We start from the raw sequence: 57,104 nt of genomic DNA on the forward strand, positions 1-57,104 counted from the left end.
GCCGTCTCGCCTATCGCTGGTAGAGGCACGCAAAAGCCATTCGTTGATCCATTGCGGCAGACAGCGTACAGATGTTCGCAATGATTGAACTCTTCGCGAACACCCAGCTCAGGGCCCTGCGGCTGACGGGAAAACCGAGGACCGACGCATGGTTTCATGATCGCTGCCCGATGCATACGGCAGATTTGTTGCGCAAAGAAATCATTCACACCGCAAAACGAACAAGGGCCGATCGCGCCCGGATCTTTGAAATCCCCATCCTGTAGGAGAAAAGCCCGTTGTCGAAAGCCAATGGTTCGTCCGGTCTTGCGCTGTTGTCCCTGGCCTGCGGGGCTTTCGCAATCGGAGTGACCGAATTCACCCCCATGGGGCTGCTGCCCGTCCTGGCAGACGGAGTCCATGTCAGCGTGCCCAAGGCAGGCAGCCTGATCAGCGCCTATGCCTTCGGCGTGATGGGCGGCGCGCCGTTCGTCACCCTGTTTCTGGCGCGCTATCCGCGCAAATATGCGCTGATCGGGCTGATGATCCTGTATGCGATCGGCAACCTGACCTCCTCCGTCAGCGGCGACTACATGCAGTTGCTGCTGTCGCGCGTCCTGACCAGCATGGCACACGGGGCGTTCTTCGGGCTGGGGGCGGTGGAGGCGGCAAGCCTGGTCGCGGCCAACCGCCAGGCCAGTGCGGTCGCCAGCATGTTCATGGGCCTGACCGTCGCCAATATCTTCGGCGTGCCGGCGGCAACCTGGCTGGGTGACACGCTGGGCTGGCGCAGCGCATTCGCCGCCATTTCTGTGCTGGGGATAGTCGCGGCGGCGGCGCTGTCCCTCGCCCTGCCATTGGCCGAGGCCGGCCCCAGGCCGGACGCGGCGGCCGAGATGAAGGCCATCATGCGCCCGAACGTGCTGATGGCGCTGGGCGTCACGGTGATCGGCGCCGGGGCGATGTTCGAACTCTATACCTATATCGTGCCGATGCTGGAGCATATCACCCACGCGGGGCCGACCCTGACGACGATCGCGCTGATGCTGATCGGCGTCGGCTTCAGTATCGGCAACGCCATCGGCGGCCGCGCGGCAGACCGGTCGCTGGCCGGCACGCTGCTGGTGTTCTTCCCGATCCTCGGCCTGATCATGCTGGCCTTTCCCTTCGCGGCGCAGACGCCGGCCGGGGCGCTGATCGGGGTCCTGCTGTGGGGCGTCGCCAGTTTCTCCCTGATGCCGGCTCTGCAGATGCGCACCATGCAGGCCGCGCACGACGCGCCGGGCCTGGCCTCGTCGGTCAATATCGGCGCCTTCAATCTGGGCAACGCGCTGGGCGCGGCCCTGGGCGGGGCCGTCCTGTCCCTGGGGTTCGGATATCCGATGGTCTCCGCCGCCGGCCTGGGAATCAGCCTGCTGGGCGTGGTGCTGGTCCTGCTGTCCCGTACGGGCCGCCTGTCACCGCAGGCCGAGTGACGCGCATCCCGCCCTCTACCCCCACAGATCGGCCAGCGTCTCCTCGGCGATGCCGAACGAAGTGCTGGCCCCCGTGCCGCTGCTGACGATCACCAGCCGCACACTGTCCGATATCCGCTCCATCAGCATGGTCTCGGGGCCACTGGCATAGGTGCCGGTCCAGCGCGACACCACGGGCGGTGTCGCCCGATGGACGCAAGCATGTTCTGACAGGATCAGATCATCGACCCGTTCGTCCGAAAACGGGTCCGGCTGGTCGGCATAGACATGGGAATCCCCCACGATCTGACTGCCATCGGCGGCCCGCACTGCAATCAGGTGAATCCCCGCCGCCAGATAATCCAGCTGCTCCGCCTCCAGCCGCGCCATCAACGCCGCATGACCCGCGAGATGGTGGTAGCCGCGATACCGCCCGACGCCGAGGTCAGACATCACCGCCGGCTGCGCGGCATCGATGCCACCGGGCGCCAGGCGCATCATCTGCAGCTTGCAGCGGGTCAGGCCGTGGGGCCGGATACGGTCGGGAAACAGCGTGTGGAAATCGTCGCCGGGGCAGACAATGGCCGCATCGGCATGGATCGTGCCCCGACTGGTCTCCAGGCGCGGAGGCGCCACGGAAAAGACGCTTGCCCCGCGCAGGAACGTCACCCCGTGCCGTTCCTCCAGCCAGCGCGCCAGACGCGGAATGGCCTCATGCGATTCCACCCGCAATTCATGGGGCGAATAGAGCGCGCCCAGCATGGCCTCGCCGCGCAGCCCCGGCCATGCCGACAGCGCCTCGCGGCTCAGCAGCGTACAGCCCGCGCCCATCTCGTCCCGACGAAAGGCTTCCAGTACCGCCATGGTCTCCGGCCGGCGCCCCAGCACCAGCAAGCCCCGCTGATGCACCGCAATTCCGGCATCGGGCGCGATCTCGGCCCAGATGTCGCGGCTGCGCCGCGCATGCCCCCAGGAACGGCCGCGTTCCTGCCCGGTGACGGTAATGAACCCGAAATTACGGATCGAGGCCCCATTGGCGGCCAGGTCCCGATCGATGACGATCACGCGCCGCCCCCGGCGGGCGGCAATCAGCGCATGGGCCAGGCCGCAAATGCCGGCACCGACAATGGCAAGGTCGTATCCGGCGGTCATGGAAAGGTCCGCAACTCGGTATCGGGCCGCTCGCCGGCCGCCAACCGCGCATCCAGCCGTTCCACCACGGCGGGCAGGTCGGCCACGCCGTCGATCACCTCATGCGCCCCGGCTTCCAGCAACACGGCGCGGGCACGCTCGCGCCGGGCGGCGAACTCATCGGGCGACATGGCCGCGATCTGCTCCTCGGTGCAGCCGAACACATTGCCCGAGACCGCAACCCCGACGCTCCACGCCCCGGCATTCCGCCCTTCGGCAACGCCGACGATCGTGTCATCGACCTTCACCGCCCGCCAGGCCGGCCAGACATTCAGCGCGATCATGTTCCTCCACAGCATCAACGGGCCCGGACGGCCGGTTTGCGTCTCACCGGCACAGACCAGACAATCCACCTCAACCCCCTGATTGCGGGCGACGGGCAGGATTTCCTCCATGATCTCGCGCGTGTAGCCGGTGGTCGATCCGATCCGCAGCCCGCGCCGGCGCAGTTCCGCGACACACTCCGCGGCACCGGGGATCAACACCGCGTGGCGCGCCGCCACCGCGATGTTGCGGGGGACAAAAGCCTCGTAAACCCGATCGATCACCACATCGCCCGGTGCATGGCCATACATCTCCGCCCAGGCGGCGGCGATGCGCGGCTGGTTGAGCAGGGCGGCGACATGCGGGCGCTTGGCCAGCCCCATCGGGCGCCGTGCTTCCTCGATGTCGATCGAAAGGCCAAATCCGGCAAAGGTTTCGACAAACGCCGCCATGGGCGCGAACGATCCGAAATCGACCAGCGTTCCAGCCCAGTCGAAGATAACCGCCTCGATGGAAAAATGCCCCGCCATGCGCCCCGCTCCGCATTCGACACAGGCACCATAACGCGCTGGCGGAAGCACAATAAAATCGATAATAACGATCATCCTATCGATCGAATTTATGGATCAGCGACATGCAATACGTGCAGTTGCGGGCGGTGCAGGCGGTCGCGACCCATGGCGGCTTCTCCGCCGCTGCCTCGGCGCTGGGGCTGACCCAGCCCGCGATCTCCGACCAGGTTCGCCGCCTGGAACAGGATTATGGCTGCGTGCTGTTCCATCGGCGCGGACGAACGGTCGAACCGACCGAATTCGGCCGCCGGCTGCTGGCCGTCATCCAGCCGATCTTCGAGGCCGAACGCCAGGCGGCAGCCCTGCTGTCCCAGGCGGCGGCACTGGAATTCGGCACCCTGTCCATGGTGTCCGACGCGCCGGACCTGGCAGTGTCCCTGATCGCCGCCTTTCGCGCACGTCACCCCAATATCGGCATCACCCTGGCCATCGCCAACGCCGATACCTGCCTCGAACGGCTGCATACGGCCTCGGTCGATGTCGCGGTCACGGCGGCGGCGGCGGTCGATGCGCGGCTGCACGCGCAGACGCTGCGCGCGGACACGCTGATCGCGCTGGTCCACAAACAGTCCGACCTTGCCGCCCGCAAGAGCGTGTCGTTTTCCATTCTGGCCAAACGCGGCATGATCTTTCGTGAACCCCGCTCCGCCACCCAACGCCTGCTGGCCGGCGAGCTGCAACGCCACGCGATCAGTTGCACCCCCACCCTGACGGTGGACGGGCGCGAGGCGATGGTGGAAGCCGTTGCGGCCGGGCTGGGCGTGGGCGTGATCGCGGCCAGCGAATATGGCGGGCGGCGCGGCGTGCGCGTGCTGCCGATCAGCGATTGCAGCGTGCGCATGGTCATCTCCCTGCTCGCCCCGCGCGAACAGGCGGCCTCGCGCCTGATCGGCGAACTGTTCACCGTCGCGCGGACATTGGAGCGGGCTCGCGCGGCCGCTTCAGCCCCCAAGCGCGCGGGATAGTTCCTCCGGGTCCATGCCACTGCTCTGCGCCACGGTGGGAAAGGCGCCAGACCGCACATCGCCCACATAGGCCCGCAACGCCTCCTCGATCGCCGTGCCGATATCGGCATACCGCTTGGCATGGCGCGGCGACTTGCCGGGAAACAGGCCCAGCAGATCGTGCCAGACCTGCACCTGCCCGTCGCACCCCGCCCCGGCGCCGATGCCAATGACCGGAATGCGCAGCCGCCGCGTCACCGCCGCCGCCAATGGCGCCGGCACCAGTTCCAGCACCAGGGCAAAGGCCCCGGCATCCTGCAGCGCCAGCGCATCCTCCACCAGCCGCCGCGCCGCCTCCGCCTGCCGCGCCTGCACCCGCAGGCCCAGCGTGTGCTGCGCCTGGGGCGTCAGGCCCAGATGCCCCATCACCGGCACGCCCAGTTCGGTCAGCCGCCGCACCGTCGGGGCGATGGAGATCCCGCCTTCCAGCTTCAGCGCCTGCACCCCGGCCTCCTGCATCACCCGCCGGGCCGAGGCGATGGCGTCGCCCTCCGTCGCATAGGTCAGGAACGGCAGGTCGGCCACCACCAGCGCCCGGCTGCTGCCGCGTACCACGGCCCGCGCATGGCGGATCATGTCGTCCAGCGTAACCGGCAGGGTGGTGTCGGCCCCATGGACCACCATCCCCAGCGAATCCCCAACCAGCAGCATCGGCACCTCCGCCCGCTCGGCCAGCGCGGCGGATGGGTGGTCATAGGCCGTCAGCATGGCAATCCGCTGCCCGGACTCCTTCATGGCCTGAATGTCGAAAACGGTGATGCGCATGATACGATCCATGAAATGGCCTGGTTGATGAACAGATGATCAGGAAACGGAAGCAACCGGCCGCCGCATGGCGCACCGTCGCGCCGCCGGCAGGCCATGCGCAACCTCGGCAGCCAGCATGCCCCACAGGCGCGGCGTCAAGGCCGCATCGGGCAGGATCGTAAAACCGGCCCGTGCATAGAACGGCGCATTCCACGCCACGTCGCGAAACGTCGTCAGGGTCACGGCCACCATGGCCTCCTTTGCGGCATGGGCAGCCGCATGTTCCAGAAACGCCCGGCCCAGCCCCCTGCCCTGATAGTCCGGCGCCACCGACATCTCCCACACATGCAGCACGGCCCGGCCGGCATCGGTGCCATCGCCATCCTCCGTCGCCGCACGGGCGGTCAGGAAACCGGCAATATCCGCCCCATCGGCGGCCACCCAGCAGGTTCCGGCTTCAATGGCCGCCAGATGCGCCTCCGCCGGCATCACGCCGTCATCCGCAAGCCAGGCCAGATCGGGAATGGTGCGAAACAGCGTGCCCGACGCCTCTTCCACCGCCGGCAACAGAGCGGCCTCATCCCGCCGGGCCGGCCGGATCTGCCAGTCACCACCCATCGTCCATTCTCCCGGTTCCGGCATCGTCCTTTTCATGACGCCGTGCATGAAACGGACCCGCCACGCCGTCAATCCACCCGGGACCGGCACAGCCTCACGGCGCCACCATGTGATAGGGCACCACCCCCCGCTCCTCGCTGCCCGCGTCGATGCCAAAGCCCGTGGCCGGGATCGCCCGATGCCGGCAATCGGTGCGGATGCAGGCGCGACACCCCGGCCCGATCGGGATCACCATCCGGTCGTCCCGCAGGTCCAGCCCGGCCGAATAGACCAGTTCCGGCGCATGCGACACCGCACAGCCCAGCACGATCGCCACCAGGCGCGGCCGGTCGAAATAAGAAACCGGCGAATGCCCCACCGTCCGCGCAACGCTGATATAGACCGCATCGTCGGTGGTGCGCGACATCTGGACATGCAGCTTGCCGGGCGCCGAAAAACATTCGAACACATTCCATTGCGCGCACAACCCGCCGAACCGCGCACGACTGAAACGGGTAGCGCTGTAACTCTTCAGCACATTGCCGGCGATATCGGTCTTGATGAAATAAAACGGAATCCCCTCCGCTCCCGGCCGCTGCATGGTGGACAGCCGGTGGCACACCTGTTCGAAGCTCACGCCGAACTGCCGCTGCAACAGGTCCAGATCATGCCGCGTCTGCCGCGCCGCCCGCCGGAAACGCTCGTACGGCAACAGCAGCGCCCCGGCGAAATAATTGCTCATTCCCACCGTGGCCAATGCGCGCGCGTCCGCGCTGCCCAACCCCGACCGACGCACCGGCCGGGCCAGAACCTGCCCATAATCCAGCCGCCCGATCACCTGCGCCAGCCAGAAGGCCGTACTCTCCGGCGGCACGCCCCCGGTGACCGCCAGCCGTCGCGCCCGCCGGTCGAACCGCCACATCACCCCCTGACTGTCGAGCGCGGCATCGGTCACGATCCGGATATCATGCCGATCGCGCAGATAGCGCCCCAGCATTTCGGCCGGCCCGCCTTCCTCCAGCCGCGCGGACTCGTACAGCGCCTCCGCCGCCCGATCGATCTCGTCGAAATAGTTCCGCTCGGCCTGCACCCAATCGCCCACCGCGTCATACGATCCGGTGCCGGGCTGCGGCGCCGGCGCAGCGGCCCCGGCCTGCCCTCTCTCCTCCTGCAACGCCCGAAAGGCGCGATACAGCGTCACGAACTGATCGCACAGCCACGGCGCGCCCCGCACCGCCTCCTGCACCTGCCGAGGCGAGGGCATGGCGCTGAACAGCGGGTCCCCCAGGATCTCGCGCAACACCTGCATGCGCTGGATATCGCCGCTATCGCTGAACCATGTCGGCTCGACCCCGAACAGCGTGCAAAGTTTTAACAGAATTCCCGGCGTCAAAGGCCGCTGGTCATTCTCGATCTGGTTGAGATAACTCGCCGAAAGACCAAGCGCCGTCGCCACCCCCTGCTGCGATTGGCCATTTCTCGCGCGAAGATCACGAATTCTCGACCCCGCGAAGATCTTCTCGCCCGCCGTCGCCATCTTCGCATCCTTCGCAAAACCAGCACCGGACCGTGGCACCATTTTGCCCGGATCGCCATTCCCGAATGCGCGAGAATGACAATACTCCGCAGCAAGGCCCCCAAAGAGGAACCAAGCCATGCGCCAGTACGACATCACCGTCCACCCCGAGAGCGACCGCCTGCCGCGCAACGCGCAACTGGCCTGGCAGATCGCCGAAATCGCCGCCGATCCGGTCGCCATCCTCCCCGATGTTACCGAGATGATCATCAATCGCGTGATCGACAACGCTTCGGTCGCCATCGCCTCGGTCAACCGCCACACGGTGGTCAGCGCCCGCGCCGAAGCCCTGGCCCATGCCCGGCCCGGCGGCGCCACCCTGTTCGGCTGCGGGCCGGAGGTGCGCGTCCACGCCGAATGGGCCGCCTGGGCCAACGGCACGGCAGTGCGGGAACTGGATTTCCACGACACGTTCCTGGCCGCCGAATATTCCCACCCGGGCGACAATATCCCCGCCATCCTCGCCGTGGCCCAGCAATGCGGCCGCTCGGGCGCCGAACTGGTGCGCGGCATCGCCACCGGCTACGAAATCCAGATCGACCTGGTGCGGGCCATCTGCCTGCACAAGCACAAGATCGACCATGTGGCCCATCTCGGCCCCTCGGTCGCGGCCGGCATCGGCACCCTGCTGGGCCTGCCCACCGAGACCATCTACCAGTCGATCCAGCACGCCCTGCACGTCACCACCGCCACACGGCAAAGCCGCAAGGGCGAGATCTCATCGTGGAAGGCCTACGCCCCCGCCCATGCCGGCAAGATGGCGGTCGAGGCCGTGGACCGCGCCATGCTGGGCGAAACCTCCCCCAGCCCGATCTATGAAGGCGAAGACGGCGTGATCGCCTGGATGCTGGACGGCAAGGGCGCCCATTACCGCGTCGCCCTGCCCGAGGCCGGCGAAGCCAAGCGCGCGATCCTCGACAGCTACACCAAGGAACATTCTGCGGAATATCAAAGCCAGGCCCTGATCGACCTCGCCTTCCGCCTCGGCGCCGACGTCCGCGCCGCCGGCCGCAACTGGGACGACGTGAAGGACATCCTGATCGAAACCAGCCACCACACCCATTACGTGATCGGCACCGGCTCCAACGATCCGCAGAAATTCGACCCCGACGCCTCGCGCGAGACGCTGGATCATTCGATCATGTATATCGTCGCCGTCGCCCTGCAGGACGGCGCCTGGCACCATGTCCGCTCCTACGCGCCCGAACGCGCGCAACGCGCCGACACGGTGCGCCTGTGGCGCAAGATCCACACGGTCGAAGACCCGAAATGGACCGCCCGCTATCACGCCGACGACCCGGCGATCAAAGCCTTCGGCGGCCGCATCACCATCACCTTCAATGACGGCACCAGGCTGGACGGCGAACTGGCGGTCGCCAACGCCCACCCGCTGGGCGCCACCCCCTGGACCCGCCCCGACTATATCCGGAAATTCCGCGTCCTGACCGAAGGCATCCTTCCCCCCGCCGAAATCGAACGCTTCCTCGACGCGGCACAGCGCCTGCCCTCCCTGCGCGCGGACGAACTGCGCCAGCTCGAAATCGCCCTCCCGCCGGAGGCGCTGAAAGCAACCGACCGAACCGGCATCTTCAATTTCCCCGCATGAAAGACTGACCCCGCCCGCCCCTCAACGAACAGGGGTGAAGGGGACGACCGTCCCCTTCCGGGTGCAGGGCAGGGCCCTGCGAAAAGGCACAATAAGGAGACGTGACATGACCCAAGCGTCCAAGCCCAAGAAATCCGTCGCCCTCTCCGGCATCACCGCCGGCGAAACCGCACTCAGCTCCGTCGGCCACGCCGGCAACGAGCTGCATTATCGTGGCTATGATATCAAGGATCTGGCGGAATCCTGCGAATTCGAGGAAGTCGCCCACCTGCTGATCCACGGCCACCTGCCCGACACCGCCGAACTGGCGGAATACAAGGAGCGACTGCGCTCGCTGCGCGGCCTGCCCGTCCGCCTGCGGCGCCTGCTGGAGGATATTCCAGCCGCCGCCCACCCGATGGACGTGATGCGTACCGGCGTCTCCGCCCTGGGCTGCATCCTGCCCGAACGCCGCGACATGAACCCGGTGGGCGCGCGCGAAATCGCGGACCGCCTGCTGGCCTCGATGGGATCGGTGCTGCTGTACTGGTATCATTTCTCGACCAACGGCAAGCGCATCGATGTCGAAACCGATGACGACACCATCGGCGGCCATTTCCTGCACATGTTGCACGGCCACGCGCCCCCGCCTGAGTGGGTCAGCGCCATGCATGCCTCGCTGATCCTGTACGCGGAACATGAATTCAACGCCTCGACCTTCGCCAGCCGCGTGGTGGCCGGCACGGGGTCGGACATGTATTCCGCCGTCACCGCCGGCATCGGCGCGCTGCGCGGCGCGCGCCACGGCGGCGCCAACGAGGTCGCGCTGGAAATCCAGCAGCGCTACCAGACGCCCGACGAGGCCCAGGCCGATATCCTGCGCCGGCTGGAAAACCGCGAAGTCGTCATCGGCTTCGGCCACCCGGTCTACACCATCGCCGATCCGCGCAACGAAGTGATCAAGCAATGGGCGGAACGCCTGTCGGCCCGCAGCGGCGCCATGCGCCTCTACACCGTCGCCGAGCGGGTCGAGCGCGTGATGGCCGAACGGCGCAACATGTTCGCCAATCTCGACTGGTTCAGCGCCGTTTCCTACAACATGATGCGCATCCCCACCGCCATGTTCACGCCGATCTTCGTCATCGCGCGCCTGACCGGCTGGAGCGCCCACGTCATCGAACAGCGCGAGAACGGCAAGATCATCCGCCCCTCGGCCGCCTATATCGGCCCCGACAAGCGGCCCTTCACCCCCCTGCACCAACGCGGCGGACTGGAGAAAGCAGCATGATCTACCTCACAGGCGGCGCCACCAACGGCGAGGCGGCAGGCCGGCGCTTCCGCGCCCTGCTGCAATCCCCCGATATCCTGCAACTGCCCGGCGCCCATAACGGCCAGGCCGCGCTCCAGGCCAAGGACGCAGGCTTCAACGCGCTCTATCTCTCGGGCGCGGCCATGACGGCCAGCATGGGCCTGCCCGATCTCGGCATCATCACCATCGACCAGGTCACGTTCTTCATCCGCCAGATCGTCAACGCCACCGGCCTGCCCCTGCTGGTCGATGGCGATACCGGCTACGGCGAAGTGCTGAACGTGATGAACATGGTCCGCACCTTCGAGGATGCCGGAGCGGCGGCCGTGCATCTGGAAGACCAGATCCTGCCCAAGAAATGCGGCCACCTGAACAACAAGAAACTCGCCACCCCGCACGACATGGCCCTGAAGGTCGGCGCCGCCCGCAAGGCCGCGCGCGATCTGGTCATCATCGCCCGCACCGACGCGGCAGCCAGCGAAGGGATCGACGGCGCCGTCGCCCGCGCCAAACTCTATATCGAAGCCGGCGCCGACGCGATCTTCCCCGAAGCCCTGACCACGGCCGACATGTTCCGCGAATTCGCCCGCCGCATGCCTGGCGTCAAACTGCTCGCCAACATGACCGAATTCGGCCGCACTCCCTTCTTCACCGCGAAGGAATTCGAGGAAATGGGCTACCACATGGTCATCTGGCCCGTCAGCTCACTCCGCGTCGCCAACAAGGCCCAGGAAGACCTCTACACCACCCTCCGCCGCAACGGCAGCACCGAGGCCATGCTGCCCCACATGCAAACCCGGGAATCCCTCTACCGCACATTGCGCTATCACGAGTACGAGGCGCTGGATCAGTCGATCGTCGAAACCATCCTCCCCACGATCAGCGAACCGGCCTGAACTGCCACATCGCAGGGCGCTGCCCTGCACCCGGAAGGGGACAGTCGTCCCCTTCACCCCTGCTCGTTGAGACCAGATGGCCTTGAGTGAGGAAAGACCTCCCCACGCATTGCACCGGCTTCCAGAACACGCATCCGTAGATCGTCACTCAATGCACGCGCCATCATCGATCGACATGATGCGCGGCGCACCGACGCATGGAAGACGTACGCCGACTGTCCGGCGCACGTTCCAATGCAGGCTCTCAAAAATGGACCTGCGCCTTGAGGTACATATATCGTCCCGCATAGTCATACATGTCGGGCGAGGTGTTGTAGGAGCCGTTGGCATAGAAGTTCGGGTCGCGGCCGCCGATATTCTTCACGCCGGCGGTGATGCTGTAGCGGTCGCCGTGATAGGTGACCATCACGTCATGATAGAAGGCCTGGTTCGTCTTCCACCATTCCGACACGCCCGGCCCATAGGACGAGCTGGGATAGTAATTGAACCCGTCGATGAACCGCAGCATGTAGGTGAAGTCCCAGCGGCCGTGGCTGAACGTCGCCGTGCCGTTGGCAACCCATTTCGGCGGGCCCGCATCGGTGCCCAGGTAGCTGATCAACGCCTGGCCATCCTGGCTCTGCTGCTTGTAGGACGTGACATCCTGGATGTCGGCCCCGAAGCGCAGCGCGTTCACGAAATCGATCGGCTGGTAGTAGCTGGCGTTGATGTCGATGCCGTCTTCGATGAAGGCGCCGGTATTCTCATGCAGGCGGGACACCGGATAGAGCTGTCCGTCTATATCGCGGCCGTGCAGGATCGAGCAATAGCTGCTCGACAGGTTCGAACTCTCGTAGCACCCGTTCAATTCGGTCGACAGCGACGGGTAGCCGATCGCCTCGGTGATGTGGGTGTGGAAATAATCGATCGTGGCGGTGAAACCGGGCAGGAAGCGCGGTGTCACGATCGTGCCGATCGTATAGGTGCGTGACAGTTCGGGCTGCAGTTCGGCATTGCCGCCAGTCTCGTATTTCAGCGATCCATTGGTCTGCTTGAAGCTCGACGGATTCACGCCCTGCGCGCGGCAGTTGGCGATAATGGTCGACTGCACCCCGGCCGGATAGGTCGAGACATAGGCACAGGGATCGCGTGTTCCCGTCAGGCTGACGACCTTGGCCCTGTACAGATCCTGGATGGTCGGGGCCCGAAAGCCGGTGGCGATGTTGGCACGGACGCTGATATCGCGGGTCGGCGCATAGATCAGGCCGGCATGCCAGTTATAAGTCTGGCCGAACGTGTCGTAATTCGAGAACCGACCCGACACCTCGGCGGACAGCGCCTTGGCCATCGGCAGGTCCTTCAGCAGCGGAATGCTGAGTTCGCCGAACACTTCGGTGACGTTATAGCCGCCGCCCGTATTGCCACGGACCAGGTTGGAATTGAGTCCCGCCGCATCTTCCCACGAGGAATGGAAATAGCCGTCGAGGCTGCGATGTTCCACGCCCAGGGCGATACCCAGCGGGCCGTAGGGCAGCTTGGCGAGATGCTTGTTCGCGACGGTGAACTGCACGTCGCGCATCTCCTGCCCCGAAGGCTCGACATCGGTGAAGCCGATATAGTTCCGCGCCGCCTGGGACATCGTGCCGCTGAACGGATTCCACGGCGCGCATCCCGCGATGCTGGAACACAGGTTGGGATCGTAATACCCCGTCGTTGATCCCGCGCCGCCGGTCTGGTGAAAGCCCAGAGCGTTTTCCATGTTGCGCCAGTTCACGTCTTCGCTCTCGCTGTAGCTCGTGGCGGTCTTGCCGTACGAGAAGAAGAAATCGTAAGTCCAGCCATGGGTGCTCGGCAGGTCGCCCTTCGCGCCGCCGGTGAACTGGTAGTAGTTGATGCTGTCGTAGTCGTAGCGCCGGCCGAGATCGAACATGCGATCATACAGCGCCACGTCCTCGCCGAAGGGATTCCCCGGCTCGCCGGCCGGCACCACCATCGCACCCGAATTGCCCGTCAACGTCGTGACGGGGGTCGCGATATACATCGGCGTGCCGACGCTCTGCGTCTGGGTGTGGCTGTAATTCGCCGTCATATAGAGTTGCAGATGGGGGTTGACGTCGTAATGTCCGGTAACGGCCAGGGTCCCGACCTGCTGTTCGGAAATGATCTGGTTGTCCTGCGAATAATCGTAATTGTCGTTCCAGCTATAGGGACTGTAGGTACCATCTCCGTTCGAGATCACGGATCGGGCCACGCCGTCACTGGACGCTGCCAGCGGCCGGCCGCCATTGACGGCGGCATAGACGGGCCGGGGTCCGTACTGCGATCCGAAATATTGCGCTTGGCCCGGCGGATTGTTGACCTTGGCTTCCTGCATCGCCCATTTGCGTTGATCCGCGGCCATCGGCGCCTGGTAGTTGTACGAACCTGCGATCGTGAAATTGCCGCGATCGTGATCGAAGTTGAATCCGTGCGCCATCGTCAGCGCTGCCGTCTGGTCGTCGCCGTACTCGCTGACGCCGCCGTTCGCGGTAAAGGTCGTGCCGGTGAAATTTTTCTTCAGGATGATATTGACCACGCCGGCAATGGCGTCGGACCCGTAGGTCGTGGATGATCCATCCTTCAGGATTTCGATCCGGTCGATCATCGCCGGCACGATGGCATTCACGTCCGGACAGTCGACCGCCCCATTGCCGTTGACCATGCGGTGCCCGTCCACCAGCACCAGCGTGCGCGCCGTGCCCAGGCTACGAATGTTCAGGCACGATCCGCCCGCATTGCTGAACGTGCTGCCCGAAAAGCCCATCGACGGAATATGGGCGAAGATGTCGCCCGTGGTCATCGACGAGGATTGCTGGATCTGCTCGCTGGTGATGACCGTCACCGGCTGGATCTCGGCCGTTTCCTTGGCACCCAGATGAGTACCGACGACGCTGATCGTCTCGCCGGTGCTATCCAGCTTCGACGTGACCTTGGTCTTCTTCGCGGACTGGTCGTTGATGGCTTGACCCGTCGTCGTACCGGGCATCGAGATGATCTGCGCGCGGGCATCGAACGCCCAGCCAAGACTGAGTGCCGATATGCCGAAAAGAAGCCATTTTCTCGAACTGTTTCCAGACATTCTCATGAACGGCCTCTTCCCTACATATTTTCATTACGATACAGAATTCTTTACCTCGCCTCTTTCCATGTCTATTTCAAAATGATTCGCCGTCGATAACCCCCAGTTAAGGGCGGCCTGTTGAATGCCACTGAGAACCGGGTTCTTCCGCAGAGTGTATGCTGCTGAGGCTTGTACGGGATCGGGATTTCGACGGCGATCCGATGGCTTCGGCGTGAGCGCGAGAGCGGCGAACGGGTGGCGCGCCTACGCGGTCGTGCCTTACAGGCCTATGCCGAGCCCGCTCTCGACGCCGAGACCAGGCGATCTCGTCGTGCTGGACCATATGCCCGCTCATAAGGTTCCGGGGACACGGAAGGCCATAGAGCAAGCTGACGCACGGCTGATGTTCCTGCCCCCTACAATACGGATTTCAACCCGACCGAAATGGCATCCGCCGCGTTCGAGGCTCCGTTACGGGCCAAGGCAGCAAGAGCCGTCACCGCGTAGTGGGACGCTGCGGGATCAGTTTTCGATGTTTTCATTCCTGACGAATGCGCCAACGTCCTTACCGCCGCAGGATATGAACCGGAATAAACCAGAATAAAATGGACACGCTCCAGGTGCGCAGCTGCCTTTATTGCCCCCCCTTGCGCGCCTGCATCTCCCCCGTCACCCGCTGCCAATACTCATCCGCCCGCTTCTCGAACGTCCCCGCATCACGCGCATCACTCTGATAAAGCGTCCCCTTCGGGATCGGCGAATAAACCTGCTCCACCCAACCACGCGGGTCATCATGCGGAAACCGATACCCGACATGCCCCAGCGACGCCGCGCCCTTGTAATGCGCATCGCGCAGATGCAGCGGCACGGCGGCCGGCGGATTGTTCGCCACGAACTGCATCGCCGCGGCAATCCCCCGGCACGCCGAGCCCGATTTCGGCGCCCGCGCCACATGCAGCGCCGCATGCGCCAGCACGATCTGCGCTTCGGGATACCCGATCTTCTCGACCGCCTGCATCGCCGCCACGGCAGTCTGGAGCGCGGCATTATCGGCCAGGCCCACATCCTCCGACGCATGGATCATGATCCGCCGCGCGATATAGCGCGGGTCCTCGCCGCCATGAATCAGGCGCGCCAGCCAGTACAGCGTGGCATCGGGGTCGGACCCGCGCATGGATTTCACGAACGCCGAAACCACATCGTAATGCGCATCGCCCGACCGGTCATGATTGACGGGCGCCGCCGCATAAGCCTCATCCACCATCGCATCGGTGATCGTGACCCGCTTCGCATCATGCCCGACCGCGAGGCTTTCCAGCGTCGTCAGCGCCCGCCGCGCATCGCCGCCCGAACGACCGGCAATCCGGCGGACCTGCGCACCCGTCAGCGAGACCTCGATCCCCTCCCCCCGCAGATGGTCGACGCCACGCCGCACCACCTGCTCCATCTCTTCGAGCGTCAGCGGCTCCAGCTTCAGGATGGTCGAGCGCGAGACCAGCGCCGGCGTCAGCACATGATAAGGATTGCCGGTCGTGGCCCCGATAAAATCGGCCGTACCCTCCTCGCAGATGGCCAGCAGATCATCCGCCTGCGTCGCCGAAAAGCGCTGCACCTCATCGACGAAGATCAGCAGCGGCACCATCCGCGCCTCATCCGCCAGCTTGCGAATGTCCGCAACCCCGCTGCGCGTCGCGTGCAGCGGGCGAAAATTCTTGCCGAGCATGTTCCCCACCGCCCGCGCGATCGAGGTCTTGCCCACCCCCGGCGGCCCATACAGAATCACGCTGCCCAGCGCCCCACCGGCAATCCGCCGCCGCAGGATCGAACCGCGCGCGACCGCCCCCGGCTGGCCGATCACGTCATCCAGCGTCGCCGGGCGCAACTGCGCGGCAAGCGGCATCCGCCCCAGTGCCACCCCACGGTCAAAAAGGTCGCTCATCCCTCACCCCAGACACGGAATTCCCCGGAACGACACAAGCTGCGCCTAATCATCGAACCGCCCGGAACGCCCGCGCTTGATGCCCGCCCGGTGCGCCTTGCCGTCCAGCCGGCGCTGGCGGGCCGCACGGCCGGGACGGGTGGCCACACGAAAAGCGGGGCGATGCGCCGCCTCGCGGATCAGTTCGGCCAGCCGTTCAATGGCATCCTCGCGGTTGCGTATTTGCGTGCGAAAGCGCCGGGCGGTGATGACGATCACCCCATCCCGCGTGGCACGGCTGCCCGCCACCTCCAGCAGCCGGGCGCGCACTCGCTCGGGCAACGAGGGCGAGCGCGCGGCATCGAACCGCAATTGCGCCGCCGTGGCCACCTTGTTGACGTTCTGCCCACCGGGGCCGGACGCAAGGATATAGCTGACCTCCAGCTCGGACTCGGCCAGGGACAGTCCGGGAAGGATCGGGATTGCCATGCGCGCGGCATAGCATGTTTTGCGCCCCCGCGCGTGCTATTCCCCACCTTGGCGCAGGGCGCCAACCTGCCCCTTCACCCCTTGTCGTGAGAGACAGGATGTTCCGGGTGACCAGTCATCCGACTGCTTTCAGGCTTGCCGTCCGACTGGTCCGGCAGCTCGAACATATCGATGATTTCGGCTTCATCCTGTCCGGAAACAAACCACTCCCGCACCAGTGGATGCGCGAGCATCCGCTCCAGATACGTCGCGGCGCCCCCCTGCAAGGAAACACCATAGGTCTGAAATCGAGAGGCCACCGGCGCGAACATGATATCGGCGGCATTGAAGCGCCCGAACAGCCAGGGCCCCTCGGGATGACTCCCCGCCGTCTTCCATATCGCCGCCACGCGCGCAATATCGTCTTCGACAGCCTGCGTCCGCACGGCCCGCCGATTGCGCCCCCTCGCATTGACCGGCATCGCCTCCCGCAGCGCATTCAGGCCCGAATGGACCTCTCCGGCATAGCTGCGTGCCCTCGGCCGCAGGAAGCGGTCGGCCGGCCAGAGGGCAGGATATTGCTCGTAAAGATATTCCACGATCGCAAGCGTGTCCCAGATCGGGAAGCCGTCGACGCGCAAAACAGGCACAAGGCCAGTCTCGCCGCCACGTTCAATGACGCACGCCCGGGCGCCCTTTACATAAAGCGACTGGATCGTCTCTTCGAAAGGCACGCCAGCCAGACGCAGCAGCATCCACGCCCGCATCGACCATGACGAATAATTCCTGTTCCCCAGGATGATCTCCAACGCCATCAATTCGTCCTCCAGAAGATCAGATCCAGGGCATCGGCAGAAAGCCGGGCAGAACCTCGACACGCAGGAGCCATGCCCGCACGTTCGGATAGGGCTCCAGCGACACATGGCCTTCCGGAGCGTGGGCGACATAGCCATAGCAGGCAAGATCCGCGATCGTCGGATGGCGCGCGGCCAGGAACGTCCGGTCGCCAAGATGCGCGTCCATGAACGCCAGCAATCGCTCGGCGCGCACGCACGCATCGGCGGGCTCGCCCGAGCGTTGCCACAGCGCCACCATACGAGCGGCAGCCGGCCCTTGCCTCAATTCCCCCGCCGCAATCGAAAGCCAGCGCTGAACGCGCGCCGCACCTACCGGATCGTCCGGCAGCCACAAGGTGCCCGCGCCGTAGGCCTTGGCCAGATAGACCAGAATGGCATTGCTGTCGGCCAGCACCAGATCACCGTCACACAGGATCGGAATCTGTCCGAGCGGGTTCAGACGCAGCAATTCCGGCGTCGGACCGGAAACGATCTCGAACCTGTAATCGATGCCGAGCATCGACAGAAGCAATTGTACGCGATGCACATGGCCTGAAAGAGGCATGCCGTAGAGAATCATCATCGGTGCGATCTTTTGCTATGGTTGCTCCAGGGTCACTGTTTTGTCCGAACATGGCGATACGCTATCCTGGCACGACAGTCTTTCGGATGATGGAAGAATAGCGTTGGACCGCCTGGATGAACTGGCAGTGTTCGTTGCCGTGCTCGACTCAGGAAGCATGGCGGCGGCGGCGCGACGCCTACATCGCTCTCCTCCCAGCATCAGCCGTATCCTGGCAGGGCTGGAGCAACGACTGGGCGCACGCCTGATCGATCGCACGACGCGACGCCTGGCTCCGACCGAATTCGGCCGTCACTTCGCCATGCAGGCGCGGGATCTCATCGCGCAATACGAAGCGCTGACCCAGGCAGCCACGCATGAGGCCGATCAACCCGCCGGCATGCTCCGGATCACGGCCCCGGCGACATTCGGGCGCCGCCACGTGGCCCCCATGCTTGCGGATTTCCTGGCACGGTTCGAAAGGGTCCGGGCCACATTGGTGTTGTCGGACCGCAATCTCGACCTGATCGAAGACGGTCTGGATGTCGCCATCCGCATCGGCACACTGACCGATTCAACCCTCGTGGCCCGCAAAGTGGGCAGCGTCGGGCGCATTCTGGTTGCCAGCCCCGCCTATCTGGAAAAACGGGGCACGCCGCGATCCGTCCGTGGCCTGGCGAACCATGACAGTATCCTCATCGAAAGCCGGCCTGTCGCGCGGGAATGGCGCTTCGCCTCAGGCCCACACGACCGTGAGCAGCATCAGGTCATACGATTGACTCCGCGCGTCCTGGCCAATGACGTCGAAGGCGCCATCGCAATGGCACGCGCAGGATTGGGCATCGTGCAGGTTCTGTCATACCAGGTGACGGAGGAACTCTCGGCGGGCCACCTCGTCAGGCTCCTGCCGGAGGCAGAACTTCCCCCCACCACGGTACATCTGATCAGCACCTGCACTTCCCATCGGCCCGCGAAAACGACCGCCTTTCTCGATTTCGCGGCGAACGCGCTGGAACAGCGTCTCCAGGTCATATCCCGCTCATCGAACCCGCCTGCCCCGGCCATGTCGCCACCCGGCAATCACGAGATCGAAACAAGACAATAACGCATAAAAATATGATCATTATATAAATGTGAATGATAAAGATGCCTCTCGCACCTCACGAATAGAACACTCTATTGCGCGATCCGACGCGGCCGCCAGCATGAAACATCCTTCATATTGGTATACGCAATTTGCATAAATGACATACGCTCCGTTAGGGTGTCCGCCGAATGAACCAGAAGAGGTGAGCAATACATAACATTACGGCGCTGATAGCGATGCCGCGGTCTTCGTGCTGCTACCCTGGCTGCTGTGGCGCCTGACGCGACGCGCCCTGCCCATCGCGGTACTGCCGATCCCGATCGGCATCCTGCTGGCGGTCTGGCACGTTCCCGTCGGCAAACTGGGTGTCCCGTCGCTCTATGGCGACGATATCGGCTGAGTGGCCGTGCTGATCCTGGCCTTCACCGCCGGGCTCGAGATGTGGCAGCACCCTGGCGAAGACGCCAATGCGGCCCATCGGCTCCCGCCCCAGCCTCTTGGCCGGCTCCTCGGCAGCGCGCTGGTCGCCCTGGGCGGCCCGTTCCTGGTCGGTTCCTTCCTGGCCTATGAATTCTTCCTGCCCCTGGAGGGCTGGCACGCGCCGCATGCCGCGCCATGGGTCGCAGCGGCCTCGATCGGGCTCTGCATGGCCGTCAGCGCGCTGCCGGTGCTCATCGGCGTGGTGCGCGAACTGGAGCCCGCCCAGCGCCCGCTGGGCCAACTGGCGCTCAAGCTCGCCGTGGTCGATGACGCCGCCCTCTGGATCGGTCTGGCAGCACTCCAGTTCGCCGCCAGGGGCAGCGCCGCACTCCATGGATGGACCAGCCTGGAATTCCTGGCGGTCGCGCTCCTCGTGGGGCTGGCGGCCACAGGCAACTGGGCCTCCCGGCATTTCAGGCACCCGCCGGCCTGGGTCATCTGGACCGCCGTGCCGATCTATCTCGCCGCCGGCTCCTGGGCCAGCAAGCAGCTGGGGCTTCACGAGCTGATCGGCGCCTATTTCGCGGGCGCGATCATGCCGCCCAGCTGGGTGCGCCGCCTCCCCATCGAATGGGCCGGGACCTTCGCCCTGATCTGGCTGGCGCCGATGTTCTTCGGGCATAGCGGCCTGCGCATCGATGGCGATGCGCTTACCTGGCCGTCTGTCCTCGCCTCGCTGGCACTGGTGGCCGTCTCGATCGTGACGAAGATCGCGGCCATCTATATCTGCCCCCCGGCGGCGGGCCTGACACGCCGGCAGACCTTGGGCGTCGGCGCCCTGCTGCAATGCAAGGGGCTGATGGAAATCGTCGCCGCGACCATCCTGCACCAGCAGGGCATGCTCTCCGAATTCGCCTTCGCCGCGCTGGTGGTGGCCGTGATCTCGACCACGCTGACCGGGCCGATGCTCCACGCCCTGGCCCCGAAACCGGGCGCCAGGAAACCCGCAACGCTGCCGGCGGAAGTGATCACGGCCAATTCCTGATCCCAGCCGCCTCCCTTACGACCCGTGCGCCGCCATCACGACATCGGTGGCGGCGCCGTGTCGGCCGAAGGCAGGGGGATGAACTCGTCATGGTCCGCATCGGGCAGTTTCATCCGCCCTTCCTTCCAGTCCTCGGCCGCCTGCGCCAGCCGCTCCTTCGAGGAACTGACGAAATTCCAGAACAGGAACCGCTCGCCAACGGGCTCGCCCCCCAGCACCATCGCGATCGTGGGCGCCAGGGCCCGAAAGGATGAGACATCAGGCCCCAGCACCAGCATCCGTCCCGCCGCGTATTGCTCTCCATCGATCTCGATCGCACCCTGGGCGATATAGACGGCCCGCTCCGGGTAGCCCATGGGAATTTCCGCCCGCGCCCCGGCATCCAGTTCCAGATGCACATAGAAGAGCGGCGAATGCGTCCGCGCGGCGGCGGTCAGGCCGTAAGCGTGGCCGGCAATCACCTGCCCCCGCACACCGCCCGCATCCCATTGCGGCAGATCCGCCCCCTCATGATGCGAGAAGGACGGCGCCGCTTCCTCATCCCCCGTCGGCAGCGCGACCCACGCCTGGATACCGTGCAGATGATCGCCGACCGCCCGCGCCTTCTCGAACCGCTCGCTATGCGTGATCCCTCGGCCGGCCGTCATCCAGTTGACCTCCTGCGGCCGGATCGCCTGTTCCGACCCCAGACTGTCGCGATGCATGACCTCGCCCGAGAACAGATAGGTGACGGTCGACAGGCCGATATGCGGATGCGGCCGCACATCCACGCTGCGATCCACCCCGGCCGCCAGATCCAGCGGCCCCATATGGTCGAAGAAGATGAACGGCCCGACCATCCGCCGCCGCGCGAACGGCAGGATGCGCCCCACTTCCAGACCACCGCCCAGACTGCGGCGACGCTGCTCGATCATCATCTCGATCATCGCACTTCTCCCTTCCAGCCCCACATGATCGAACCGCCCACGATAGGCGGCGAGGGCAACCGCCCCCGCCACCGTCACGGCGATCCGGGCGCGCTCAGGCGGCGATCCCGCCGAAACGCCCGTTATTGAAATCCTCGATCGCCTGACGGATCTCCTCCTGCGTGTTCATGACGAAGGGCCCATATCCGGCAATCGGCTCATTCAGAGGCTGACCCGTCAGGACCAGGAAACCGGCCTCTTCCGCCGCCTGAAGCGTCACCTCCGTTCCCTCCCGACTCAGCAGAGCGAACTGCGCGCTGCCCAGTTCCGTACCGCCATTCACAATCAGGCGTCCCTCCAGCGAGACAATCGCCGTACTGTGCCCGGCGGGCAGGTCGAGCGTGACCTGCGCACCGGCCCGCAGCGTGCCGTCCCACACATTCAGCGGCGAGAAGATGCGCGCCGGTCCATGCGCCGCCCGATACTCTCCGGCGATGATGCGCAGCCGCCCGGCATCATCAGCAAAGCGCACCACCGGAATATCGGCCGCATGCAGCGTCTGATAGGCCGGCGGCGCAGCCTTGTCCTTCGCCGGCAGGTTCACCCACAGCTGCACCATCCGGAACGCACCGCCCTGCCGCGCATAGGATGCCGAATGGAATTCCTCATGCTGGATGCCATTCCCCGCAGTCATCCACTGCACATCGCCCGGCCCGATGACACCACCGCCGCCGGCGGAATCGCGATGTTCCACCTCGCCGTCATAGACGATCGTCACCGTATCGAACCCCTTGTGCGGATGCTCGCCCACACCGCGCCGGCTTTCCGTGGGGCCGAACGCATAGGGCCCGGCATAATCCAGCAGCAGGAACGGGCTCAGATGTTCGCCGAAATTGCTGTAGGAAAACAGGGAGCGGACCGGAAACCCGTCCCCCACCCAATGGCCGCGATCATTGCCGTAACGGCCGAGAATCGTCTTCTGCATTGCCCATACTCCCAATCGACAGCACCCCGATGAAGGGCGCCGTTGCATGGCAAGGACAATGGGGCGCTCCCCCCGCCGCATGAAGATTGCCGTATCGAACGGTGCGTCCTATTCATGAGACGATGAAGGACCTCAACGACCTTTATTACTTCGTGCAGGTCGTCCGCCACGGCGGCTTCGCCAGCGCCGCGCGCGCCACGGGGCTGCAGAAATCCCTCCTCAGCCGCCGGGTGCGCCTGCTGGAAGAACGGCTGGACATCTTGCTGCTCCAGCGCTCCTCCCGCCATTTCTCGGTCACCGATGCCGGGCGCGCCTTCTACGAACGCTGCACGGTGGTCCTGGAAGACGCCGAGGCAGCGGAGCAGTCGGTCGCACAGCACCATGCCGAACCATGCGGCATCATCCGCCTCAGTTGCCCGGTAGCCCTCCTGACCTTCCAGTTCGGGGCGCTGCTCGCCAAATTCATCATGTGCTACCCCGCCGTCACCCTCAGCCTCGAGAGCACGAACCGACGGGTGGAGGTGCTGGAAGAACGGTTCGATCTCGCCATCCGCGTGCGTTTCCCGCCACTGGAATCGGAAAATCTCATCATGCGCGTGCTCGACACCAGCACACAGTGCCTGGTTGCCGCACCCGGCCTGATCGCAGCCCCCCTCACCTCGCCCGCGGACCTGAACACGCTGCCCAGCCTCGATTTCAATACCGCGCCCACCAGCCATTCCTGGCTTCTCGAAAGCAGGGACGGTCAGACGGCAACGATCTTCCATACGCCGCGCCTGGCAACCGACGACATGGCCGTCCTGCGCGAGGCGGCCCTGGCCGGCGCAGGCATCGTCCAGCTCCCGACCATGATGGTCTGGCGAGACATCGCGGAAGGCCGCCTGATCCACCTTCTCCCCGACTGGCGGCCCCGCGCCGGGATCGTCCACGCCGTCTTCCCCTCCCGCCGGGGGCTTACCCCCGCCGTGCGCACACTGATCGACTTCCTCGCCGCCGAATGCGCGGCCCAGCGGCACGATGCATCACGGGTGCTGGAACCATGAGTCGCCTGCCTGCCCTTGCCTTCCTCTGCGCCCTGTCGGCAGGCTGTGCGGATGATCAGGGCAAGGGCGATCTGCACGCGGCCGTTTCCCGCTGTTTCGCAACCTATCCGTTCCGCAAGGGCACCGCATACGACCGGTTCAGTTGCATCGCCGGCGCCCACCTCCACTACGGCCCGGACGCGGTCGGCCCCCAGTACGACCTGATTTCACAGATCGACATGGCCTCCCTGCGCATTGGCCTGGATATCGACACCGGCACATTGAGCATGCCGGAAGCCGAGAAAGAACTGCACTGGGTCACCACCAAGGCCCGGAACGAGGCCATTCAGCGATCGACCAGCCAACCGGTCACAACGGCGCCTCGCATGGACGATAAAAGACCAGCCAGTTGATCGGCCGGAAAATCCTTACTGCGTCCGCGGAATAACGGCCGGGTCCGAAGATTTCGCATCGGGATTGAGCACGACCATTCCGGATTGCGGGGAATAGGTGCCGGACGTCGACTGGTTCGGGGTGATGGGCGGATGGAACGCCGAAACCGGACCGAAGATGCCGCCGGCAGAACGCTTCATCGTGCCTTCCGGCTGGCGCGCACATCCACGGGTGATAATGGAACAGATCCCGTCCGTTCCGACCAGTTCGTCATTATCGCCCGTATAGTGCACGTCCGACACCCGGTCATGGTCCAGACGGATCACGGCCGTGCAGGTCGTCCCGCCCCCTCCGCCGAACTGCGAGATCGTCGTGACGATGTCGCCAACCGGAATCAGCGTCGAGCCTCCATAGTTCGGCTGCGCATGCGTACCGGTATAGATGAAGATCTGGGTCGTATCGTTCAGTTGCTTGGTGGCAGCCGGAATCCCGGCGCACGCCTGAAGATCGTAGGATGTCATCCCGATCATGGTGATCTGCGCCTTGTGAGCCGCCCGTGAATCCAGATATCCGCACCCACCCAGACCAAAAGAGAGTGAAGACATAGCGAGCAGACACAGAGTACGACAGTTCATTCCTGGATTATCCCCACATCTCGATCGAACCACGCCCGGCACGGCGTATTTGTCCGACGACCCTAGTGCGCTCTTTCCGGTCGATGCAAGGCCAGTCCGGGCACAAATTCCCCTTTTCCCAATGAAACGGACCGTTACAGGAATTATGGCCACATCATGACGGGCCGATCTTCAAATATCTTAATGAAGGGCTTACGCCTATACTTCACCATTGCCTTCTCCGCCCCGCACTATCATCATGATGCCTATCGCCAGTACGGAGGGCGTCCATGACGGATCGAAAGACCGGGCACGCCACGTCATCCGGCACCACGGGCCGCCATGCGGAACCGCATCGGAAATCCAGGGAGAATCCGCCACTCATGTCGCTTCTGTCTCGCCACACATCGCTTGCCCTGCCCGCTCTTGTGGCCAGCCTGCTCGCACTCGGCGCCTGCACGGCCGGCCATCCTCCCGCACCCCCCTTGCCGGCCCTGCAAAAAGCCCCCGACCTGACGACCGCCGACGCGGCTTTCGTGCAGAAACTCAACGACATGAACGTAACGCAGATCGCCCTGGCCAAGGCGGCCCAGACCCACGCGGCCCGCAGCGACATCGCAACCCTCGGCGCGACCATTGAAAAGGACCTGACAGGCAACCAGGACAAGCTGGCGAAACTGGTGGCCCCCCACGCCATTACCCTGGCAACCAAACCTTCCCCCGAAGACCAGAAAATCATCGACCGGATGCAGCATCTTCATGGCGCCGCATTCGACCGAAGCTATATCCGCTACCTTTCCCGCAACCAGGCCGGAATGAAGCCCGTCATCGAAACCGAGATCGCCACCTCGAAGAACACCGACCTGGCCAAACTCGCAACCGACACCAAGGCCATGCTCGCCGCCTACACGGCCCAACTCAGATAACCCCCTCCGGAATGCGACATACGCAACGCACAGCCTGAAGAGAGGTACCGATGGATATCAGGATTGCCGAACTGGATGAGAAGGCTCTCGTCAACGGCCTTGATGATTTGTCGGGAATTCTTGTCGACAGCGTCACGGCTGGCGCCGCCATCGGCTTCATGCTGCCCCTGTCAAAGGAAGAGGCGAGTCGTTTCTGGTCGCAAGATATCGGGAATGCACTATCGCGGGGAGAGCGCATCCTCTTTGGCGCCAAGCTGGGGCCGCGCCTCGTCGGCACTGTGCAGCTTGTCACAGCCTGTCCACGAAATCAGCCGCATCGCTGTGAAATAGCCAAGATGATGGTGCATCCCGAAATGCGCCGGCGCGGTATCGGACGGATGCTGATGAATGCCGCGCTCGAGCGCGCCCGCGACATCGGCAAGACCCTTGTGACATTGGATACGCGCAGCCGCGATGTCGCCCAGGGACTGTATTCGTCACTGGGTTTCGAAATTGCCGGTGAAATCCCCGATTACGCCTGGGATTCCGATGGTCAGGCGATGCATGCTACGACCTACATGTTTCGACGCCTGTAGGCATATCCTCTGCAATTTCCATTTTCCCATGCGCGCACAGACGCCCCGGATGTCACTCCCTGCCGAACAACCGAATCTGCGATGAACGATCTGACAGCCTCCATAACGCTCAAGGCGGGGCGGAAGGCGAGTTTCCTGAAATACGGGGCAGCGCCCCGCTCGCACCCTTCTCCTCCCCGGCCTCGGCCTGCTCCGAAGACAGTGAAATCAATTCCACACTCTGCGCCGGCCGCGCCAGCCGAATACCCTCGCCGGCGAAGCGCTGGACCAGAAGCCGATTGAACGCACGCTGCACCGGCCACCGGGCCGCATCGGTGCAGACGATCTGCCCCAGCAGCGTGACGGCCTGCGACGAAACCGCGTTCACCCCCCAATATTGCAGGTCGCTCAACATGCCGGGGGCGAGTTCCGGGTCCTGGCGCATGTCCTCCACAATCTCCGCCAGCAGGGCGGCGGCACGGTCTATATCCTGGTCCGGCGCGATATCGACGCTGACGGCGGCATTGCCCATACCGCGATTGGTGTTGGTGACGGTGGAAACCGCGCTGAAGGGAATGATATGCACCGACCCGTCGCTCGCCCGCAGGCGCAGCGTGCGGATCGACAATGTTTCCACCACGCCGGACAGGCCGCCGGCAGTCACCGTGTCTCCCACCTCCATCGCGTTTTCCAGCAGCAGGAAAATGCCGGTAATGAAATCCTGCACCAGCTTCTGCGACCCGAACCCGACGGCGACACCGATGATCCCCGCCCCGGCCAGCAGCGGCGCGATATTCAGCCCGATCTGGCTGAGCACGGTCATGACCACCACAATGCTCAGACACACCAGCAGCACGGTGCGCAGGATCGGTGAGAGCGTGCGCAACCGCATCGCCCGCCCGGGCTGCGCGCTGCTGGCATAATGGCCGATCTGCCGGTCCAGCGCGGCATTGACATATTCCCAGACGATAATGCCGATCGCCAGCGCCACCAGCACCGTGGCCGCGGCCGAAACCAGCCGGCGCCCCACCTTGCCGCTATCGAACCACGCGAAGGCCGGCACCCCCCAGGCCTGCAACAGCGTGACGGCACCCGCGATGCCCAATATCCACGCCAGCGTCTGACGGACATACGGGTAATAGCGCGCGCCACGCCGGACCAGGCCCGATGCCGCCGTGTCCGTATCCTGATCAGGGCGGAACGCACGGTCCAGCAACCCGAACAGCAGGATCGCCAGCGCCCGGAACACGATCAGAAGGCCGAGGGCAATGGCACACAGGCGCCACACCCTCGTATAGCCCCCCGGAATGTCGGCCGCCGACACCAGCCAGAGCGCCCCGTCGAGGACCAGCGCAAAGATCCACCACCGCTCGGCCAGCCCGTCGAACAGACCATGGCCCAGCCGCCAGCGTACCATGCCCGGCGGCTGCAACATGCGCGCAACCGGGCGCCGCACCTGCACGATCAGTCCCGCTACCAGCAGATGTTCCTCCAGCAGGATCACCAGCCCGATCGCATCCTGCCCCGGTTCCGACAGCCCCAGCAGTCCGCCCGCGTCGACCAGGCACAGCGCCGCGACAGGCAGCGCGATCAGCGCGGTCGTCCATCCTGTGAGAATCCGCGCCATACCGTCACTCAGCGGCACCGGCCGCAGATGCGGCAGCCGGGGCGACAGCAGGGCACCCAGCCCGATGATCGCCGCACGACCGATCGCATAGGCATTGATGACCATCAGCATGATCTGTGCTGTCGGCAGCACGTCGTCCTCGCCGGCCAGGACATTGGCCATCAGCGTGGCAACCCCCAGGAACGCGGCGAGCGGCACCAGTTCCAGCACCAGACGCAGCACGATCCAGGGCAACAGACGCAATTGCCGCAGCAGGCGCGCGGCACGCCAGCGGGTCGCGGCCTCCTGCACGCGCACCCGTTCCGCAGAGGCACCGTTACCTTCAGCCGCGACGGCCGCATCGGACGGCGGCCCCACCGCTTCATGATCCGGCTCGCGGACCGGCAGCGGCAGGCGCGTCGCCAGCACCGTGTCGATGCGGACCAGATACCGGTGCAGCAGCATGGCCACTCCGCGCTCGAGGGCGAGCCCGATCAGCATCACCAGCCCCAGCCGCCATCCCAGCGCGACCAGCCCATCGCGCCGGGCACCGGGCGCCATGATCCGCCGCCCCCAGACGCCCACACTGCGCAGGTCCGTAAACAGGGCACCGAAACGGCGCACATGCTGGGTCACCGCGCCCGCAATCCCCCCCAACCCATGCAGGGCCACAGCCCCCAGACTGCCCGGGGCCAGGGCGATCGGCGCCGGAGCCGCTGCCGGAGCCGCCGCCTTGGCCGCGTCCGCCGCAGGCGGTAGGGCAGCGGCCGCCTTGCCCGCCGCACCGGCAGGTGTCCGGCCCGCCGCATTCGGCGGCAGTCCCTGCAACGCACGCAGATCCTGCAGAAAGGCCGCCCGCCGCTGCGGATCGTCCAGCGTGTTCAGCAGATGCTGCAACTGCGCCTGGTCCGGCATCGCCCCCTGCCCCCCAGGCACCGCGCGATCCTGCGCCCGCGCCACCGGGCACAGCCAGGATCGGGGCGCGATCAATGCGGCCAGAAGCATGACCGTCATCAGCGCAAGCGCAACACGCAGACAGGCGGAAGCCAGGCGATGGCGAGACGTAACAGAGGCGTCGACGGGCATGAGTCCTCCCGCTGAGCGATCTGGCGGACAGATATGGACCGACGGCGGCATATGCGTTTGCGCCGGGCGCGCGGCGCTAAACGCATGAGACAACAGGAAAGTTCGCGCGCACCCCGGCTGACGCGCGGCGGCACCGACGAGGACCGGTCTGGAAATGTGGGCGGGCAAGCGGGAACGCCGCCCAGGCGCACGACCAGCCAGTCCCAACGAAAAACCGGGGCCAGAGGCCCCGGTTTCCCACATGATTCGGAGTGCAGGCTCAGCCTGTTCCGCCAGCAGAATGGCGCGAATGCCGGGCCAATGGTTTGATCTGGATCAAGCCGGCGCGTCGGGAATCGCTTCCGGAACAGACGGCCCCTTTCCCACCTGGAACGTGTTCAGGAACATCCGCGTCACCGCCCGCGCGATCATCGCGATATGGGCCGGGTCGGAATCGACCGGCAATTGCAGTCGCTTGCGCCAGGTAATGCGCGTCTGGCACAGGGCATAGAACAGTTCGGCCGCCAGTTCCGGGTCCGGCACGTCCAGAATACCGTCACTGGTACGCGCCCGCAGCCAGTCAGACAGGATGCCGATCGCCTTGCACGGCCCGACCTGCCAGAAAATCTCAGCCAGATGCGGAAAGGTCGCCGCTTCCGACACCACGATGCGGTTCAGCATCAGCGACAGCGGCGAAATGGTCAGCCGGATCATCGCGGCGGCAATGCCTTCCAGCGTGGCCTCGGGGCTCTGGGCCTCCCCGATCGTCTCGAACAGCTTCGGCAGCTTCTCGCAGGCACATTCCTCGATGAAGGCCGCGAACAGGCTCGCCTTGCTGTCATAGTAATTATATAGCGTGCCCTTCGAGACCCCGGCATCGCGCGCGATCTGCGACATGCTGGCGCCCTCGTACCCGTGCTCGGCAAAGATGCGGGCCGCCCCATCCAGGATCTGCCGCCGCTTCGCGCTGGAAATCCCCGGCAGATCCGGCACGTGGGGCGACTGAACGGCTGACATGGCGCTTACTACCTCCGGCGACCATTGCTTTCCAGCCCGGACGGATTGACCGGGCGGGGAAAGCCGATAGGGTATCGGCAATGACCGAACCGGTCGGTCATTGTTCATCATGATGTCATATTGCCTCCCGTCATGTCGATAGGACCGCTGGCGGGACCGGAGGAAGCAGGGGACCGTCTGGTGTATAAGGGATATTCTTGGCGGGCCGCCATCATCGGATTCTCCGCCCTGGCCGGTGGATGCGCGGTCGGGCCCGATTTTCACAAGCCCGCAAGCTGGACGCCCCCGCACTGGGCCGGCCCGGGCTCGTCCCCGCCGACCGGCCCGGCAACGGGCCCGGTCACCAGCGACATTTCCGACGCGGCACCCGACCCGGCCTGGTGGGACGTGTTCCACGATGCCGAGCTGTCGGCGCTGGAACGCCGCGTGGCCTCGCAGAACCTGTCGGTCGGCATCGCCACCGCCCGCCTGGCGCAAAGCCGCGCCCAGCTCCGCATTGCCGGGGCCGAACGCTATCCGGGCCTCAGCGCCGCGGGGTCGTATTCGCGCGCGCAGTACAGCACCAAGATGCTGCAACGCATCGTCAGCGACGTAGGCCAGTCCCCGCAGGTACAGCAGGCCATCCGCCAGTCCGGGCAACTGGGCAACGCCACCCTGGCCGACGAATCGGGCCACCTGACGATTCCCCTGTTCGACCAGTGGAAAGACAGTATCGACGCGACGTGGGAGGTCGATCTGTGGGGCCGCGTACGCCGGCAATACGAAGCCGCCGGCGCCGACCTGCAAGCCTCGAACGAGGAACGGCGCGGCGTGCTGACGGCCCGGATGGCCGAACTGGCCCGCGACTACATGGCCCTGCGCGAGGCCCAGACCCTGCTGCACATCCTGCTGGACAATCGCGACACCGCCGCCCGCACGCTGGAGCTCAGCCGCCAGCGCAACCAGGCCGGCCTGGTCAGCGAACTGGACGTGCAGAGCGCCCAGTCCCAGCTCGACGCCACCACCGCCCGCATTCCGCAGACCGAGCAGCAGATCGCCGTGCAGGTCAACGCGCTCAGCCTGCTGCTGGGTGAACCGCCTGCCGCCCTGGCCGGCGAACTGCTCAAGGCCGAGGCCATTCCGCCGGTGCCGCCGCGCGTCCCCGCCGGGGTGCCGTCCGAACTGGCCCGCCGCCGCCCCGACATCCGCCAGGCGGAAGCGCAACTGCACGCCGCCACCGCGCAGGTCGGCGAGGCGGTGGCCGAATTCTACCCCCGCGTGACCATCGACGCCGGATTCGGCTTCCAGTCGCTCTCGTTCCGCGACCTGGGATTCTGGAACGCACGGGCGTGGAATGTCGGCCCTTCGATCACATTGCCCATCTTCCAGGGCGGCAGGCTGCGCGGCCAGCTCGAACTGCGCAAATCCGCCCAGCAGGAAGCCGCGATCTCCTACCGCCAGACCGTGCTGGGCGCGTGGCACGAGGTCGATAACGCACTGACCGCCTATCGCGACGAACAGATGCGCCGCGACAGCCTGGCGCGCGAGGTCGCGGCCGACCAGCGCGGACTGGACCTGGCCCGCGACCAGTATCGCCACGGTATGGTGACGTTCCTGACGGTGCTGGATGCCGAACGCCGCCTGCTGGCCGCCCAGACCGACCTCACCGGCAGCACAGCCACCCTGTCGACCAACCTGGTGCAGCTTTATTCCGCCCTCGGCGGCGGATGGGAGACCAGCTTCCCCGACGTCACACAAGCCGGCTCCGTCCCGCATGCGATCGCGCAAGCATCTCCCCATGACCCGGCCTGAAGGGAACTTCGAGTCGAAACCTGCTTTTCCGAACGGCTCAAGCCGGCTTCAGGCTTGGCGGATGGCGGGCGGCAGCGTATAAGCCGCCCGTTTCGCGGCGGGTCCCTGTCGGGCGATGATCTCGTCCCGGGGGGCAATATTCAAGGACGCGCATCATGATCACACTGCCCCCCGATTACCACCCCTCGGAAGACGAGGAGTTCATGAACCCGCTTCAGGTGGAATATTTCCGCCAGAAGCTCCTGAAATGGCGCGCCGACCTGCTGAAAGAGGCGGACGAGACCCTGGCCAGCCTCTCCGAAGGCGGCATCCATGAAGCCGACATCACCGACCGCGCCAGCGTCGAGACCGATCGCGCGCTGGAACTGCGCACCCGCGACCGGGCCCGCAAGCTGATTTCCAAGATCAACCAGGCCCTGCTGCGAATCGAGAACGGATCGTACGGCTTCTGCGAGGAAACCGGCGAGCCGATCGGCCTGAAGCGCCTGGAAGCCCGCCCGATCGCCACCCTGTCGATCGAGGCGCAGGAGCGGCACGAGCGCATGGAAAAGATCCACCGCGACGACTGACCGCACTCCGGCGGAGGCATGACCGGCTATCATACGGCCCGGTCATGTTTTCTCGCCAAGGGGGGTTGCAACGCTCCCCGGGAGGCGGTAGGAACCCCCCACCCCGTTGCTGCTGTAGCTCAGTGGTAGAGCACTCCCTTGGTAAGGGAGAGGTCGACAGTTCAATCCTGTCCAGCAGCACCATGATTTCCCTAAATTTTATCGATAGACCGCCTGGCTCTGTTCTGGTCCATGTGGACCAGGGAACGCGGCTAACACGTCCGTAGCGCGCACCAGAGGGTCTCCGCGCAACCTCTCGCCGGGTGCGATGGCCACCGGACCTGCGCCCGCCCTCGAACCGGCCATTTTACGGGCCGGCACGTTGGCGCACCGGCCTACGCCGTCCATATGGCGTTACGGCGCATCGATCTTTTCTGTCTCGTCGACCATGGACAAAAATTGCCGGTCTGTAATTCTGCGGCAACAGCGCAACAAATGCGCCAGCGGAAGCAATATCGGCAGGTGTCCCGATGACTGTATTTCTATAAGTGTCTCAATCGCGGCCACCCGTGCCAATTTCGTCATGGGACGAAGAACCAATAGAACGTTCAGGAACTGCAACTGCAAATCCGGTGCAAGTGTTCGCACGACTTCTTGGACCATAAATCGAGGTGTCAACACATTATCCTCTGCTCTATGTTCGCAATTACAAATTAATCTCATTTCGTTAATAAAGCGTAATGCAAAATAAAAGAATTCTTATGCGACCCGGTTTCCTTCTCTCTCTTTTATCTTTTATTCCTAAATTCTATGATTACGCGGAGGCCGACTGTCCGAATGGCCGCTCCCGCATCCGCGTGGCGAACGTCTGATGAGGGCTGCCGGCGCGCCGACCAGGCAGATCACCAGGCTCTGACGTAGGAGAAAATTCCGCATCATGGACATATTGACGATGGCCCGCGCCATGGGCGCCGCACGCGCGGAACTGAGCCGTCAGAGTGCTGAAGGACCAGATGCGCCAGCGATCGGATTTGACGGTTGGCCAACCGACGTGACGCTGGAGGGCCGTTTCGATATCGAGGCCCTGGTGAAGGCCATCCTGTCCGGGGTAACTGCCCACCCGTAAGAACCTGTCTGGACCGGCGCGGGCAGCGTGTCTTCCGCGCCTTTCCCACGCCGGGCGCGACCCTTCGGACCATTCTCGGAGACTGCGCGCTCCACGCGCCCGCGCGGCACCCCTACCAGGGCGTCACACCAGGGACGCCCCCGCCCGACGCGCCGACAGCCGCCCATGCAGCAGCACCAGCGCCGCCAGCCACGCCGCATCCAGCAGGAACGGCACATACAGATGCCCGCCCCAGACGATATCCAGCCCGATCGCCAGCAGGAACATGATGGCCAGCCAGTTGCTGGCCGGCGCCCCCGGCAGCGCCGCCACCTGCCCCCGCGCGCCGTCCGCGCTGCGCCGATAGGCCAGATGCGCCACCATGATCGACGCCCAGACGAAGATCAGCAGAAACGCCACACCCTGGATCGCGTAGCCGAACAGCCGGTCGGGCAGGAAATAATTCAGTCCCACGCCGGCCAGCACGGTGGCGAACGAGGCCGCGAAAGCCATCGCGGGCACCCCCGCCGCCGAACGTTCGCGCAGCCGCGCCGAGGCCATGCCGCTTTCGGCCAGCGACGCCAGCGTGCGGCTGGTGGCATACAGCCCGGCATTGCATGACGACAGCGCCGCCAGCGCCATGACGGCATTGATCGCCTCGCCCGCCGTCGGCAGCCCCATATGCTGGAAGGCCAGCACGAACGGGCTGTGCGTCGCATCCGCCTCGCCCCACGGCACGATCGCCATGATCACGGCCAGGCTGCCGACATAGAAGACGATGATGCGCCCGACGATGCCGTTGATCACACGCGGCAGCACCCGCACGGCATTATCCGTCTCGGCCGCCGTCAGCGCGATGATCTCGGTGCCGCCGAAGGCGAACAGCGCCATCGGCAGGATGGCGGCAAAACCGGCCATCCCATGCGGCAGCATCACCCCCGCATCCCACAGATGGCCAAAGGAGGCACGCGGCCCCGCCGGTCCCACATGACCCAGGATCGTGACCAGCCCGCAGCCGATCAACGCGACGATGGCCCATATCTTGATGAGCGCCAGCCAGAATTCCATCTCGCCGAAAGTCGCCACCGCACGCGATCCCACGGCCAGCAGCACGCCCCCCAGCACGGCGGCAACCGCCCATTGCGGCACCTCCGGAATCCAGTGGCGCACGAAGATCCCGGCGGCGGTGATCTCGGAAATGCACACCAGCGTCCAGATCAGCCAGTAGCTCCAGCCGACCAGGAATTCCATGCGCGCGCCCAGATACCGCCCGACGAACGCATTCAGCGTCCGCCCTTCCGGGTCCGACAGCGCCAGTTCCGCCGCCGCCCGGCCGATCAGGAACACGACGCTTCCGCACAGCACGTAGGCCAGCAGCACCGACGTCCCCGCCTGCTGGATCGCCCCGCCGGAGCCGAGGAACAACCCGGCCCCCACCGACCCGCCCAATGCCATGAACAGAATATGGCGCTGCTTCAGACCCAAGAACCGTCCCCCCGAAACCAACAGGGGCGGCGCCATGCCGCGCCGCCCTGGCCCTCACCATAGACACGGCCCATGCCGGCGCAAAGCCGGATCGCAGGGGGAACGACCGGGCGACCGGCGCGACTATTTGGTCGTGTACCCCCCATTGATCAGGATGGTCTGCCCGGTGATCCACCAACCTTCCGACACCAGGAAGCGGATGAAGGGCGCCACATCCCCGATCTCCGTCAGGCCGGTGGGGCTGAAGGCCGACAGCGCCGCCGCCTGCCTGTGATAGGCCACGGCCTCCGGCGCCTCCTGCCCATAGAAGAACGGGGTATCCATCGGTCCGGGCCCTACCGCGTTGACCGAAATCCCCCGCGCTCCAAACTCCTTCGAGGCCGCGCGGGTATAATGCTCCACCGGCGCCTTGGCCCCGGCATAGGTCGAATAGAACGGCGTATAGGCCCCCAGCAGCGAGGTCACGAGCGTCACCAGCTTGCCGTTATCCTTCAGGTAAAGCCCGGCCTCCTTGATGAAGAAATAGGCCGCCTTGGAATTGATCGCCGTCATCGCGTCGAATTCCGCCTCCGTGGTTTCCACGATCGGCTTCTTCAGCACCTTTCCCACGGTATTGATCGCGATATCCGGCCGGCCGATCGCCCCCACCGTGTCCGCGAACAGCGCGCCACAGGCACCGGCACGGGTCAGATCGGCCTGAAAGGCCACCGCCTCGGCCCCCGCCGCGCGAATGTCGGCCAGGGTCTTCTCAGCCTCGGGCCGCGAGGAATCGCTGTTGTAATGGATCGCGATCGCGCGCGCCCCGGCCGCCGCCAGGTCCCGCGCGATCAGCCCGCCCAGATTCTTCGCCCCGCCGGCAATCAGGACCGTCTTTCCACGAACGCTGTGATCGGCCATCTCGATGGCTCCCTCCCGTGCCTCCCCCGCCGGATGCGGAAGATCATCCAGCGCACGATATCATCCCAAAAACGCGGATAAATTTGCGTTTCCGAACAACACATGTCGTAGAATCCGAACAAACATCCCCATGCCGGGAAGGTTCCGAGGCAGATAATGGACCGCATCGACCTGTTCCGCATCTTCGCCCGCGTGGTCGAAAGCGCCAGCTTCACCCGGGCCGCCGCCACGCTGGACCTGCCGCGCTCCACGGTCTCGACCGCGATCCAGGATCTGGAGGCCAGGCTGGGCACCCGCCTGCTGGCCCGCACCACCCGCCGCGTCGCCCCCACCCCGGACGGCGCGGCCTTCTACGAACAATGCCTCCGCCTGGTGGCGGATGTGGAGGAAGCGGAAGGCCAGTTCCGCCGTGAACCCGGCGGCCCGCACGGCGTGCTGCGGGTGGACATGCCCGGCCGCATCGGCCGGCTGGTCGTCGCCCCCGCCCTGCCCGACTTCCTGGCCCGCCACCCCGGCATCAGCATCGAACTGGGCGTGACCGACCGCGCCGTGAACCTGATCGAGGACGGAACCGACTGCGCGCTGCGCGTCGGCCCGGTGCATGATTCCACGCTGATCGCCCGCCACATGGGCGAATTCCGCCTGCTCAACGTGGCCAGCCCGGCCTATCTGGCCCGCCAAGGCACGCCGCACCAGCCGGACGACCTGCCCAACCACCTGGCCGTCCGCTACGCATCCCCCGCCACCGGGCGCGTCGAGCCTTGGGAATGGGTCCAGGACGGTACAATCCGCACGCTCCCCCTGCCCGGCCAAGTCACCGTCAACAGCGCCGAAGCCCTGATCGCCTGCTGCCTGGCCGGCCTGGGCATGATCCAGGTCCCCGCCTACGACGTGCAGGACCATCTGCGCTCCGGCGCGCTGGTCGACCTGCTGCCCGACTGGCGCGCCGAGCCCATGAAGCTCACCCTGCTGTATCCCCACCGCCGACACGCCGCACGCCGCGTGCGCGTCTTCGCCGACTGGCTGGCCGGATTGCTGGCGCCCCTGCTGCGCGCCTGAGAGACTAAATTTTCAAGCAGCCTTTAACTTTAACGTGCCATGACCGGCTGGTGATGGTGAGATGGATACCGGAAAGCCTCTTCCTGTCCTTTTTTCGAAAAAAGAACCAGAAAACGTCTGGACCTCTTCAGCAAAACCCTGCCAGCCCGCATGGAGGCCAATGAGACAAAAGTCTTTTTGCTTCTTTTTCTTCAGAAAAAGAAGAACCCTCCTCCCGCTCCTCGCCCTGAACGGCTGCGCCCTGCGCGGCGCGCCCTCCTATCCCATCGTCGGCGCCTATTTCCCGGCCTGGATGCTGTGCGCACTCACGGGCATCGCCGTGGCCGTGGGGCTGCGCGTGGTGTTCCTGCAAACCGGGATCGACGCCCTGCTCAGCTTCCGCCTGTTCACCTATGTCGCCCTCGGCACGCTGGCCGCCCTCGCCCTGTGGGCGCTGGCATTCGGGCCCTGAGCATGGAGCGGATACGCATGGGCGGCAGAAGCCGTATCGGCATCCTGATTGCCCTGGCCTGCATCGGCGCGGCCATCCTGGCCGGGCTCTCTGTCGCCCATTGGGACGATGCCTACCCCTCGACCGACAGCGCCACCATCGATGCCGAACTGGTCCATGTCGCCTCGGTCGTCGGCGGCCGGCTGGTGGACCTGCCGGTGCGCGAGAACCAGCATGTCCACAAGGGCGACCTGCTCTACCGCATCGACCCGGAACCCTACGCGCTGACAGTGCGGCAGGCCGAAGCCAATCTCGCACTGGCCACGGCGGAACTGGCCAACCAGCGCCGCCTGCTGGCCGTCCGCACCGCCCAGGCCGCCACCGCCCGCGACCAGGTCACGCGGGCACAGACCAACCGCGACCTGGCCGGCCGCACCGTCACACGATTGGAACCGCTGGCCAGCCGCTCCTACGTCCCGTGGCAGCAATACGACCAGGCACGCGTGGCGCGGAACGATGCCGAGATCTCACTGGCCCAGGCCCGCCAGCAATCGGCGGCTTCCGAGGCCGCAATCGGCGACCTGGCCAGCGCAACGGCCGCGCAGGCCGCCAGCCAGGCGGCCCTCGACCGCGCCCGCTACGAACTGCGCCAGACGGCGGTGACAGCCCCGACCGACGGCTACGTCACCAGCCTGCGGGTAAAGGCAGGCGAGGTTCTGGCCCCCTCACAGGTCCTGTTCACCCTGATCGCCGACGAGGCATGGTACGCCGTCGCCAACCTGCGCGAAATCACCCTCCCGGCCGTCCACCCCGGCGACTGCGCGACGATCTATTCGATGATCGACCGCCGCACCCCGATCCAGGGTCGGGTGGAGAGCATCGGCTGGGGCGTGCTGTCGGCGGATTCGGCCGGCCCGGCACGCACGCTGCCCCTGGTGCCGCGCCAGATGGACTGGGTGCATGTCGCCCAGCGCTTCCCGGTGCGGGTGCATCTGCAAGGAGCCGCCCCCACCCTGCTGCGGATGGGTGCCACAGCCACGGTCGAGATCCGGCATGGCGCCGCCTGTCCCTGACCCCGGCATGGCCGACGCCCCCCTCACGCCGCCCCGGCTGTGGCGCCTGGTGCGCGACCCCACGCCCGGCCGGCTGGGTCACGCGCTGCGCATGGCGGCCGGCTGCACGACCACGGTGCTGGTGGGCGAAATCTGGCAGGTGCCCGATCTGGCGGTGCCGGCCCTGGTCACCCTGGCACTCTGGCAGAAGGACCGCGTGACCAACGCCGTAGCCGGCGTGGCGGTCAATCTGCTGATCGTCATCCTGCTGGTGCTGATCTACGGGCTGGTCGCGCTGACGCTGGACCACCCGGTGGCGCTGGTGCTGGTCATCACCCTGCTGTCCTTCGGCTTCTTCTTCCTCGGCTCGGCCAGCAAGCTGAAGCCGGTGGCCTATATGCTGGGGCTGATCGTGGTCTACGGGCTGGTCGCCATCGATCAGGCCCCGATCGGCGAAATCGTCACCCGCGCGCTGCTCTATACCGATCTGTTCCTGGCCGTTCCCGGCGCGGTCATGCTGGTGCTGGGCCTGCTGATCTGCCCCTCGCCGCGCCGGGTACTGACCGACGACATCGCCGCCCGCCTGCGCCTCAGCGCCGCCCTGCTGCGCGGCACCGACGCCGGGGCCCGCGCGCACGCCACCGGCCTCCTGCGCGAAGGCTCCGCCGGCATGACGAAGGCCCTGCGCATGGCTACCCTGGAACGGCTGTGGCGCCCGGCCGACCTCACCTGCCTGCGCCAGGCGGCCGATTGCGCCGTCGCGGTACTGGCCCTGGCGGAGTCCGAGGCCGCGCACCAGCACGACACACCGCCCCAGGCGCGGCACCAGGCACTGCCCCAGGCACTGATCGACACGCTGGAGGAAATGGCCGCCATCTTCGCCGACGGCGACTACCCGACCGCCATCGCCGCCCCCGCCACACCGCCCGACCGGCCGGCCTGCGCGGCCATCGCCGCATTGCTGGCGGTCTTCACCACCCCCGACCCGATACCCGGACGGCAGGACGCGCCGGCGAAAAGGAAAGGCGGCTTCTTCGCCCCCGATGCCTTCACCAACCCCGTCCATGTCCGCTTCGCGGTAAAAGGCACCGCCGCCGTCATGACCAGCTATCTCCTGTTCCGGATGATCGACTGGCCGGGCATCCATACCTGCATCATCACCTGCTTCATCGTCGCCCTGCCGACGATGGGCGAAATGATCGCGAAGCTGACGCTGCGGATCAGCGGCGCGCTGATCGGCGGCGCCATCGGCATCGCCGCCATCATCTTCGTCCAGCCGCATCTCCAGGACATCACCGGCTTCCTGGTCCTGGTCTTCGCGGTCTCGCTGCTGGCAGCATGGGTCAAGACCGGCGACGAGCGGATCGCCTATGCCGGGCTCCAGATCGGGCTGGCCTTCTACCTGACCGACCTCAAGGGCTACGGCCCCACCAGCGACATGGCGACAGCCCGCGACCGCATCGTGGGCATCATGCTGGGCAACGCCATCACCTACGCCATGTTCACCAGCTTCTGGCCCACCAGCGCCTATGACGGCATCGCCCAGCGCCTGCGCGCGGTCGCGGCCCTGCTGCGCCGCCAGCGCGCGGCCACCACCAGGCAGGAGCAGGCCACCTGCGTCGCCGCCCTGCAATCCGCCGTCTCGCAGGGCGAACGGCAGGTGGAATACGCCCTGGCCGAACCCATCCACATACGCGCGGAAATGGACCGGATCACCGCCTTCCAGGCCGGCTTCGCCGACGCCGGCCGCCTTGGCGCCGACATGCTCGACGGCACGGCAGCCGACCCCGGCGCCCGCATCGCAGCCCTGGAGGCGCTGGCATCATGAAAGGCCGCTTCAAGACTGCCGGCACGCCGCCCCGCAGGCGCCGCGCGTCCCTGCCCATATTAGCCGCCACCACGCTGCTGCTCGCCGGATGCGCCACCGCCGAACTGGCCACCGCTCCACCGCGTCCCGACCGGCCCTGGACCCCGGACGTGACGGCGGCGGGCACCATCGTGCCGCCCGGCCACGGACAGCGCGGCCTGACGCTGCCGCCCGGATACACCCTGCCCGCCGACCCGGCGGTGGTAACGCGCGGCGCCTCCCCCACCCTGCCGGCACAAACGGCACATCCCTACACGCTGGCGGACCTCATCGACGCTGCGCAATCCGCCAACCCCCAGACCCGCCGCGCCTGGAACACCGCGCGCGACGCGGCGCTGGCGGTCGGCATCGCCCGCAGCACCTACCTGCCGCACCTGACGGCCACCGTGGTCGGCGGCTGGTCGCACAGCCACGGCCAGACATCCGATGCATCGCTGGACACCGGCGGCGACGGCACGCTGCCGCTGGGCAACGGCCCCGGCACCCGCAATTCCGGCGCCGGCGAGGTGCAGACGCTGGGCCTGGAATGGCTGCTGTTCGATTTCGGCCGGCGCGCGGCCACCATCGCGGCCGCGCGCCAGGCCCAGATCGCCACCAATATCCTGTTCACGGCGGCACATCAGAAGGTGATCTATGCCGTCACCACCGCCTTCTACACCCACGCCGCCGCCACCGCCCGCGCACGATTGCTGCACACCGCCCTGGATAATGCGCGCCGCGTCCAGGCGGCGGCCGAGGCCCGGCTGCACCAGGGCCAGGGCACGATCGTCGATGTCACGCAGGCACGGCAGGCCACGGCGCAAGTCGTCCTCCGCCTGGTCCAGGCCGAAGGCGATGACGAAAACACCTATCTGACCCTGCTGGCCGCCACGGGCGTCTCCGCCGAAACCCGCATCGGGCTGGAAGACGTGTCGGGCCGCCCCCTGACCCAGGACGACGCCCGGCTGAGCGAGGACATGGTCAGGCGCGCGGTGGCCCGCCGCCCCGACGTACTGGCGGCCTATGCGGCAGCGCGCGCGGCCCACAGCCGCGTCAGCGCGGCACGCGACGCATTCCTGCCCAGCATCTTCATGACCGGCAACGTCTCCTACGCCACCGGCCGCATGAGCCTCACCTCGGTGCCCGGCATCGGCAGCGATTCCGCGCCGACGCTGAACCTGTCGGCCAACCGTTTCAGCAGCCTGGTGCTCGGCGGCATCAGCGTGCCGATCTTCGATGGCGGCCTGCGCGCGGCGGTGGTCAAACAGGCGCAGGACCAGTCGGACAGCGCCGAGGCCACGCTGCGCGAAACGGTCAACGACGCCATCCAGCAGGTCGTGGCGGCGGAAAACGCCCTGCGCACCGGCCTGAACGCCTACGCCGCCGCAACCACGCTGCGCACGGCCGCCCGGACCAGCTTCGACGCCGCCCTGACCGCCTATCGCAGCGGCACCGGCTCGATCACCCAGACGCAACTGGCGCAGAACGGCCTGCTGGACGCCGATATCAGCCGCTCCGACGCCTATTACGCGACATTGATCGCCGCCGCCGGGCTCGCCTTCGGCACCGGCGCACTCGGCGGGGCGTGAGCGGACAGGCGCGCTGGTGGCGATCCGACGCGCGCTTCCTCTGCTCCGATGCTCACGGCCGTCAAGGCCGCTCCGCTTCGGTGCTCGGAAACACACGACGGCCGTGCCGCTTCGCGGCACTCTCGCTCACCAGCCCACCTGTCCGCTCACGCCCCCATCCACCGGACCGCGCGCGAACACAACTCGTGCGAATCATCCCAAAAATACATATTCAACATATTGTTATATAACATTTTTACACGATATTATTATGACACTCAGTGCCATTTTTCACAAGGATGTGACCGCGCTCCCGATTGCCGGGCGTCCTCCCATCTATATAACACGGAATACAGCAACACGGACCAACCCGGTCCTGTTTGATGTCCGGCTCCGTTTCCGGCCGCCTGTCGGATAGGGCCGTCGCAGTCCAAGGAGTGTCCGCAATGTCTGTCAACGAACAGCCGCCGTTCAAGGCACGCTACGAGAATTATATCGGTGGAGAGTGGGTGGCCCCGGTCAAGGGCGCCTACATGTCCAACATCACCCCCGTCGACGGAAGCGTGCTGTGCGAGGTCCCGCAATCCACCGCCGAGGATATCGAGCTGGCGCTGGATGCCGCCCACAAGGCGTTCAAGAGCTGGGCCCACACCTCCCCCGCCGACCGCTCGCTGATCCTGCTCAAGGCCGCCGACCGGATGGAGCAGAATCTCGACCTGCTGGCCCGCGCCGAAACCTGGGATAACGGCAAGCCGATCCGCGAGACGCTGAACGCCGACATCCCGCTGGCGATCGATCATTTCCGCTATTTCGCCGGCTGTATCCGCGCCCAGGAAGGCGCGCTGAGCGAGATCACCGACACCACCATCGCCTATCATTTCCACGAGCCGCTGGGCGTGGTCGGCCAGATCATCCCCTGGAACTTCCCGCTGCTGATGGGCTCGTGGAAGCTGGCCCCCGCGCTGGCCGCCGGCAATTGCGTGGTCATGAAACCCGCCGAGACCACCCCCGCCAGCATCCTGGTGCTGATGGAACTGATCGGCGACCTGTTCCCGCCCGGCACGCTCAACATCGTCAACGGCCTGGGCCGCGATGTCGGCGCCGCGCTGTCCAACAGCGACCGCATCGCCAAGATCGCCTTCACCGGTTCCACCCCCACCGGCAAGATGATCGCCCACGCGGCCGCCGAGCACCTGATCCCGGCGACGCTGGAACTGGGCGGCAAGTCGCCGAACATCTTCTTCGCCGACGTCATGGACCATGACGACGATTATCTGGACAAGGCCATCGAAGGCTTCGCCCTGTTCGCGCTGAACCAGGGCCAGATCTGCTCCTGCCCCAGCCGCGCGCTGGTGCACGAATCGATCTACGAACGTTTCATCGAGCGCGCCCTTCCCCGCGTGAAGGCGATCAAGCAGGGCAACCCGCTGGACCCCACCACCATGATGGGCGCCCAGAACTCGCTGATGCAGCAGCAGAAGATCCTGGACTATATCGACATCGGCAGGAACGAGGGCGCACAGCTCCTGACCGGCGGCGGCAAGCCGGATCTCGGTGCCGTGCTCAAGGAAGGCTTCTACGTCCAGCCCACCGTCTTCAAGGGCAACAACAAGATGCGGATCTTCCAGGAAGAGATCTTCGGCCCGGTGCTGGCCGTCACGACCTTCCGCACCGAGGAAGAGGCCCTCGCCATCGCCAACGATACCGAATTCGGCCTCGGTTCGGGCGTCTGGTCCCGCAACGCGAATACCTGCTACCGTATGGGACGCGGCATGGAAGCTGGACGTGTGTGGATCAACTGCTATCACGTCTATCCGGCTCACGCCGCCTTCGGCGGCTACAAGAAGTCGGGGATCGGTCGTGAAACGCACAAGATGGTGCTCGAACATTATCAGCAGACCAAGAATCTCCTGGTCAGCTATAGTGAAAAGAAGCTCGGCTTCTTCTGAGAACCAGACCGGACATGCGCGCCGGTGGCGATCCGGCGCGCGTTTCCTGTGCTTCGGTCTGGTTCTAAATCACGGGGGGTGCCGGATACGGCGCCCCTACCAACCCGGCAGGCCGCCGGACCACCCGTGGCAACCCCTTGCAGATGGACCCTGAAGACGCGATGGCGACAAAACCGGAAATTCTCATCGTAGGGGGCGGCGTCGCGGGGCTGGCTCTGGCCACCCGGCTGGGCGACACGCTGGGCCGGCAGGGTCAGGCCCGGATCACGCTGATCGACAAGAGCTTCTCCCATGTCTGGAAGCCCATGCTGCATTGTTTCGCGGCCGGCACGGCCCAGAACGAGAATGACCGCATCAGCTTCATGGCGCAGGCCAGCAGCCGCCATTTCGAATTCTGGCCCGGCGAGATCGTGGCGCTGGACCGCGCGAACAAGCGCGCCATCCTCGGCCCGTTCCGCTCCGCCGAGGGCGAGGTGGTGCTGGAAAGCCGTACGGTCGAATATGCCGCACTGGTGCTGGCCATCGGCAGCCGCGCCAATGATTTCGGCACGCGGGGCGTGGCGGAACATTGCCTGTTCATCGACAATCTGGTCGAAGCCAACAGCTTCAACGAAAAATTCCGCATGGAACTGCTGCGCGCCTACGCGGCCGACAAGCCGCTCGACATCGCCATTGTCGGCGGCGGCGCGACCGGCACGCAGCTCGCGGCCGAACTGCACAAGGCGCTGGACCTGGTCGCCCTGCATTCCTTCGGCGCGGCGCCCCCGCAGCTCAAGATCACGCTGCTCGAAGCCGGTCCCCGCATTCTCCCCGCGTTCCCCGAAGCCGTGTCCACCGCAGCCCAGCGCCAGCTCGAGCGCATCGGCGTCTCGGTCCGCACCTCCGCCATGGTCTCCGGCGCCGATGCCGAAGGGCTGAGCCTGAAGGACGGCACGCGCATCCCCGCCACGCTGCGCGTCTGGGCCGCCGGCGTAAAGGCGCCGGACGTCACGTCGGCCTTCGACGGGCTCTCCCTCAGCCGCTCGGGCCAGATCCTGGTCCACCCCAACCTGCAATCGCAGGATGACGAGCATATCTTCGCCATGGGCGACTGCTCGTTCATCTCCGAAGATCCCCTGCCGCCCACGGCCCAGGTGGCCCGCCAGCAGGCCCACCATCTCGCCCGCCACCTGCCGGCCTGGCTGCGCAACGGAAGTGCCGTTCCCAACTGCGTCTTCCACAACAAGGGCGCCATCGTGGCGCTGGGCAATTACAATGGCTGGGGCACCCTGCCCGGCGGCACCGTCTTCGGCGGCGGCTTCCTCAACGGCCTCACCGCACGGCTCGGCCATCTGATGCTCTACCGCCAGCACCAGGTGGAACTGTACGGCCTGTTCCGCGGCCTGATGTCCATCCTGGCCGACCGGATCGATGCGTTCGTGCGTCCATCCGTGCGGCTGGATTAGCGACTAGCCAGGCGGGGCCAGAAGCCCCGCCTGCAACGCCAGCACCTTGTGCAGGATCGGCACCAGCGCCGGGCGCCCCTTGAGCCTGATCCACTCATCCAGCGCGGTGCGAAAGGCCGCGATCCCCGATCGCGCGGCCACACGCGCCGCCAGCGCCTGATCGGGCGACGGCGGCAACCGGCTGGCCAAGGCGGCGGCCAGCGCATCCTCCCACCGCGCATATTTCCGCAGGCTGACCGACAGCAGCGCCGGCGTCCGCTCGATCAAGCAGACGAAGGCGTATGCCTCGGCCCGGTTCTTCGCCATCTGCGGCACCACGGCTTCCAGCGCCATGCGGATAATATCCTGCGGCGTGAAATCCGCCGGGCAGGATTCGACGCTGGCGGTCAGCACATCGGTCATGTTCTGCGCCCAGGCGGTCACGATATCCGCCTTGGTCGGAAAATACCGGAACAGCGTCCGGCGCGAAATGCCGGCGCTGGCCGCGATCTCATCGACCGTGGTGGTGTCGAACCCCTGGGTGGACAGCAGGCGCATCGCACCTTCGATCAGCGCGGCATGGGTCTCGCTCCGCCGGGCCTCCCGCCGGGACGGCGCGGAGGCGGAAGCGGCGACACGCAGGGAAGAAACCGGGGGCCGGGACACGGGCAAGACAGGATCGCTCTCGAACAGGACGGACCGGCGCACCGAACGGATCGGCACACCGAAAAAGGGGAAACCGGCAGGGTATCGGCCCACAAGACCGCCCCTCCCCGGCCGATGATAGTCGCGAACGGCAAAAGCCTCCACCCTCGCCACCGCACCCCTTCCCGGCGACACAGACACACCGGAAAATGGCACTCACCATCCCGGCCCCGCATCGCCACGATGCGAATATCCATGAAATTTCATTTTTAAATCAACGATGTTTACGAAAAACCCCCATACCGGGTTGCACCGCGCAGTGCCAACGGACGATAATGCGCCGAAAGAAACAGCAGCGAGAGAAAAACGCATGACGGGATATCCGATCCCCACCCACCTGAGCCCATCCGCCTTCCAGGCCGTCAAGGGCGTGATCTTCGACATGGACGGCCTGCTTCTGGACAGCGAAACCCTGGCGATGGACGCACTGGCCGAAGCCGGGACCGACCTGGGTTACGACGTCCCGCTCGCCTTCTGCCGCGGCATGATCGGCATGCCCGCCGATACCTGCCGCCAGATGGTGCACGACACGTACGGCACCGATTTCCCGCTGGAACGCTTCTTCGCGCTGCAGGAAGAGCATCTCCGCCGCTATGTCGACAGCGACCGCCTGGTGCTGAAAAAGGGCGTCATCCCCCTGCTGGACCTGCTCGACCGGCTGGCCCTGCCGCGCGCAATCGCCACCTCGTCCAGCCGCTACCGTACCGACCATCATCTGGAACTGGTCGGGCTCCTGACCCGCTTCGACGCCATCGTGACCCGCGACGACGTCACACGCGGCAAGCCGAATCCCGAACCCTATTTGACGGCCGCGGAAAAAATCGGAATCGCCCCCGAAGCCTGCCTGGCATTGGAAGATTCCCACAACGGCGCCCGCGCCGCCCACGCCGCCGGCATCCCCGTCATCGTGGTGCCCGATCTCCTGGCCCCCACTGAGGACATCCACGAAAAGGCCCTGGCCATCGTCAACGATCTGGACCATGTCCGCCACTGGCTGGAACAGGCCCACGCCTGAACGCCGGGCAAAAATGCACGCCGGGAGACCTCGGCGCGCATGTCCCGACACATTCCCCCAAAACCGGAGGAAGGGGCAACGCGCCCTTTCCTCCCGCCCACGATGTCCCTCACTTTAGCGATTACGCGTCGCCCGACATGGCCGCTTCCGCCTACTTTCCAGACGACAGATGCAAGCACATGCCTTCCCGACAGCGGACGCCCAATCTTACGGCACCATCCCTATCGCTCTACCCCACGGCATTGGTGCCTGATGCATCGCGTAGACAGTCTGCGGCGCGATATGCGCCCGCGCAACCGCTGTTTCCACTTCATGCATCAGTTCAGGATTATACAACGAATTGTCCGGGTTCAGTACCAGCGTGTCGCTCGCGTAGAGGAGTTTCGCATCGGGCCAGTAAACCATGTATTGTCGCTCGGTCGAGGGCCCGCAGATCGGGATCAGCATGATCGGATTGTGACGGCTGGGGATCGCAAGCACCTGATTCACCATATGCCATTGCGGCGGCCGGGGATGACGGGCAAGGTCGTCGGGTCGCAGGATATGGGGAGCAGCGATCAATCGGTCCAGCAACGGACGGTTCAGATCGAGCTGATAAACCGGAATACCCCGCGCCACGGCTTCCCGCAGTCCCGCGACATGCGGCCAGGAATCCGTCGTCGAGATCACGGCCTTGATTGGCTTGCCCGGCACAAGGTGCGCGGCAGCATCTAGCGCTTGTGCCGTATAGGACGCGGAAATCGGCGCTTCGAGCAGAATCAAGCCATCATCCTGTTCGATCACGCTGACATTCCATGCCCCCTGGAACAGCCAGACCCCGGGAACGATCGTTTGTGCCTGTGGTGGGAACGGCCGTTCCCATCCCGGCGACCGCAGGCTCTCGGCCGCCGCCGCTGAATCGACGGAGAAGGCGTCGCTTGCCAGGGCCGGATCGAATCGCACGTCCAGATATTGCTCGTGAGCAGTCTCCAAGCCGTTGCGCTGATCGACCCGGCTGGCCGGGAAAAGCACGCCGCCGACATCCTGCCAGCTGTCGAGATAGATGCGCTGATCGACGTCGCCCCAGACGTTCCAGAAATCTTCGAACGTCCGGGTCCGCTCGATCGCGTCGGGCAGATGGCTTCCGGCATTCAGGACGAGACGAACCGTCTGCCCGTGATCCGTGAATGTCACCACCGTATGCGGTGCCGCGTGCAGCCATTCGGGCGCGGCGTAGCGCAGATCGGGCGCCTTTGCTGCGGCCTGCAGCACCATCATGGGCTCGTCATGCAGGATATCGTCACCTTGTTCGCGCGTTTGCCTGGCGGCCGGCCTGTCACCGCCTGGCGTTTTCATGACCGCGCCGGCTGCCGACACCACGACATGGGTTTTGTTGATATTTTCGTCCGGTGCGGTCGAGGGGAAAATGGACTCATGCACGCGATCGACCGCACCATGCCGATAGTCGACGATTCGGGTCTCCCGACCATATTCGATCTGGAATGGCGCCTGACGATAGGATTGTTCCGCTTCCTCACGATGGCCGATGATCGCATATCGCGCCGTTCGCACTCCGGCCAGGCGGTTCGCACCCCCCATAGCCTCAAGTGCGATGCCGATGCACGCATGGGGCGCAAGGCCGGCGCAGCCGGGTGCTCCATGCGCTGACGTGACGGGCGCCCCATCGGGCGGCGGCGCAGCGGCACAGAGGAAAACCGGCACGGTCGCGCAGGTAATTGCCAGGAAAATCCGGTTCGCAGGAGCCATAAGATACCGTCTCAACGAGAGTCGCCAATCTGCATCAGGCATATTGCGGCAATCGCCATGCAGGAGTTACCGCACATTACCTTTCTGCAATTTTATTATGATTCATGTTTGAGAGCGGACAGTTCGTGGATACCGTCGCCTCCAGAAACGTTACGGCGGCGGCGATATCGCGTCAACGCCCTCCAAGGAGACTGGCAACGTCAATGGCACGCCCTTCTTTGTCCGGACGATGGGGCCTCGGACTGACTCTTCTCGTGGGCATGACACAGACTGCGCTCGCCGAGGAGGTTCCTCCGGTTTCCCCCGCCGGGTTCGGCGTCTTTCAGCCGTTCTCCAGCGATCCGGGCTTTACTCTGAACGCCGCATTCACGCCGGATGGCAACACCGTCTACGTCTCCAAAAGCCAGCCGACATGGGATGGCTTGACCATTTTCGCGGCGACGCAACAGCACGGCATATGGTCCGCCCCACAAGTCGCGCCGTTCTCCGGCGTGGACAAGGACACCGACCCGGCCGTGTCCCCTGACGGCACGTCGATCGTGTTCGCCTCGATCCGTCCCGCCACCGGGGCGGGCTATCGCTTGTATCGCTACGATTTCAAGGCCGGCCTGACCGCGCCGGCCCTGCCCGAGCCAGCTTCGGCGACCGACAATGACCTTTACCCGAGCTTTACCCGAACCGGCGTCCTGTATTTCATGAAGATGGGCACAACCGGAACGGCGATCTATCGCGCCTCGCCAGCCGGTCATGGGTTTGCAACGCCGTCGCCTATCGTCATCCCTGGCGCGGATAAAACGACCCACGACATGGATCCGACCATCGCGCCGGACGAGAGCTTCATCGTCTTCGCCAGCAACCGTGCGGGCACGCTGGGCGCGAAGGATCTGTTCATCGCGTTCCGCACCACAACCGGCTGGTGTACGCCGTTGCATTTTGGTGCCCCGATCAACAGTACCGGCAACGAGGTCGCGACCGGTCTATCGCCGGATGGGCAGACATTATATTTCTCCACTGCCCGCTCAAGTGTCACGACACCGCGCACAAAACCAGCCAACAGCATGGCTTTCCGCGTGGAACAGGCCAATTATGCCAACGGACTCCTGCGGCCCTACAAGGTGTCGATCGGCGCATTCGTTGCGACGCACCGGCCAATCGGCGGTGTGTGCAGTCATCCATGATGAAGCTGGTTCCCACCAAAGGCGCGCAAGGTGTCAGTCCCGCGAGGAAAAAGCGCATGAAGAGGTGCCTTTTGCCGACGCATGCGCATTATCGGCTGTTGCAACTTTCCTCAGGAAGCCTCGCCTGCTTATGCAGCGCCGTCCTGTGGTGCAGCGACGCTCTTGCGACGCCGGACCCTTCATTCGAACCGAGCCTGAAATCAGGAGACTTGTTCAGCAACGCTTTCTCGATCCAGCGTTCCGTAACGGCCCCTGGTTATCAGGAGTTCGTTTGGCGCAATGGCGGCACTGCCGATTACCGGGTGACCAAGTCGACCACCCACGGCATCGAGTTCGATATGCAGGCGCGGTACGATGGGCGACCGATCGCCCGGCACCATATCTCGATGACACCGGGTGGCGATCGCTTCTGCATCTTTAATGCGACCAAGGTTGCATGCGAGTCCGATCGCGATGCCAGTGGGTTATTGTTCAACCAAGCTGTATGGGGCAGACCGCTTGGCGGTCTGAAAAGCGGCAGTCATTGGCACGAGAGCCATCTGCCTGCCTGGGAATTCGGGGGGGCGGGTGGCTCGCAGGACGTCATTGTGACCGGCTATGACGTCACCACAGGCGCAATGACCTTATCAAGAGCCGGATCGGCGGAGGGTTTCTATTCCGAGAACGATCCGGGAACAATCACCCTTCTGAAAGATGGTCATCAGAAGGAGTTTCATCTACGGCCGGGCCATACCTCATGGCGCGGTGTGACGATCATTAAGGCTGGCATCGTCCTCAGCGATGAGATTATCGTCGAGCGTGATGACGTTCTTGTCGACGGCGCGAACCAGACGGTCACCGCGCATGAACGTCGGATCATGCTGGAGAATGCGGCACCGTTTCCGACAATCGGTGTGTTGTGACCATGTAGAGGAAACTGCTGCGCGATCAAACCCGAGACTAAACACCTTGTCGAGGTATCGTCATGGCCTGCTCATGCTGGCCCGATATCGCGGTCGCCGCGGTCATGGGCGCTCTCGGCCCGCATGGCGGCGGACAGATCATCCGTCATGCCCGGCGTGAAAGGAAGGGAGTTTCACGTCGGGGCTGCGCGCTTATTATCCCCTGCAGGGCTACTTGAACGGGAGTGCGCAGGGGGCGTGTCGTCTTTCGCCTACACACGCGACCTGCCGATTTGTCTTTTAACGTGTCCATAAAGCAGACACGATATCTTCCGCAGGAGCATCCCCGATTGCGCAGAACATGGAAAAATGCAGGAGTTAGAGACGTTCCAAATGGTTCGGTAGGCAATTGCCAGAACGCAACTTTATGCTCGAAAGATCGATCCCAATATGAAACTTGCTGTCTTTTGTGGCTCAGCACCGGGAGATATTCCTATTTACAAGGAGGCGGCCTATGCGTTCGGGAAACTTGCAGCCCGACGTGGGATCGGGCTTGTCTATGGTGGAGGCCATGTCGGCCTGATGGGTGCAGTGGCAGACGGAGCCCTCGCGGCAGGTGGGGAGGTGACGGGTATCATGCCGACAGCGTTGGCAGAGAAGGAGATAGCCCATACCGGCCTGACACGCCTAGAGGTTGTTCCAGATATGCACACGCGAAAGACCCGAATGGCGGAGTTAGCTTCAGGATTTGTGGCTTTGCCAGGTGGCGCGGGAACACTGGAGGAAATTTTCGAGCAATGGACTTGGGCGCAACTAGGGATTCACCAGAAGCCATGTGGCTTTCTGAATGTCGCTGGCTACTTTGATCCTCTTTTTGAAATGATCGAACGAACCGTGTCAGCCGGCTTCATGAAACGGGATTATGCGGAAATGCTGGTGTGTACGGTTGACCCGGATACGCTTTTGGAACGATTTGCCCGTTATCGGCCTCCTGCTCAGAAGTGGCAGTCAAAAAGCGCAGAAATCAAAGCCCAATGTATGCTCGAGAATCAAAACAACGGTTCTTGATAGTCTCTTGGCACAAGACAGATGGATTTCAATCCGATACCAGACATTCGACTTTTTTGTCCATGTCTGCCTGTCTGCTTCAGGATACGAGTAGGCAGACAGGATACGCCTCATGTCAGTCGTTCTGAATAGATAGATGCATGTGGCAAAGCGGCTGTTTATTATTCTGTGGATGTTGCTCGCCTATAGCATGACCAGAAATCGACCAGTTGAGGCGGTTCACTCTGCATTCCAGGGAATAATCGTCAGACAGGGCCAGTGTTTCAGCCATTTCTCCACTTTCGCCTCATAAATATCAGCCGTAATCTGACGTTTATTTGGTCTGACAATGCCATTGATTAGGTCTGACAAACCGAATGGTGCGTATACTTCACTGCCATGTTTTCCCGGCTTGATGCCAATTGCTGTGGCGGTCGTCGGGAACGTATCAATAGCGTCTTCTACAGAGCGATAGGGTGAAATCGGATAGCCAAATTTTTCTTTATACCAAAGATGCACACGCGCTTCGTTCTTTACGTCTATCCATACTGGTATGTGCGACAACATTGTCCGGATACGCTCGGCATTTCGTTTCTCACTTAATGCAGAGGTATCATCTGCATCGAAATACACAATATCCAGATCCGAAATGCCGTGATTTACGGGTAAGCCGAAATGGTTATTCCATATGGTTTGCGCCAAACAACCAGCCACCAACCAGCAGTTATCCAGTTCCATTTGCTCCCAGATATACGACAGATCACGTATGAACGGGTTCTGTAAAATAATATCGGAAAATTGAATCGCGAGCGCAGTCTGCATGCTTGTTTCTATATGCCTACGTGAAAATCGGAACTTACGCGCGTAAAGCATATAGGATCTATTGTCGGCTTTTCCACGATTTATTCTGATAGCCGACATGCCGCTTACCCCGCGCTGCGGTCGCGCGCCTTTACGAACAGGCTCTCGCAACCTCACGCAGCACAGCCCGCCCATCCCCATCCGTCAGCCGCCGCAGCATGTCTGCAATGGCCGCCACCTGCCCGTCATGATCCGGCAGAGGCGGCCCGAACACGTCCTCCATCGCCAGAAACGTTTCCGCCTGCGCACGATGATCGTCCCGCGCATCGACACAGATCTGCCACGGTCGGCAGATCCGCCAGCCCCCGGCATAGGCCAGGATCATATGCATGTCCGCTGAAAACCCCCATACGAAAGGATGCTAGTCCCCGGTCTCCGGCCAGCCGCCGCCCGTCGCCTTGCACAGCGCCACCACGTCCAGCAGCACCACCAGCCGCGCCTGGATGTCGTCCTGCTGCGCGGTGCCCAGATCAGCCCGTGCATCCAGCACCGCCAGCGCGTCGCCGGTCCCGTCGCGATAGCGGGTTCGGGCCAGGGCCAGCCGGGCGTCGATGCTGGCCACCGCCGCCCGGTCGCCCTCCCGCGCCGCGCGGTCGGTGCGCAATGCGACCAGGGCATCCTCCACCTCGCCCAGCGCGTCCAGCACGCGCTGGCGATAGGTCAGGGCGGCCTCCTGCTGCTGTGCGCGGGCCAGCCGGATCGCGGCCCGCAGCCGCCCGCCCTGGAACAGCGGCAGGGAAATCGCGGGGCCGAACTGGTAGAACGTGTTGCCCCAGTCCGCCAGGCTGCCCAGCGTCAGCGTGCGCTGGCCGACCTGCCCGGACAGCGTGATGTCGGGATAAAGCTGCGCCACCGCCGCGCCGACCCCGGCGGTGGCGGCGTGCAGATCGGCCTCGGCCGCGCGAATATCAGGCCGCAGGCGGGCCAACGCCGCCGGCAGCACCACCGGCACGCGCGGCGGCGGGTCCGGCAGGGGACGCAGTGCGGCAAGCGGGCCATCCAGCGCCCCCGGCGGTTGCCCGGTCAGGATGGCCAGCCGGTTCAGCGCCTGTCCCGCCTGTCGCTGGAATCCGGCCGCCTGCTCCTGCGCCCGCGCCAGCGCCGCGCCGGCCAGGTCGACATCCGTGCCGTCTGCCAGCCCCAGTCGGCGCTGGAACGCCCGCAGCGCCACCGTTCGCGCCCGCGCCGCCGCGACCTCGCCCGCCGAGTCCAGCAGCGCCTGGGTCGCCCGCCATTGCAGATAGGTCCGCACCACGTCGCCCTGCAGCGTCAGCCGCGCATCGCCCTGGCGGGCGGTCTGCACCGCCACCTGCGCCCGTGCCTGTTCCACCGACCGCCGCACCCGGCCGAACAGGTCCAGTTCCCACGATGCGTCAAACCCGACCTGATACAGGTCCGTCCCCTGCGTCAGGCCGCCGATCCCGCCCAGGAATGCCGGCTGCCCCGTGCCGCTGCCCGCGCCCCCCAGCACCGAGAACAACCCCGCCTCGCCCAGCCGCTCGCGCGTATAGCGCGCCGAGGTCCCCAGCTCCGGCAGGCCCGCGGCGCGCTGGACGGCCTCCTGCTCCCGCGCCTGGACAATGCGCGCCCTGTTTTCCTGAAAGCCCGGGTTGCCCGCCATGGCCCGCGCCACCAGCGCGTCCAGCACCGGGTCGTGAAACATCCGCCACCAGCCGGGATCGGGCCGCGCCACCAACGCGACACCACCATCATGGGCCGACACATCATGCCACGCCGCCGGCACCTCGGCGCGCGGGGCATGGAAGGCCGGCCCCACCGTGCAGCCCCCCACCCAGGCGAGACCCGCGACGCACCCCGCCCGGACGGCCTGGCGCATCAATCCAGCGTTTCCCGATAGAAGCGCACGGCGACCGCGACCGTGCAGAGCGTGAACAGCACGATCGGCCACAGGTCGGGCAGGATCTCCGCCAGCCCGTTTCCCTTCAGCAGCACCCCGCGCACGATGCGCATGGCGTGGGTCGTCGGCATCCCTTCGCCGATCACGCGCGCCCAGCGCGGCATGCCCTGGAAGGGAAAGACGAAGCCCGACAGCAGCATGAACGGCAGCATGGTGAACTGCGCCATCTGCTGCGCCTGCATCTGGTTGGCCGCCAGCGTGGAATAGGTGATCCCCAAGGCCAGGTTGCTGGCGATGAACACCCCCAGCACCCCGAACAGCAGGAGGATCGACCCATGCACCGGCAGGTGCAGCAGCAGCACCGCGATCAGCAGGATCACCAGCACCTGCAGGTAGCCGATGCCGATATAGGGCGCGATCTTCGCCAGCATGACCTCGACCGGGCGCACCGGCATGGCCAGCAGGTTCTCCATCGTCCCGCGCTCGCGCTCACGCGTGATGGCCAGCGTGGTCAGCATCAGCGTCGACATCATCAGTACGACGCAGATCAGCCCGGGCACCACGTTCAGCACGGTCAACTGCTCGGGGTTGTAGCGGGTATGCACCACGAAGCGGAATGGCACCGGCAACGCCATGCCCCGCCTTGCCGGCGGCAGGTCGCGCGCCAGCACGTCGCCCAGGCCGGACAGCGCGGCGGTGGCATAGCCCACCGCCGTCGGGTCGGTGCCGTCGGTATCGACCAGGACCGACGGCGCCTCGCCCCGGTCCACCGCGCGGTCGAATCCCGGCGGGAAGTCGACGACGAACAGCAGCCGCCCTTCCGCGATATCCGCCTCCGCCTCGGCCTCCGACCGGACAAGGCGGGTCCGGTAATAGCCGGTATTGCGCAGCGCGGCGACGATGGTGCGCTCGTAACGCGACGGCTCCGCCATCAGCACCCCGGTCGGCAGGTCGTGCGGGTTGGAATTGATGGCGTAGCCGAAGATCAGCAACTGCATCACCGGCAGCGCGATGATCAGCCGCAGGGTCATCGGGTCGCGCCGCACCTGCAGCCATTCCTTGCGCAGCAGCGCGCGCAGGCGGCGGGCGGACAGCATGCCCATCACCCGTCCTCCTGCCCCAGCAGATGGATGAACACGTCCTCCAGCCGGGGCGGCACCTCCTGCCATGCCAGCCCGCCTCCCTGCGCATGAATGGCCTCCTCCAGCCGCGCGCGGTCCATCCCCGCGACATGCAGCGCCCGGCCGAAGACGGTCGCGGCCTCGACCCCGGGCGCCTCGCGCAGCCGCCGCACCGCGTCCTCGACCCCGTCGCCCGTGCCCTCGAACGTCACCAGCCCGACACGGGCCAGCAACTCCCCGGCGCTGCCCTGGACGACGATGCGTCCGCCGGCCAGGTAGACCACGCGCGCGCAGCGTTCCGCCTCATCCATGTAATGGGTGGACACCAGCACCGTCAGCCCGCCGCCGGCCATGTCGTGGATCAGGTCCCAGAACGCGCGCCGCGCCCGCGCATCCACCCCCGCCGTCGGTTCGTCCAGCAGCAGCAGCGCCGGCCGGTGCAGCACGCAGGCCGTCAGCGCCAGCCGCTGCTTCCAGCCGCCCGACAACTGGCCGGCCAACTGGCTGGCCCGGCCGCGCAGTTCCATGCGGTCCAGCATGGCGTCGACCGCGCCGCGCGGGTCCGACAGTTCATAGATCCCGGCGACAAGCTCCAGGTTCTCCCGCACCGTCAGGTCCTCATACAGGCTGAAGCGCTGCGTCATGTAGCCGACTTGCCGGCGGATGCGCGGCGCATCGCGGATGATGTCCAGCCCCAGGCAGGTTCCATGCCCCGCGTCGGGCACCAGCAGCCCGCACAGCATGCGAATGGTCGTGGTCTTGCCGCTGCCATTCGCACCCAGGAAGCCACAGATCTCGCCCCGTGCCACGCGCAGGCTCAGCCCGTCGACCACGCGCAGCGTCCCAAAATCCTTGCGAAGGTCGTGGACGTCTATGACGTAATCCTCGGGCTTCGGGCCGTTCATCGCACCTTCCCCCGCCTGGTGGCCCACGGCGGACTGACCGTCACCGGCTGGCCCGGATTGAGCATCCCCGCCTGGCCGGTGCGCGGCCGCGCCTGGATCATATAGACCAGCTTGGCCCGGCTCTGGTCGCTGTAGATCAGCGGCGGTGTGTATTCGGCATGCGGCGCGATAAAATCCACATACCCCTCCAGCCCGGACGGGCAGCCATCACAAGCCAGTCCCACCCTGTCACCCGGATGAATGCGTGCCAGCATGCCCTCCGGCACGAACAGGCGGATCACGATATGACCCGGCGGCAGGAGCGAGATGACCGGCGTGCCGGCGTCCAGCACTTCGCCCGGCCAGGCCATGATATCGGCGATGACGCCGGTATCGGGCGCCACGACATGGCGCTGCGACAATCGCCAGTCCATGATCGCAAGGGCCGCGCGCGCCGCCGCCGCCGTCGCCGCCTGGGCGAAGATCTGCTCCGTTCGGCCGCTGGGAGCGCGTGCCTGGTCCAGCGAGGCGCGCAGCCCCGCGACGCGGGCCTCGGCCGAGCGCCAGGCGGCGCGGGCGGCGTCACGCGCCTGCATCGTCGCGGCGCCAACCGGGGCCGCCACCTCCAGCCGACGCAGGTCGGCCCGCGCGCGGTCACGCGTCGCCTCGGCGTCCGCCAGGTTCGACGCCGCCTGGCGGATTTCGGTCTCACGGGCAGGGCCTTGCAGGTTTGCCAACTGGCGCGCGCTTTCCTCGGCCTGGCGCGCTGCCTGGTCACGCGCGGCGCGCTCGGCCACATCGTCCTGGTCGAACAGCGCCTGCCCCGCCCGCACCTGATCGCCGCGCATCACATGCAGCCCGGTCAGCAGCCCGGCCTGCGTCGGACCGATCCTTACGAAATCCGCATCGACATACCCCTGCAACGTCATCGGCACCGCACGCCACGACAGGCCCCACCACAGGACCGCCGCCAGCAAC

At 65.4% G+C, this 57,104-nt stretch carries 51 protein-coding genes, 1 tRNA gene and 1 pseudogene (2 of these 53 running past the window's edge); 28 read left to right on the forward strand and 25 right to left on the reverse strand.

Features of this window, described 5'->3' with window-relative positions; translation table 11 throughout:
- The 3 genes in view from HLH36_RS03495 to HLH36_RS03505 are tightly spaced (at most 12 nt apart) and all read left to right on the forward strand, a layout consistent with a single transcriptional unit that may run on beyond the window.
- On the forward strand, nucleotides 1-84 hold the 3' portion of the coding sequence (locus HLH36_RS03495; protein WP_246376396.1) for a hypothetical protein. It extends 192 nt beyond the left edge of the window; only the last 84 of its 276 coding nucleotides appear in the window; the start codon falls outside the window, past its left edge; the stop codon is at nucleotides 82-84.
- Nucleotides 81-266, forward strand: a complete 186-nt coding sequence (locus HLH36_RS03500; RefSeq protein ID WP_182985085.1) for a hypothetical protein — start codon at nucleotides 81-83, stop codon at nucleotides 264-266. The genes HLH36_RS03495 and HLH36_RS03500 overlap by 4 nt, the downstream gene beginning before the upstream one ends.
- 12 nt (nucleotides 267-278) lie before the next feature.
- A complete protein-coding gene (locus HLH36_RS03505; RefSeq protein ID WP_182985086.1) occupies nucleotides 279-1,454 on the forward strand; it encodes an MFS transporter in 1,176 nt (391 codons plus the stop codon).
- 15 nt (nucleotides 1,455-1,469) lie between these two features.
- Here the strand turns inward: HLH36_RS03505 and HLH36_RS03510 are convergent, their stop codons facing one another.
- On the reverse strand, nucleotides 1,470-2,585 hold the full coding sequence (locus tag HLH36_RS03510; protein WP_182985087.1) for a TIGR03364 family FAD-dependent oxidoreductase: 1,116 nt from the start codon (nucleotides 2,583-2,585) through the stop codon (nucleotides 1,470-1,472).
- Nucleotides 2,582-3,418 carry a phosphonoacetaldehyde hydrolase gene (phnX, locus tag HLH36_RS03515; RefSeq protein ID WP_182985088.1) on the reverse strand — a complete coding sequence of 279 codons (837 nt, stop codon included), beginning with the start codon at nucleotides 3,416-3,418 and terminating at the stop codon, nucleotides 2,582-2,584. Before phnX ends, HLH36_RS03510 begins: the two co-directional genes overlap by 4 nt.
- A 104-nt stretch (nucleotides 3,419-3,522) precedes the next feature.
- Between phnX and HLH36_RS03520 the strand changes: the two genes are divergently transcribed.
- The gene (locus HLH36_RS03520; RefSeq protein ID WP_182985089.1) at nucleotides 3,523-4,425 is read left to right on the forward strand and encodes a LysR substrate-binding domain-containing protein; all 903 of its coding nucleotides are present in this window, start codon (nucleotides 3,523-3,525) and stop codon (nucleotides 4,423-4,425) included.
- On the opposite strand, the gene panB is transcribed toward HLH36_RS03520, so the two are convergent.
- The 3 genes from panB to HLH36_RS03535 all read right to left on the reverse strand — a co-directional run bounded on the left by panB (nucleotide 4,402) and on the right by HLH36_RS03535 (nucleotide 7,345).
- Nucleotides 4,402-5,229 carry a 3-methyl-2-oxobutanoate hydroxymethyltransferase gene (gene panB / locus HLH36_RS03525; RefSeq protein ID WP_182985090.1) on the reverse strand — a complete coding sequence of 276 codons (828 nt, stop codon included), beginning with the start codon at nucleotides 5,227-5,229 and terminating at the stop codon, nucleotides 4,402-4,404. The two genes, HLH36_RS03520 and panB, sit on opposite strands and share 24 nt — an antisense overlap.
- A gap of 39 nt (nucleotides 5,230-5,268) precedes the next feature.
- A complete protein-coding gene (locus HLH36_RS03530; RefSeq protein WP_246376397.1) occupies nucleotides 5,269-5,853 on the reverse strand; it encodes a GNAT family N-acetyltransferase in 585 nt (194 codons plus the stop codon).
- Nucleotides 5,854-5,923: 70 nt separating this feature from the next.
- Nucleotides 5,924-7,345: a helix-turn-helix domain-containing protein gene (locus tag HLH36_RS03535; RefSeq protein ID WP_182985091.1), complete on the reverse strand. Its 1,422-nt coding sequence runs from the start codon at nucleotides 7,343-7,345 to the stop codon at nucleotides 5,924-5,926.
- 118 nt (nucleotides 7,346-7,463) lie between these two features.
- Here HLH36_RS03535 and HLH36_RS03540 point away from each other — a divergent pair, with 118 nt between their 5' ends.
- The 3 genes from HLH36_RS03540 to prpB all read left to right on the forward strand — a co-directional run bounded on the left by HLH36_RS03540 (nucleotide 7,464) and on the right by prpB (nucleotide 11,174).
- Entirely contained in the window at nucleotides 7,464-8,990 is a 1,527-nt protein-coding gene (locus HLH36_RS03540; protein ID WP_182985092.1) for an MmgE/PrpD family protein, read from the forward strand.
- 106 nt (nucleotides 8,991-9,096) lie between these two features.
- A complete protein-coding gene (prpC, locus tag HLH36_RS03545; RefSeq protein WP_182985093.1) occupies nucleotides 9,097-10,257 on the forward strand; it encodes a bifunctional 2-methylcitrate synthase/citrate synthase in 1,161 nt (386 codons plus the stop codon).
- Nucleotides 10,254-11,174, forward strand: coding sequence for a methylisocitrate lyase (gene prpB / locus HLH36_RS03550; RefSeq protein ID WP_182985094.1), 921 nt, complete (start codon nucleotides 10,254-10,256; stop codon nucleotides 11,172-11,174). The genes prpC and prpB overlap by 4 nt, the downstream gene beginning before the upstream one ends.
- A 244-nt stretch (nucleotides 11,175-11,418) precedes the next feature.
- On the opposite strand, the gene HLH36_RS03555 is transcribed toward prpB, so the two are convergent.
- The 5 genes from HLH36_RS03555 to HLH36_RS03575 form a co-directional block, all read right to left on the reverse strand.
- A complete protein-coding gene (locus tag HLH36_RS03555) occupies nucleotides 11,419-14,277 on the reverse strand; it encodes a TonB-dependent receptor domain-containing protein (protein ID WP_182985095.1) in 2,859 nt (952 codons plus the stop codon).
- Nucleotides 14,278-14,887: 610 nt separating this feature from the next.
- Complete coding sequence (locus tag HLH36_RS03560; RefSeq protein ID WP_182985096.1) at nucleotides 14,888-16,192, reverse strand: replication-associated recombination protein A; 1,305 nt, start codon at nucleotides 16,190-16,192, stop codon at nucleotides 14,888-14,890.
- A 45-nt stretch (nucleotides 16,193-16,237) separates the two neighbouring features.
- Nucleotides 16,238-16,660 carry an alternative ribosome rescue aminoacyl-tRNA hydrolase ArfB gene (gene arfB / locus HLH36_RS03565; protein WP_182985097.1) on the reverse strand — a complete coding sequence of 141 codons (423 nt, stop codon included), beginning with the start codon at nucleotides 16,658-16,660 and terminating at the stop codon, nucleotides 16,238-16,240.
- A 74-nt stretch (nucleotides 16,661-16,734) separates the two neighbouring features.
- A complete protein-coding gene (locus tag HLH36_RS03570) occupies nucleotides 16,735-17,592 on the reverse strand; it encodes a glutathione S-transferase (RefSeq protein ID WP_338030395.1) in 858 nt (285 codons plus the stop codon).
- Nucleotides 17,474-18,058 carry a glutathione S-transferase family protein gene (locus HLH36_RS03575; protein WP_182985099.1) on the reverse strand — a complete coding sequence of 195 codons (585 nt, stop codon included), beginning with the start codon at nucleotides 18,056-18,058 and terminating at the stop codon, nucleotides 17,474-17,476. Before HLH36_RS03575 ends, HLH36_RS03570 begins: the two co-directional genes overlap by 119 nt.
- 103 nt (nucleotides 18,059-18,161) lie before the next feature.
- On the opposite strand from HLH36_RS03575, the gene HLH36_RS03580 reads away from it, so the two are divergent.
- Together HLH36_RS03580 and HLH36_RS03585 are read left to right on the forward strand one after the other, a co-directional pair.
- Nucleotides 18,162-19,142, forward strand: a complete 981-nt coding sequence (locus HLH36_RS03580) for a LysR family transcriptional regulator (protein ID WP_182985100.1) — start codon at nucleotides 18,162-18,164, stop codon at nucleotides 19,140-19,142.
- Between the two features lie 232 nt (nucleotides 19,143-19,374).
- Nucleotides 19,375-20,589, forward strand: a pseudogene (locus HLH36_RS03585) (cation:proton antiporter).
- Nucleotides 20,590-20,624: 35 nt separating this feature from the next.
- On the opposite strand, the gene HLH36_RS03590 reads toward HLH36_RS03585, so the two are convergent.
- Complete coding sequence (locus tag HLH36_RS03590; protein WP_338030381.1) at nucleotides 20,625-21,587, reverse strand: pirin family protein; 963 nt, start codon at nucleotides 21,585-21,587, stop codon at nucleotides 20,625-20,627.
- A 22-nt stretch (nucleotides 21,588-21,609) separates the two neighbouring features.
- Entirely contained in the window at nucleotides 21,610-22,479 is an 870-nt protein-coding gene (locus tag HLH36_RS03595) for a pirin family protein (RefSeq protein WP_182985101.1), read from the reverse strand.
- A gap of 122 nt (nucleotides 22,480-22,601) precedes the next feature.
- Between HLH36_RS03595 and HLH36_RS03600 the strand changes: the two genes are divergently transcribed.
- Together HLH36_RS03600 and HLH36_RS03605 are read left to right on the forward strand one after the other, a co-directional pair.
- Nucleotides 22,602-23,522 (forward strand): LysR substrate-binding domain-containing protein, encoded by a 921-nt coding sequence (locus tag HLH36_RS03600; protein WP_182985102.1) that lies wholly within the window; start codon nucleotides 22,602-22,604, stop codon nucleotides 23,520-23,522.
- Nucleotides 23,519-23,914, forward strand: coding sequence for a hypothetical protein (locus HLH36_RS03605; RefSeq protein ID WP_182985103.1), 396 nt, complete (start codon nucleotides 23,519-23,521; stop codon nucleotides 23,912-23,914). Before HLH36_RS03600 ends, HLH36_RS03605 begins: the two co-directional genes overlap by 4 nt.
- A gap of 15 nt (nucleotides 23,915-23,929) precedes the next feature.
- On the opposite strand, the gene HLH36_RS03610 is transcribed toward HLH36_RS03605, so the two are convergent.
- The gene (locus tag HLH36_RS03610) at nucleotides 23,930-24,424 is read right to left on the reverse strand and encodes a hypothetical protein (protein WP_182985104.1); all 495 of its coding nucleotides are present in this window, start codon (nucleotides 24,422-24,424) and stop codon (nucleotides 23,930-23,932) included.
- A gap of 467 nt (nucleotides 24,425-24,891) precedes the next feature.
- On the opposite strand from HLH36_RS03610, the gene HLH36_RS03615 reads away from it, so the two are divergent.
- Complete coding sequence (locus tag HLH36_RS03615) at nucleotides 24,892-25,434, forward strand: DUF4142 domain-containing protein (RefSeq protein ID WP_182985105.1); 543 nt, start codon at nucleotides 24,892-24,894, stop codon at nucleotides 25,432-25,434.
- A 50-nt stretch (nucleotides 25,435-25,484) separates the two neighbouring features.
- On the forward strand, nucleotides 25,485-26,009 hold the full coding sequence (locus HLH36_RS03620) for a GNAT family N-acetyltransferase (protein WP_182985106.1): 525 nt from the start codon (nucleotides 25,485-25,487) through the stop codon (nucleotides 26,007-26,009).
- Nucleotides 26,010-26,118: 109 nt separating this feature from the next.
- On the opposite strand, the gene HLH36_RS03625 is transcribed toward HLH36_RS03620, so the two are convergent.
- Together HLH36_RS03625 and HLH36_RS03630 are read right to left on the reverse strand one after the other, a co-directional pair.
- Nucleotides 26,119-28,680, reverse strand: a complete 2,562-nt coding sequence (locus tag HLH36_RS03625; protein WP_246376399.1) for a mechanosensitive ion channel domain-containing protein — start codon at nucleotides 28,678-28,680, stop codon at nucleotides 26,119-26,121.
- A gap of 315 nt (nucleotides 28,681-28,995) precedes the next feature.
- Complete coding sequence (locus HLH36_RS03630; protein WP_182985107.1) at nucleotides 28,996-29,676, reverse strand: TetR/AcrR family transcriptional regulator; 681 nt, start codon at nucleotides 29,674-29,676, stop codon at nucleotides 28,996-28,998.
- Nucleotides 29,677-29,808: 132 nt separating this feature from the next.
- Here HLH36_RS03630 and HLH36_RS03635 point away from each other — a divergent pair, with 132 nt between their 5' ends.
- The 4 genes from HLH36_RS03635 (at nucleotide 29,809) to HLH36_RS03650 (ending at nucleotide 33,141) form a co-directional block, all read left to right on the forward strand.
- Nucleotides 29,809-31,467 (forward strand): efflux transporter outer membrane subunit, encoded by a 1,659-nt coding sequence (locus tag HLH36_RS03635; RefSeq protein WP_182985108.1) that lies wholly within the window; start codon nucleotides 29,809-29,811, stop codon nucleotides 31,465-31,467.
- 155 nt (nucleotides 31,468-31,622) lie between these two features.
- On the forward strand, nucleotides 31,623-32,036 hold the full coding sequence (gene dksA / locus HLH36_RS03640; RefSeq protein ID WP_182950443.1) for an RNA polymerase-binding protein DksA: 414 nt from the start codon (nucleotides 31,623-31,625) through the stop codon (nucleotides 32,034-32,036).
- Between the two features lie 108 nt (nucleotides 32,037-32,144).
- Nucleotides 32,145-32,219 (forward strand) — tRNA-Thr (locus HLH36_RS03645).
- 733 nt (nucleotides 32,220-32,952) lie between these two features.
- Nucleotides 32,953-33,141 (forward strand): hypothetical protein, encoded by a 189-nt coding sequence (locus HLH36_RS03650; RefSeq protein ID WP_182985109.1) that lies wholly within the window; start codon nucleotides 32,953-32,955, stop codon nucleotides 33,139-33,141.
- A 123-nt stretch (nucleotides 33,142-33,264) separates the two neighbouring features.
- Here HLH36_RS03650 and HLH36_RS03655 read toward each other — a convergent pair whose 3' ends face one another.
- Nucleotides 33,265-34,641: an amino acid permease gene (locus HLH36_RS03655; RefSeq protein WP_182985110.1), complete on the reverse strand. Its 1,377-nt coding sequence runs from the start codon at nucleotides 34,639-34,641 to the stop codon at nucleotides 33,265-33,267.
- Between the two features lie 87 nt (nucleotides 34,642-34,728).
- Nucleotides 34,729-35,502 carry an SDR family oxidoreductase gene (locus HLH36_RS03660; RefSeq protein ID WP_182985111.1) on the reverse strand — a complete coding sequence of 258 codons (774 nt, stop codon included), beginning with the start codon at nucleotides 35,500-35,502 and terminating at the stop codon, nucleotides 34,729-34,731.
- Nucleotides 35,503-35,658: 156 nt separating this feature from the next.
- Between HLH36_RS03660 and HLH36_RS03665 the strand changes: the two genes are divergently transcribed.
- The 7 genes from HLH36_RS03665 to HLH36_RS03695 all read left to right on the forward strand — a co-directional run bounded on the left by HLH36_RS03665 (nucleotide 35,659) and on the right by HLH36_RS03695 (nucleotide 44,851).
- Nucleotides 35,659-36,561, forward strand: a complete 903-nt coding sequence (locus HLH36_RS03665) for a LysR family transcriptional regulator (RefSeq protein ID WP_182985112.1) — start codon at nucleotides 35,659-35,661, stop codon at nucleotides 36,559-36,561.
- 160 nt (nucleotides 36,562-36,721) lie between these two features.
- Nucleotides 36,722-37,012 carry a YtcA family lipoprotein gene (locus HLH36_RS03670; RefSeq protein ID WP_182985113.1) on the forward strand — a complete coding sequence of 97 codons (291 nt, stop codon included), beginning with the start codon at nucleotides 36,722-36,724 and terminating at the stop codon, nucleotides 37,010-37,012.
- Between the two features lie 17 nt (nucleotides 37,013-37,029).
- Nucleotides 37,030-38,064 carry a multidrug transporter subunit MdtN gene (mdtN, locus tag HLH36_RS03675; RefSeq protein WP_408871836.1) on the forward strand — a complete coding sequence of 345 codons (1,035 nt, stop codon included), beginning with the start codon at nucleotides 37,030-37,032 and terminating at the stop codon, nucleotides 38,062-38,064.
- Entirely contained in the window at nucleotides 38,045-39,871 is a 1,827-nt protein-coding gene (locus HLH36_RS03680; protein WP_182985115.1) for an FUSC family protein, read from the forward strand. The genes mdtN and HLH36_RS03680 overlap by 20 nt, the downstream gene beginning before the upstream one ends.
- Nucleotides 39,868-41,478, forward strand: coding sequence for a TolC family protein (locus HLH36_RS03685; RefSeq protein WP_182985116.1), 1,611 nt, complete (start codon nucleotides 39,868-39,870; stop codon nucleotides 41,476-41,478). The genes HLH36_RS03680 and HLH36_RS03685 overlap by 4 nt, the downstream gene beginning before the upstream one ends.
- Before the next feature lie 425 nt (nucleotides 41,479-41,903).
- A complete protein-coding gene (gene exaC, locus HLH36_RS03690) occupies nucleotides 41,904-43,406 on the forward strand; it encodes an acetaldehyde dehydrogenase ExaC (RefSeq protein WP_182985117.1) in 1,503 nt (500 codons plus the stop codon).
- A 161-nt stretch (nucleotides 43,407-43,567) separates the two neighbouring features.
- On the forward strand, nucleotides 43,568-44,851 hold the full coding sequence (locus HLH36_RS03695) for an NAD(P)/FAD-dependent oxidoreductase (protein WP_182985118.1): 1,284 nt from the start codon (nucleotides 43,568-43,570) through the stop codon (nucleotides 44,849-44,851).
- Between the two features lie 3 nt (nucleotides 44,852-44,854).
- On the opposite strand, the gene HLH36_RS03700 is transcribed toward HLH36_RS03695, so the two are convergent.
- Nucleotides 44,855-45,496 carry a TetR family transcriptional regulator gene (locus tag HLH36_RS03700; protein ID WP_338030383.1) on the reverse strand — a complete coding sequence of 214 codons (642 nt, stop codon included), beginning with the start codon at nucleotides 45,494-45,496 and terminating at the stop codon, nucleotides 44,855-44,857.
- Nucleotides 45,497-45,845: 349 nt separating this feature from the next.
- On the opposite strand from HLH36_RS03700, the gene HLH36_RS03705 reads away from it, so the two are divergent.
- Nucleotides 45,846-46,550 carry an HAD family hydrolase gene (locus tag HLH36_RS03705; protein ID WP_246376401.1) on the forward strand — a complete coding sequence of 235 codons (705 nt, stop codon included), beginning with the start codon at nucleotides 45,846-45,848 and terminating at the stop codon, nucleotides 46,548-46,550.
- Between the two features lie 207 nt (nucleotides 46,551-46,757).
- Here HLH36_RS03705 and HLH36_RS03710 read toward each other — a convergent pair whose 3' ends face one another.
- Entirely contained in the window at nucleotides 46,758-48,338 is a 1,581-nt protein-coding gene (locus tag HLH36_RS03710; protein ID WP_182985119.1) for an MBL fold metallo-hydrolase, read from the reverse strand.
- 212 nt (nucleotides 48,339-48,550) lie between these two features.
- On the opposite strand from HLH36_RS03710, the gene HLH36_RS03715 reads away from it, so the two are divergent.
- The 3 genes from HLH36_RS03715 to HLH36_RS03725 all read left to right on the forward strand — a co-directional run bounded on the left by HLH36_RS03715 (nucleotide 48,551) and on the right by HLH36_RS03725 (nucleotide 51,423).
- Entirely contained in the window at nucleotides 48,551-49,474 is a 924-nt protein-coding gene (locus HLH36_RS03715; protein ID WP_182985120.1) for a TolB family protein, read from the forward strand.
- Entirely contained in the window at nucleotides 49,471-50,376 is a 906-nt protein-coding gene (locus HLH36_RS03720; RefSeq protein WP_182985121.1) for a hypothetical protein, read from the forward strand. The genes HLH36_RS03715 and HLH36_RS03720 overlap by 4 nt, the downstream gene beginning before the upstream one ends.
- 429 nt (nucleotides 50,377-50,805) lie before the next feature.
- Nucleotides 50,806-51,423 (forward strand): LOG family protein, encoded by a 618-nt coding sequence (locus HLH36_RS03725; protein WP_182985122.1) that lies wholly within the window; start codon nucleotides 50,806-50,808, stop codon nucleotides 51,421-51,423.
- A 219-nt stretch (nucleotides 51,424-51,642) separates the two neighbouring features.
- Here HLH36_RS03725 and HLH36_RS03730 read toward each other — a convergent pair whose 3' ends face one another.
- From HLH36_RS03730 to HLH36_RS03755, 6 genes are all read right to left on the reverse strand, one after another.
- Nucleotides 51,643-52,224, reverse strand: coding sequence for a nucleotidyltransferase family protein (locus HLH36_RS03730; protein WP_182985123.1), 582 nt, complete (start codon nucleotides 52,222-52,224; stop codon nucleotides 51,643-51,645).
- Between the two features lie 130 nt (nucleotides 52,225-52,354).
- Complete coding sequence (locus HLH36_RS03735; protein WP_246376402.1) at nucleotides 52,355-52,594, reverse strand: hypothetical protein; 240 nt, start codon at nucleotides 52,592-52,594, stop codon at nucleotides 52,355-52,357.
- 30 nt (nucleotides 52,595-52,624) lie between these two features.
- A complete protein-coding gene (locus tag HLH36_RS03740) occupies nucleotides 52,625-54,100 on the reverse strand; it encodes an efflux transporter outer membrane subunit (RefSeq protein ID WP_182985124.1) in 1,476 nt (491 codons plus the stop codon).
- On the reverse strand, nucleotides 54,100-55,224 hold the full coding sequence (locus tag HLH36_RS03745) for an ABC transporter permease (protein ID WP_182985125.1): 1,125 nt from the start codon (nucleotides 55,222-55,224) through the stop codon (nucleotides 54,100-54,102). The genes HLH36_RS03740 and HLH36_RS03745 overlap by 1 nt, the downstream gene beginning before the upstream one ends.
- On the reverse strand, nucleotides 55,224-56,147 hold the full coding sequence (locus HLH36_RS03750) for an ABC transporter ATP-binding protein (protein WP_182985126.1): 924 nt from the start codon (nucleotides 56,145-56,147) through the stop codon (nucleotides 55,224-55,226). Before HLH36_RS03750 ends, HLH36_RS03745 begins: the two co-directional genes overlap by 1 nt.
- Nucleotides 56,144-57,104: the 3' portion of an HlyD family secretion protein gene (locus HLH36_RS03755; RefSeq protein WP_338030384.1), read on the reverse strand. 47 nt of this gene lie beyond the right edge of the window; only the last 961 of its 1,008 coding nucleotides appear in the window; its start codon lies beyond the right edge, outside the window; it ends in the stop codon at nucleotides 56,144-56,146. Before HLH36_RS03755 ends, HLH36_RS03750 begins: the two co-directional genes overlap by 4 nt.

This window comes from Gluconacetobacter aggeris, assembly GCF_014174395.1.
Classification (GTDB): Bacteria; Pseudomonadota; Alphaproteobacteria; order Acetobacterales; family Acetobacteraceae; genus Gluconacetobacter; species Gluconacetobacter aggeris.

Bases quoted from the DNA above. Each gene is read 5' to 3' on its own strand.
- HLH36_RS03500 (WP_182985085.1), top strand. From the start codon at position 81: ATGATTGAACTCTTCGCGAACACCCAGCTCAGGGCCCTGCGGCTGACG.
- HLH36_RS03510 (WP_182985087.1), bottom strand. From the start codon at position 2,585: ATGACCGCCGGATACGACCTTGCCATTGTCGGTGCCGGCATTTGCGGC.
- phnX (WP_182985088.1), bottom strand. From the start codon at position 3,418: ATGGCGGGGCATTTTTCCATCGAGGCGGTTATCTTCGACTGGGCTGGA.
- HLH36_RS03520 (WP_182985089.1), top strand. From the start codon at position 3,523: ATGCAATACGTGCAGTTGCGGGCGGTGCAGGCGGTCGCGACCCATGGC.
- panB (WP_182985090.1), bottom strand. From the start codon at position 5,229: ATGCGCATCACCGTTTTCGACATTCAGGCCATGAAGGAGTCCGGGCAG.
- HLH36_RS03530 (WP_246376397.1), bottom strand. From the start codon at position 5,853: ATGCCGGAACCGGGAGAATGGACGATGGGTGGTGACTGGCAGATCCGG.
- HLH36_RS03535 (WP_182985091.1), bottom strand. From the start codon at position 7,345: ATGGCGACGGCGGGCGAGAAGATCTTCGCGGGGTCGAGAATTCGTGAT.
- HLH36_RS03540 (WP_182985092.1), top strand. From the start codon at position 7,464: ATGCGCCAGTACGACATCACCGTCCACCCCGAGAGCGACCGCCTGCCG.
- prpC (WP_182985093.1), top strand. From the start codon at position 9,097: ATGACCCAAGCGTCCAAGCCCAAGAAATCCGTCGCCCTCTCCGGCATC.
- prpB (WP_182985094.1), top strand. From the start codon at position 10,254: ATGATCTACCTCACAGGCGGCGCCACCAACGGCGAGGCGGCAGGCCGG.
- HLH36_RS03555 (WP_182985095.1), bottom strand. From the start codon at position 14,277: ATGAGAATGTCTGGAAACAGTTCGAGAAAATGGCTTCTTTTCGGCATA.
- HLH36_RS03560 (WP_182985096.1), bottom strand. From the start codon at position 16,192: ATGAGCGACCTTTTTGACCGTGGGGTGGCACTGGGGCGGATGCCGCTT.
- arfB (WP_182985097.1), bottom strand. From the start codon at position 16,660: ATGGCAATCCCGATCCTTCCCGGACTGTCCCTGGCCGAGTCCGAGCTG.
- HLH36_RS03570 (WP_338030395.1), bottom strand. From the start codon at position 17,592: ATGGCTATGTCGCCCACGCTCCGGAAGGCCATGTGTCGCTGGAGCCCT.
- HLH36_RS03575 (WP_182985099.1), bottom strand. From the start codon at position 18,058: ATGATGATTCTCTACGGCATGCCTCTTTCAGGCCATGTGCATCGCGTA.
- HLH36_RS03595 (WP_182985101.1), bottom strand. From the start codon at position 22,479: ATGCAGAAGACGATTCTCGGCCGTTACGGCAATGATCGCGGCCATTGG.
- HLH36_RS03600 (WP_182985102.1), top strand. From the start codon at position 22,602: ATGAAGGACCTCAACGACCTTTATTACTTCGTGCAGGTCGTCCGCCAC.
- HLH36_RS03605 (WP_182985103.1), top strand. From the start codon at position 23,519: ATGAGTCGCCTGCCTGCCCTTGCCTTCCTCTGCGCCCTGTCGGCAGGC.
- HLH36_RS03610 (WP_182985104.1), bottom strand. From the start codon at position 24,424: ATGATCGGGATGACATCCTACGATCTTCAGGCGTGCGCCGGGATTCCG.
- HLH36_RS03615 (WP_182985105.1), top strand. From the start codon at position 24,892: ATGTCGCTTCTGTCTCGCCACACATCGCTTGCCCTGCCCGCTCTTGTG.
- HLH36_RS03620 (WP_182985106.1), top strand. From the start codon at position 25,485: ATGGATATCAGGATTGCCGAACTGGATGAGAAGGCTCTCGTCAACGGC.
- HLH36_RS03625 (WP_246376399.1), bottom strand. From the start codon at position 28,680: ATGCCCGTCGACGCCTCTGTTACGTCTCGCCATCGCCTGGCTTCCGCC.
- HLH36_RS03630 (WP_182985107.1), bottom strand. From the start codon at position 29,676: ATGTCAGCCGTTCAGTCGCCCCACGTGCCGGATCTGCCGGGGATTTCC.
- HLH36_RS03635 (WP_182985108.1), top strand. From the start codon at position 29,809: ATGTCGATAGGACCGCTGGCGGGACCGGAGGAAGCAGGGGACCGTCTG.
- dksA (WP_182950443.1), top strand. From the start codon at position 31,623: ATGATCACACTGCCCCCCGATTACCACCCCTCGGAAGACGAGGAGTTC.
- HLH36_RS03650 (WP_182985109.1), top strand. From the start codon at position 32,953: ATGGACATATTGACGATGGCCCGCGCCATGGGCGCCGCACGCGCGGAA.
- HLH36_RS03655 (WP_182985110.1), bottom strand. From the start codon at position 34,641: ATGGCGCCGCCCCTGTTGGTTTCGGGGGGACGGTTCTTGGGTCTGAAG.
- HLH36_RS03660 (WP_182985111.1), bottom strand. From the start codon at position 35,502: ATGGCCGATCACAGCGTTCGTGGAAAGACGGTCCTGATTGCCGGCGGG.
- HLH36_RS03665 (WP_182985112.1), top strand. From the start codon at position 35,659: ATGGACCGCATCGACCTGTTCCGCATCTTCGCCCGCGTGGTCGAAAGC.
- HLH36_RS03670 (WP_182985113.1), top strand. From the start codon at position 36,722: ATGAGACAAAAGTCTTTTTGCTTCTTTTTCTTCAGAAAAAGAAGAACC.
- mdtN (WP_408871836.1), top strand. From the start codon at position 37,030: ATGGGCGGCAGAAGCCGTATCGGCATCCTGATTGCCCTGGCCTGCATC.
- HLH36_RS03680 (WP_182985115.1), top strand. From the start codon at position 38,045: ATGGCGCCGCCTGTCCCTGACCCCGGCATGGCCGACGCCCCCCTCACG.
- HLH36_RS03685 (WP_182985116.1), top strand. From the start codon at position 39,868: ATGAAAGGCCGCTTCAAGACTGCCGGCACGCCGCCCCGCAGGCGCCGC.
- exaC (WP_182985117.1), top strand. From the start codon at position 41,904: ATGTCTGTCAACGAACAGCCGCCGTTCAAGGCACGCTACGAGAATTAT.
- HLH36_RS03695 (WP_182985118.1), top strand. From the start codon at position 43,568: ATGGCGACAAAACCGGAAATTCTCATCGTAGGGGGCGGCGTCGCGGGG.
- HLH36_RS03705 (WP_246376401.1), top strand. From the start codon at position 45,846: ATGACGGGATATCCGATCCCCACCCACCTGAGCCCATCCGCCTTCCAG.
- HLH36_RS03710 (WP_182985119.1), bottom strand. From the start codon at position 48,338: ATGCCTGATGCAGATTGGCGACTCTCGTTGAGACGGTATCTTATGGCT.
- HLH36_RS03720 (WP_182985121.1), top strand. From the start codon at position 49,471: ATGATGAAGCTGGTTCCCACCAAAGGCGCGCAAGGTGTCAGTCCCGCG.
- HLH36_RS03725 (WP_182985122.1), top strand. From the start codon at position 50,806: ATGAAACTTGCTGTCTTTTGTGGCTCAGCACCGGGAGATATTCCTATT.
- HLH36_RS03730 (WP_182985123.1), bottom strand. From the start codon at position 52,224: ATGCAGACTGCGCTCGCGATTCAATTTTCCGATATTATTTTACAGAAC.
- HLH36_RS03735 (WP_246376402.1), bottom strand. From the start codon at position 52,594: ATGCATATGATCCTGGCCTATGCCGGGGGCTGGCGGATCTGCCGACCG.
- HLH36_RS03740 (WP_182985124.1), bottom strand. From the start codon at position 54,100: ATGCGCCAGGCCGTCCGGGCGGGGTGCGTCGCGGGTCTCGCCTGGGTG.
- HLH36_RS03745 (WP_182985125.1), bottom strand. From the start codon at position 55,224: ATGGGCATGCTGTCCGCCCGCCGCCTGCGCGCGCTGCTGCGCAAGGAA.
- HLH36_RS03750 (WP_182985126.1), bottom strand. From the start codon at position 56,147: ATGAACGGCCCGAAGCCCGAGGATTACGTCATAGACGTCCACGACCTT.